The sequence below is a fragment of the Agrobacterium sp. 33MFTa1.1 genome (assembly GCF_004328495.1).
Taxonomy (GTDB): Bacteria; Pseudomonadota; Alphaproteobacteria; order Rhizobiales; family Rhizobiaceae; genus Agrobacterium; species Agrobacterium pusense.
The window spans coordinates 1975377-2030833 of record NZ_CP036358.1 but is presented as its reverse complement, the minus strand read 5'-3'; the positions used below and the strand labels follow the sequence as shown (position 1 = coordinate 2030833).

At 60.7% G+C, this 55457-nt stretch carries 58 protein-coding genes (2 of these 58 cut by a window edge); 40 read left to right on the top strand and 18 right to left on the bottom strand.

The window, feature by feature from the left end:
• From EYD00_RS10300 to EYD00_RS10290, 3 genes are all read left to right on the top strand, one after another.
• On the top strand, positions 1-520 hold the final stretch of the coding sequence (locus EYD00_RS10300) for a siderophore-interacting protein (protein ID WP_034498697.1). The gene continues 557 nt to the left of window position 1, outside the view; 520 of the gene's 1077 nt are visible here — the last part of the coding sequence; its start codon lies off the left edge, out of view; its stop codon occupies positions 518-520.
• A gap of 160 nt (positions 521-680) precedes the next feature.
• Positions 681-1625 (top strand): VOC family protein, encoded by a 945-nt coding sequence (locus tag EYD00_RS10295; protein WP_034498700.1) that lies wholly within the window; start codon positions 681-683, stop codon positions 1623-1625.
• 249 nt (positions 1626-1874) lie between these two features.
• Positions 1875-2489, top strand: coding sequence for an alpha/beta hydrolase (locus EYD00_RS10290; RefSeq protein WP_004443409.1), 615 nt, complete (start codon positions 1875-1877; stop codon positions 2487-2489).
• A gap of 244 nt (positions 2490-2733) precedes the next feature.
• Here the strand turns inward: EYD00_RS10290 and EYD00_RS10285 are convergent, their stop codons facing one another.
• Positions 2734-3318 (bottom strand): transglycosylase SLT domain-containing protein, encoded by a 585-nt coding sequence (locus EYD00_RS10285; protein WP_004443407.1) that lies wholly within the window; start codon positions 3316-3318, stop codon positions 2734-2736.
• Positions 3319-3977: 659 nt separating this feature from the next.
• Between EYD00_RS10285 and EYD00_RS10275 the strand changes: the two genes are divergently transcribed.
• Complete coding sequence (locus EYD00_RS10275; protein WP_034498831.1) at positions 3978-4511, top strand: transglutaminase-like cysteine peptidase; 534 nt, start codon at positions 3978-3980, stop codon at positions 4509-4511.
• 51 nt (positions 4512-4562) lie between these two features.
• Here the strand turns inward: EYD00_RS10275 and EYD00_RS10270 are convergent, their stop codons facing one another.
• Complete coding sequence (locus EYD00_RS10270) at positions 4563-5450, bottom strand: DMT family transporter (protein ID WP_006700330.1); 888 nt, start codon at positions 5448-5450, stop codon at positions 4563-4565.
• Between the two features lie 242 nt (positions 5451-5692).
• On the opposite strand from EYD00_RS10270, the gene EYD00_RS10265 reads away from it, so the two are divergent.
• Positions 5693-6991, top strand: coding sequence for an adenylosuccinate synthase (locus EYD00_RS10265; protein ID WP_004443399.1), 1299 nt, complete (start codon positions 5693-5695; stop codon positions 6989-6991).
• A gap of 70 nt (positions 6992-7061) precedes the next feature.
• The gene (locus EYD00_RS10260; protein ID WP_004443396.1) at positions 7062-9362 is read left to right on the top strand and encodes a hypothetical protein; all 2301 of its coding nucleotides are present in this window, start codon (positions 7062-7064) and stop codon (positions 9360-9362) included.
• A gap of 430 nt (positions 9363-9792) precedes the next feature.
• On the opposite strand, the gene rpoH is transcribed toward EYD00_RS10260, so the two are convergent.
• From rpoH to EYD00_RS10245, 3 genes are all read right to left on the bottom strand, one after another.
• Complete coding sequence (rpoH, locus tag EYD00_RS10255) at positions 9793-10695, bottom strand: RNA polymerase sigma factor RpoH (RefSeq protein ID WP_004443393.1); 903 nt, start codon at positions 10693-10695, stop codon at positions 9793-9795.
• A gap of 166 nt (positions 10696-10861) precedes the next feature.
• Complete coding sequence (locus EYD00_RS10250) at positions 10862-11686, bottom strand: class I SAM-dependent methyltransferase (protein WP_004443391.1); 825 nt, start codon at positions 11684-11686, stop codon at positions 10862-10864.
• Positions 11687-11908: 222 nt separating this feature from the next.
• Positions 11909-12931: an RluA family pseudouridine synthase gene (locus EYD00_RS10245; protein WP_004443388.1), complete on the bottom strand. Its 1023-nt coding sequence runs from the start codon at positions 12929-12931 to the stop codon at positions 11909-11911.
• Positions 12932-12969: 38 nt separating this feature from the next.
• Here EYD00_RS10245 and EYD00_RS10240 point away from each other — a divergent pair, with 38 nt between their 5' ends.
• On the top strand, positions 12970-13362 hold the full coding sequence (locus EYD00_RS10240; RefSeq protein WP_004443384.1) for a hypothetical protein: 393 nt from the start codon (positions 12970-12972) through the stop codon (positions 13360-13362).
• The gene (locus EYD00_RS10235) at positions 13352-14206 is read left to right on the top strand and encodes a TrmH family RNA methyltransferase (RefSeq protein ID WP_004443382.1); all 855 of its coding nucleotides are present in this window, start codon (positions 13352-13354) and stop codon (positions 14204-14206) included. Before EYD00_RS10240 ends, EYD00_RS10235 begins: the two co-directional genes overlap by 11 nt.
• A gap of 236 nt (positions 14207-14442) precedes the next feature.
• Here the strand turns inward: EYD00_RS10235 and EYD00_RS10225 are convergent, their stop codons facing one another.
• Entirely contained in the window at positions 14443-15693 is a 1251-nt protein-coding gene (locus EYD00_RS10225; protein WP_004443381.1) for a coiled-coil domain-containing protein, read from the bottom strand.
• 310 nt (positions 15694-16003) lie between these two features.
• Positions 16004-16600, bottom strand: a complete 597-nt coding sequence (locus tag EYD00_RS10220) for a DUF1134 domain-containing protein (RefSeq protein WP_004443378.1) — start codon at positions 16598-16600, stop codon at positions 16004-16006.
• Between the two features lie 250 nt (positions 16601-16850).
• Here EYD00_RS10220 and chpT point away from each other — a divergent pair, with 250 nt between their 5' ends.
• From chpT to EYD00_RS10205, 4 genes are all read left to right on the top strand, one after another.
• On the top strand, positions 16851-17498 hold the full coding sequence (chpT, locus tag EYD00_RS10215) for a histidine phosphotransferase ChpT (protein ID WP_004443377.1): 648 nt from the start codon (positions 16851-16853) through the stop codon (positions 17496-17498).
• Positions 17499-17582: 84 nt separating this feature from the next.
• Positions 17583-18110, top strand: coding sequence for a GNAT family N-acetyltransferase (locus EYD00_RS10210; protein ID WP_034498705.1), 528 nt, complete (start codon positions 17583-17585; stop codon positions 18108-18110).
• A 45-nt stretch (positions 18111-18155) separates the two neighbouring features.
• The gene (locus EYD00_RS26350; RefSeq protein WP_353619055.1) at positions 18156-18263 is read left to right on the top strand and encodes a DUF6616 family protein; all 108 of its coding nucleotides are present in this window, start codon (positions 18156-18158) and stop codon (positions 18261-18263) included.
• Positions 18264-18395: 132 nt separating this feature from the next.
• The gene (locus EYD00_RS10205) at positions 18396-19442 is read left to right on the top strand and encodes an alpha/beta hydrolase family protein (protein ID WP_004443371.1); all 1047 of its coding nucleotides are present in this window, start codon (positions 18396-18398) and stop codon (positions 19440-19442) included.
• A 30-nt stretch (positions 19443-19472) separates the two neighbouring features.
• On the opposite strand, the gene EYD00_RS10200 is transcribed toward EYD00_RS10205, so the two are convergent.
• Together EYD00_RS10200 and ctrA are read right to left on the bottom strand one after the other, a co-directional pair.
• A complete protein-coding gene (locus EYD00_RS10200; RefSeq protein ID WP_004443368.1) occupies positions 19473-20000 on the bottom strand; it encodes a GNAT family N-acetyltransferase in 528 nt (175 codons plus the stop codon).
• A gap of 121 nt (positions 20001-20121) precedes the next feature.
• Entirely contained in the window at positions 20122-20826 is a 705-nt protein-coding gene (ctrA, locus tag EYD00_RS10195; RefSeq protein WP_004443365.1) for a response regulator transcription factor CtrA, read from the bottom strand.
• A gap of 482 nt (positions 20827-21308) precedes the next feature.
• Between ctrA and EYD00_RS10190 the strand changes: the two genes are divergently transcribed.
• Together EYD00_RS10190 and EYD00_RS10185 are read left to right on the top strand one after the other, a co-directional pair.
• Positions 21309-21659, top strand: coding sequence for a flagellar export protein FliJ (locus tag EYD00_RS10190; RefSeq protein WP_003491821.1), 351 nt, complete (start codon positions 21309-21311; stop codon positions 21657-21659).
• Between the two features lie 283 nt (positions 21660-21942).
• Entirely contained in the window at positions 21943-22146 is a 204-nt protein-coding gene (locus EYD00_RS10185; RefSeq protein WP_004443364.1) for a DUF1059 domain-containing protein, read from the top strand.
• Positions 22147-22383: 237 nt separating this feature from the next.
• Here the strand turns inward: EYD00_RS10185 and EYD00_RS10180 are convergent, their stop codons facing one another.
• From EYD00_RS10180 to cysQ, 4 genes are all read right to left on the bottom strand, one after another.
• Positions 22384-22665, bottom strand: a complete 282-nt coding sequence (locus EYD00_RS10180; protein WP_004443362.1) for a GNAT family N-acetyltransferase — start codon at positions 22663-22665, stop codon at positions 22384-22386.
• A gap of 228 nt (positions 22666-22893) precedes the next feature.
• On the bottom strand, positions 22894-23169 hold the full coding sequence (gene sciP / locus EYD00_RS10175; RefSeq protein ID WP_003491799.1) for a CtrA inhibitor SciP: 276 nt from the start codon (positions 23167-23169) through the stop codon (positions 22894-22896).
• Between the two features lie 191 nt (positions 23170-23360).
• Positions 23361-24401 carry a DUF2793 domain-containing protein gene (locus EYD00_RS10170; protein ID WP_004443360.1) on the bottom strand — a complete coding sequence of 347 codons (1041 nt, stop codon included), beginning with the start codon at positions 24399-24401 and terminating at the stop codon, positions 23361-23363.
• A gap of 337 nt (positions 24402-24738) precedes the next feature.
• Positions 24739-25527, bottom strand: coding sequence for a 3'(2'),5'-bisphosphate nucleotidase CysQ (gene cysQ, locus EYD00_RS10165; RefSeq protein ID WP_004443358.1), 789 nt, complete (start codon positions 25525-25527; stop codon positions 24739-24741).
• A gap of 335 nt (positions 25528-25862) precedes the next feature.
• Between cysQ and EYD00_RS10160 the strand changes: the two genes are divergently transcribed.
• The 7 genes from EYD00_RS10160 to EYD00_RS10130 all read left to right on the top strand — a co-directional run bounded on the left by EYD00_RS10160 (position 25863) and on the right by EYD00_RS10130 (position 32390).
• A complete protein-coding gene (locus EYD00_RS10160) occupies positions 25863-26765 on the top strand; it encodes a branched-chain amino acid ABC transporter permease (protein ID WP_004443357.1) in 903 nt (300 codons plus the stop codon).
• 4 nt (positions 26766-26769) lie between these two features.
• Complete coding sequence (gene livM / locus EYD00_RS10155) at positions 26770-28167, top strand: high-affinity branched-chain amino acid ABC transporter permease LivM (protein ID WP_004443355.1); 1398 nt, start codon at positions 26770-26772, stop codon at positions 28165-28167.
• The gene (locus tag EYD00_RS10150) at positions 28167-29045 is read left to right on the top strand and encodes an ABC transporter ATP-binding protein (protein WP_034498713.1); all 879 of its coding nucleotides are present in this window, start codon (positions 28167-28169) and stop codon (positions 29043-29045) included. Before livM ends, EYD00_RS10150 begins: the two co-directional genes overlap by 1 nt.
• The gene (locus tag EYD00_RS10145; protein WP_004443349.1) at positions 29045-29773 is read left to right on the top strand and encodes an ABC transporter ATP-binding protein; all 729 of its coding nucleotides are present in this window, start codon (positions 29045-29047) and stop codon (positions 29771-29773) included. Before EYD00_RS10150 ends, EYD00_RS10145 begins: the two co-directional genes overlap by 1 nt.
• A 180-nt stretch (positions 29774-29953) precedes the next feature.
• A complete protein-coding gene (locus EYD00_RS10140) occupies positions 29954-30307 on the top strand; it encodes a DUF6867 family protein (RefSeq protein WP_004443347.1) in 354 nt (117 codons plus the stop codon).
• Between the two features lie 119 nt (positions 30308-30426).
• The gene (locus tag EYD00_RS10135) at positions 30427-31545 is read left to right on the top strand and encodes a branched-chain amino acid ABC transporter substrate-binding protein (RefSeq protein ID WP_004443345.1); all 1119 of its coding nucleotides are present in this window, start codon (positions 30427-30429) and stop codon (positions 31543-31545) included.
• A gap of 128 nt (positions 31546-31673) precedes the next feature.
• Entirely contained in the window at positions 31674-32390 is a 717-nt protein-coding gene (locus EYD00_RS10130) for a polysaccharide deacetylase family protein (protein ID WP_004443343.1), read from the top strand.
• Here the strand turns inward: EYD00_RS10130 and EYD00_RS10125 are convergent.
• The 5 genes from EYD00_RS10125 to EYD00_RS10105 form a co-directional block, all read right to left on the bottom strand.
• Positions 32339-32926 (bottom strand): AAA family ATPase, encoded by a 588-nt coding sequence (locus EYD00_RS10125; RefSeq protein WP_004443341.1) that lies wholly within the window; start codon positions 32924-32926, stop codon positions 32339-32341. The genes EYD00_RS10130 and EYD00_RS10125 overlap by 52 nt on opposite strands.
• A gap of 279 nt (positions 32927-33205) precedes the next feature.
• Positions 33206-34132, bottom strand: a complete 927-nt coding sequence (locus EYD00_RS10120; RefSeq protein ID WP_004443339.1) for a response regulator transcription factor — start codon at positions 34130-34132, stop codon at positions 33206-33208.
• A complete protein-coding gene (locus tag EYD00_RS10115) occupies positions 34129-37524 on the bottom strand; it encodes a hybrid sensor histidine kinase/response regulator (RefSeq protein ID WP_004443336.1) in 3396 nt (1131 codons plus the stop codon). The genes EYD00_RS10120 and EYD00_RS10115 overlap by 4 nt, the downstream gene beginning before the upstream one ends.
• Positions 37525-37555: 31 nt before the next feature.
• Positions 37556-38326: an SDR family oxidoreductase gene (locus tag EYD00_RS10110; protein WP_004443332.1), complete on the bottom strand. Its 771-nt coding sequence runs from the start codon at positions 38324-38326 to the stop codon at positions 37556-37558.
• 223 nt (positions 38327-38549) lie between these two features.
• Positions 38550-39584 carry a glutamine synthetase beta-grasp domain-containing protein gene (locus EYD00_RS10105; protein WP_004443330.1) on the bottom strand — a complete coding sequence of 345 codons (1035 nt, stop codon included), beginning with the start codon at positions 39582-39584 and terminating at the stop codon, positions 38550-38552.
• 481 nt (positions 39585-40065) lie between these two features.
• Between EYD00_RS10105 and EYD00_RS10100 the strand changes: the two genes are divergently transcribed.
• From EYD00_RS10100 to EYD00_RS10000, 19 genes are all read left to right on the top strand, one after another.
• Entirely contained in the window at positions 40066-40272 is a 207-nt protein-coding gene (locus EYD00_RS10100; protein WP_006700348.1) for a DUF2735 domain-containing protein, read from the top strand.
• Between the two features lie 328 nt (positions 40273-40600).
• Positions 40601-41890 carry an urea ABC transporter substrate-binding protein gene (gene urtA / locus EYD00_RS10095; protein WP_004443324.1) on the top strand — a complete coding sequence of 430 codons (1290 nt, stop codon included), beginning with the start codon at positions 40601-40603 and terminating at the stop codon, positions 41888-41890.
• A gap of 275 nt (positions 41891-42165) precedes the next feature.
• Complete coding sequence (gene urtB / locus EYD00_RS10085; protein WP_004443321.1) at positions 42166-43779, top strand: urea ABC transporter permease subunit UrtB; 1614 nt, start codon at positions 42166-42168, stop codon at positions 43777-43779.
• The gene (urtC, locus tag EYD00_RS10080) at positions 43776-44939 is read left to right on the top strand and encodes an urea ABC transporter permease subunit UrtC (RefSeq protein ID WP_004443318.1); all 1164 of its coding nucleotides are present in this window, start codon (positions 43776-43778) and stop codon (positions 44937-44939) included. The genes urtB and urtC overlap by 4 nt, the downstream gene beginning before the upstream one ends.
• Before the next feature lie 4 nt (positions 44940-44943).
• On the top strand, positions 44944-45705 hold the full coding sequence (gene urtD, locus EYD00_RS10075) for an urea ABC transporter ATP-binding protein UrtD (RefSeq protein WP_004443315.1): 762 nt from the start codon (positions 44944-44946) through the stop codon (positions 45703-45705).
• Between the two features lie 217 nt (positions 45706-45922).
• Entirely contained in the window at positions 45923-46618 is a 696-nt protein-coding gene (urtE, locus tag EYD00_RS10065; RefSeq protein WP_004443309.1) for an urea ABC transporter ATP-binding subunit UrtE, read from the top strand.
• A 253-nt stretch (positions 46619-46871) separates the two neighbouring features.
• Entirely contained in the window at positions 46872-48125 is a 1254-nt protein-coding gene (locus tag EYD00_RS10060) for a CE1 family esterase (protein WP_004443307.1), read from the top strand.
• Entirely contained in the window at positions 48032-48883 is an 852-nt protein-coding gene (locus EYD00_RS10055; protein WP_034498717.1) for an urease accessory protein UreD, read from the top strand. The genes EYD00_RS10060 and EYD00_RS10055 overlap by 94 nt, the downstream gene beginning before the upstream one ends.
• Positions 48884-48990: 107 nt before the next feature.
• Positions 48991-49293 carry an urease subunit gamma gene (locus EYD00_RS10050; protein WP_004443305.1) on the top strand — a complete coding sequence of 101 codons (303 nt, stop codon included), beginning with the start codon at positions 48991-48993 and terminating at the stop codon, positions 49291-49293.
• 8 nt (positions 49294-49301) lie between these two features.
• The gene (locus EYD00_RS10045; RefSeq protein WP_004443303.1) at positions 49302-49559 is read left to right on the top strand and encodes a DUF1272 domain-containing protein; all 258 of its coding nucleotides are present in this window, start codon (positions 49302-49304) and stop codon (positions 49557-49559) included.
• Positions 49560-49579: 20 nt separating this feature from the next.
• Positions 49580-49885, top strand: coding sequence for an urease subunit beta (locus EYD00_RS10040; RefSeq protein ID WP_004443301.1), 306 nt, complete (start codon positions 49580-49582; stop codon positions 49883-49885).
• A gap of 1 nt (position 49886) precedes the next feature.
• Entirely contained in the window at positions 49887-50243 is a 357-nt protein-coding gene (locus EYD00_RS10035) for a GFA family protein (protein WP_004443300.1), read from the top strand.
• Between the two features lie 3 nt (positions 50244-50246).
• Positions 50247-50666, top strand: coding sequence for a lysozyme inhibitor LprI family protein (locus EYD00_RS10030; protein ID WP_004443299.1), 420 nt, complete (start codon positions 50247-50249; stop codon positions 50664-50666).
• A 4-nt stretch (positions 50667-50670) separates the two neighbouring features.
• On the top strand, positions 50671-51315 hold the full coding sequence (locus tag EYD00_RS10025; RefSeq protein WP_004443297.1) for a hypothetical protein: 645 nt from the start codon (positions 50671-50673) through the stop codon (positions 51313-51315).
• Positions 51316-51319: 4 nt separating this feature from the next.
• On the top strand, positions 51320-53029 hold the full coding sequence (ureC, locus tag EYD00_RS10020) for an urease subunit alpha (protein ID WP_004443293.1): 1710 nt from the start codon (positions 51320-51322) through the stop codon (positions 53027-53029).
• Positions 53030-53041: 12 nt separating this feature from the next.
• Positions 53042-53710 carry a TIGR02117 family protein gene (locus EYD00_RS10015; RefSeq protein ID WP_004443291.1) on the top strand — a complete coding sequence of 223 codons (669 nt, stop codon included), beginning with the start codon at positions 53042-53044 and terminating at the stop codon, positions 53708-53710.
• A 155-nt stretch (positions 53711-53865) separates the two neighbouring features.
• A complete protein-coding gene (locus tag EYD00_RS10010; RefSeq protein WP_004443288.1) occupies positions 53866-54402 on the top strand; it encodes a peroxiredoxin in 537 nt (178 codons plus the stop codon).
• 150 nt (positions 54403-54552) lie between these two features.
• The gene (gene ureE, locus EYD00_RS10005) at positions 54553-55050 is read left to right on the top strand and encodes an urease accessory protein UreE (RefSeq protein ID WP_004443285.1); all 498 of its coding nucleotides are present in this window, start codon (positions 54553-54555) and stop codon (positions 55048-55050) included.
• A gap of 3 nt (positions 55051-55053) precedes the next feature.
• Positions 55054-55457: the 5' portion of an urease accessory protein UreF gene (locus EYD00_RS10000; protein WP_004443283.1), read on the top strand. It continues 268 nt past the right edge of the window; 404 of the gene's 672 nt are visible here — the first part of the coding sequence; the start codon lies at positions 55054-55056; its stop codon lies beyond the right edge, outside the window.

The window sequence follows — 55457 nt, the reverse complement described above, 5'->3', positions numbered from 1 at the left end:
CGATATCGCGCGCGGTGAAGTCCATATCGACTTCGTCATGCATGAGGGTGACCACATGCCGGGCGCGACATTCGGCGCAACGGCCAAGCCCGGTGATGTTCTCGGCATCATCGGCCCGAGCGGTGTCTGCCCGGAGGCCGAACGTTATGTCTTTGCCGGCGATGAGACGGCGCTGCCGGTGATGCTGCGCATGGCGGCCGAAATGCCGGCCGGGAAGAAGCTCAGCGTCTATTCCGAGATCGATGACGAAGCCGAGCGGCAGGAAATCGTTTGCGCGGCAAATGTCGAGTGGACATGGCTCTATCGTCGCGGCAAGGCCGCCGGCACCGCCGGCCTTATTGAAAAAGCGCTGCGCGACCATGCCTGGAGCGGGGATCATGAAGGATTGCACGTCTTTGTCGCCTGCGAAAAATCCGAGGCGAGGGCGGCAAAATCCTTCCTTACCGACGAGATTTCCGTGCCGAAAGCTGCTCTGCGCGCGGTCGGTTACTGGAGCCTGGGTGTCGCGGACGATCATTGACTGGCTCATCGGTCGTTGAACAGTCGGTTTTATCGTTCACCATTCGGGAACAATCCGTTCCCGTTGTCCACTCTATGCCCGAGAGTACTGTTACCCCATCTTTACGCCATGAAGAGGACGGGCCCAACCATGCGGCCCGCCAGGCAAGAAGGGGTTTATCATGCTCAACCAGATCAAGGGCCTGCACCACGTCACATCCATGGCGGCGAGCGCGCGCCAGAACAACAGTTTTTTCACCGATACGCTCGGCCTGCGCCGGGTAAAGAAGACGGTCAATTTCGACGCGCCTGATGTCTATCATCTCTATTATGGCGATGAAGTCGGCACGCCCGGCTCTGTCATGACCTATTTCCCGTTTCCACATATCGCCCGCGGCCGTCCCGGCACCGGCGAAGTGGGCACGACGCTGTTTTCCGTACCGGACGGGTCGCTCGGCTACTGGCAGGAGCGTCTTTCGAAGGCCGGCGTGGATGGCCTGAAGGCCGACGACGCCTTTGGAAACAAGCGCCTGCATTTCGCAGGCCCCGATGGTGACGGTTTTGCGCTGGTCGAGGTCAGGGATGACAACCGTGCGCAGTGGATCGGCAATGGCGTCGGTCAGGATCAGGCGATCCATGGTTTTCAGGGTGCGTCGCTGCGACTTCGCGATGAAGGTGCGACGGCCGAGCTTTTGAAATTCATGGGTTATCAGGAAGTCGACCGTCAGGACGGCGTGTTGCGCCTTGGTATGCCCGGCGGCAACGGTGCCGATGTCATCGACATCGAAACCATGCCGAATATATCAGGCGCGCGGCTGGGTGCTGGCTCCGTGCACCACATCGCTTTTGCGGTCGAAAACCGCGAAAAGCAGCTGGAGGTGCGCAAGGCGCTGATGGACACCGGCTATCAGGTGACACCCGTCATCGACCGCGATTATTTCTGGGCGATCTATTTCCGCACGCCGGGCGGCGTGCTGTTTGAAGTTGCCACCAACGAGCCGGGTTTCGACCGCGACGAGGACACCGCCCATCTCGGCGAGGCGCTGAAGCTGCCGACCCAGCATGCGCATCTGCGCTCCGTGCTGGAAGAGCATCTGGAGCCGCTGGGGGATGAGAAGGCTGCTTAATCGCTCGATGGCTTTTGGCAGGATGTTGCCGCGCTTTCTTCTCCCCTGCGGGAGAAGGTGGCCCGAAGGGACGGATGAGGGGGGCAACGCCAGCGATAGACCGCACCCTCGCCCCCTCATCCCGCTGCCGCGGACTTCTCCCCTCGGGGAGAAGAAGCAAGCGGCACTTGCTCCACATGGGAATGCTCCGTTCGGCTGAAAAAGCCGCGTGGATGCCACTGAACCTCTCCTTCCAGAAAGGATTTTTCGATGACCAAGGACAGCTATTTCCACAAGTCCCGCGCCGGTGCTGTCGGTGCACCGCTTTTCGTCCTGCTGCACGGCACTGGCGGTGATGAAAACCAGTTCTTCGATTTCGGCTCGCGTCTCCTGCCGCAGGCAACCATCCTCTCGCCTGTCGGTGATGTCTCCGAACACGGCGCGGCGCGGTTTTTCCGCCGCACCGGCGAGGGCGTGTACGACATGGCCGATCTTGCCCGGGCCACCGGGAAGCTTGCGGATTTCGTCAAGGCCAACCGGGAACATTATCAGGCCGGTCCGGTCATCGGCCTCGGCTTTTCCAATGGCGCAAATATTCTCGCCAATGTGCTGATCGAACAGCCCGGGCTTTTCGATGCCGCAGTGCTGATGCATCCGCTCATCCCGTTCGAGCCGAAGATTTCCCCTGCCAAAGCCACGCGCCGGGTGTTGATCACGGCGGGTGAGCGCGATCCGATCTGCCCGGTGCCGCTGACCAAGGCGCTGGAACAGAGCCTGAAGGCGCAGGGTGGAGCCGCGGAGACGGTATGGCATCCGGGCGGGCATGAAATTCGCTCCAGCGAGATTGATGCCGTGCGGGAATTTCTCTCGGTTTACGGGGAGTGATGCTGTCTTCCGTCATGCCGGGCTTGACCCGGCATCAGCCACGGCGCGTCTGTGCCGTGAAAAGAGTCTTTCGCGATCAAGGACTTGATGGCACTGGACCCCGGATCTAGTCCGGGGTGACGGGGCGCGGATGATGTGCATTCGCCCAAACTCAAGGTCATCCTCGGGTCAAGTCCGAGGATGACGGAGGAGGGATTTACTGCTCCGTCAAGTAATCCCTAGACCAGCCTCGTCCCGCCCAGCCTCAACGATACCCGCACTGCTGCAACTGCGCCTCGTAACGCAACGCCATGTTGGCGGAGCGGCGGGCAGCCTTCTGGACGGCTGAATTGTTGCGCCAGCTGCCCTTCGCATAACCGGCATGGCCGGAATAATAGGCAAGGTAGAGGTTATAGGGATCGTTCAGTGCAATGCCGTTTTCGCGGCGGCTCTTGGCGTGATACCAGCCGACGAAGTGGATGGCATCGGTGAAATCGGTGCGGCTTGCCGACCAGCGGCCGGTTTCTCGCTGGTAAACACTCCATGTGCCGTCGAGTGCCTGGGCGTAGCCATAGGCCGTCGATTGCCGTTTCCAGGGAATGAAGCCCAGCAGCTTGGTGCGCGGAGGCCGCGCATAAGGGCGGAAGGCGGATTCGGTATAGATCGTCGCCATCATGACAGGCACGGGCACGCCGAACTCTCGTTCTGCCGCTTTCGCATCACGCCGCCAATTGTTGAAGATGCCGTTGCGCTGCTCGAAAATCGCACAGGCATTGGTCACCTGCGACGGTGCGGTGGCGCAGCCGGCGAGAACGAGCATCAGGAAAACAACGGCAAATACGCCACGCATAACGGAACCCTTTCGTTCCGTTATTCTTAAATTGCTAACCATTAACGTCGGGTTTTAAGACAAGGTTAATTCAAATGCCGCCGATCGGGCGGTCGTTAACCCGCTGAAAATTCCTGTGGCCGGGATGGGGCGAAGCCGCCTCCCGGCGCCTTTTTTCAGAATGCGTCATCCCCGCGCGTCCCCGGTGCTGCCAGCCAGATTATACTTTGCCCATACCGGTCATCAGGCGTGCGCGCGGCGCAGGATGGGCGGGGCAGGCGGCCTAAACCGGGGAGTTTCCCGATGTCACGGTCAGGGCGGCCGGCATATGCCCATCCTCCAAACAGGAACCGGTTTGGCGGGCGGGTCATGTGTTTGAAGCCGGGGCTGCATCGTTTGCAAAACCCTCTACCACCCTTTGATACCCCGCAGCGATGCGGCCCCTTTTGCTCTTCCCGACGTTGCCGCGGAATCCGCGGCGACGATACCGGCGCATGTTCATAAATCGCGCCCGCTGTACAAAAATGAAAACCGGTAAAATTGTAGCAATCGGCTTAAAGCGGCTGAAAACAGTGTTGTGCCATTGTGGGATCACAGACGGAGAGCGTCCCTTGAAAGAGACGCTCCACAACTAAATCGAGACCGGCACAAGCCGGCGGATCGCAAAACGGGGTATGAAAATGCTGAAGAAGATTATTGCTGCCGCCATCTGCGGAATTGCCGTTGCTTCCATGTCCAACCATGCCGACGCGGCTGGCGCTGCCGGTTTTGCCCGCGGTTTTGCCGCCGTCGAGAAGTCCGCCGTTACGCAGATTGGTGTTTCCGCACCTGATGGTTTCGATGGCTGCGTCCTTTCCGCCGGTCAATGCGTTTCGACCATCGCGGCGCCGCTGACGGCCGAGCGCCGTGAGGAACTGTTGCGCGTCAACCGCGATGTGAACACCACCATGGGCGCGCTCGACGATTATTTTTCCGGTCTCGCAACCGATCTTCCGGCAACGCCTTCTGCAAACCTTGGAGATTGCGGTGACTGCGCCGCGATCAAGCGCGCCGCCCTTGCCGGCGCTGGCTGGTCTTCCAGTGCGTTGCGCCTTGCCTTTTCGCTGAACAATGACGGATCGCTCGAAAAAGTGCTCATCGTCACCACCGATAAGGGCGATATCGTCCTTGGCAATGCCGCCCTTTCTCCGGTCGAGCGCGAAACCGCGCTTTAAACCCATCCTTTCATGCCTGCCAGACTGCGCCGGTTTTCTGACCCTGTGGGTTCAGGAAGCCGGCGATTTTTTTCGTTCCGCCACGGCAATGCCGGCCAGCGCCATGATGAGTGCTGCGATCTGGTAGGTGTGCAGGGTCTCACTGAGCACGACGACCGACAGCAACGTGCCGAAAACCGGCACCAGATTGATGAACAGGCCGGCGCGATTGGCGCCGATCTGTTCGACGCCCTTGATGTAAAGGATCTGTGCGATGAGTGACGCAAAAATGGCGGCATAGACCACCAGCACCCAGCCCTTCTGATCCGGCCAGACGACGCTGTCGCGCGACATTTCCCAGAAGACCAGCGGTACAGACGTAAGCAGTGCGAAAAAGGCGGGGATGGCCATCAGCGTCCGCCAGTCGACCGTGGGTTTCCAGCGCAGGATGACGGTGTAGATGGCATAAACCAGCACGGCGAGCAGCATGACGGCGTCGCCGACATTCATTTCCAGTTGCAGCAGCGAGACCGGATCGCCATGCGAGGCGAGCAGCGCCACGCCTGCAATGGTCAGACAGAAACCGGCGATCTGGCCGAACAGCACCCGGGTACGGAACAGGATGAAGTTCAGAACAAAAATGACCATGGGAATGCCGGCCTGTATGACGGCGGCATTGATGGCCGAGGTGTGCTGCAGGGCGGTGTAGAGAAATACGTTGAAGGCCGTGTAACCGACGCTGCCGAGCACGAAGAAATAGGGCAGGCGTTTTTTCACCACCGGCCAGTCCTTGATCAACTGCGGCACTGAAATGGCAAAGATGATGGCGACGGCGAAGACCCAGCGCAGGAAGGTGAAGGCCATGGGGCTGATGTGGCCGACGGCGAGCTTGCCGGCAACGGTGTTGCCGCCCCAGCAGAGCGTGGCGATGATGAGGGCGATATAGGCTTTCGAAGGCACGCTGATGTTTCGCTTCTTCATAAGGGCGGGAAAACGGTGAGGGGTGAGCGGCGGCCTTGCACCCGCGCTTGGCCGCCCACGGGGCGAGATAATGCGGGAAATCCGCGGCTTGTCACGGAAAAAGCAAAATTCTCCATAAGAAACAGGGTCGCTTTCCGTAAAACAACACAGTATACATTCGCGGGTTTGGGTTTCCCATCGGGTTATCGGGCGTGCAAGCGCCATGAGCAGGAAAGCAAGAAATGACGAATGTTGTGGTGGTCGGCTCGCAATGGGGCGACGAAGGCAAAGGCAAGATTGTTGACTGGCTGTCCGAGCGGGCAGATGTCGTCGTGCGGTACCAGGGCGGTCACAATGCCGGCCACACGCTTGTCATTGATGGTGTCAGCTACAAGCTTTCGCTTCTGCCGTCCGGCGTCGTGCGTCCCGGCAAGCTCGCCGTCATCGGCAATGGTGTCGTCGTTGACCCGCATGCGCTGATCGCCGAAATCGGCCGTCTGGAAGCGCAGGGCGTCAAGGTTACCCCGGAAAACCTGCGTATCGCCGACAATGCCACGCTCATTCTGTCGCTGCACCGTGAACTGGATGGCATGCGCGAAGACGCCGCCTCCAACAGCGGCACCAAGATCGGCACCACACGCCGTGGCATCGGCCCGGCTTACGAAGACAAGGTTGGCCGCCGCGCTATCCGCGTTATGGATCTCGCCGACATGGAGGCGCTTTCCGCCAAGGTCGATCGCATCCTGACGCATCACAACGCACTTCGTCGCGGTTTCGGTGCGGCCGAAGTCTCGCATGAAACGATCATGGAAGAGCTGGGCTCGATTGCCGAGCGCATCCTGCCGTTCAGCGAAACCGTGTGGCTGCTGCTCGACAAGAAGCGCCGCGCCGGTGCCCGCATCCTGTTTGAAGGCGCGCAGGGTTCGCTGCTCGATATCGACCACGGCACCTATCCCTATGTGACCTCTTCCAACACGGTTGCCGGCCAGGCCGCTGCCGGCTCGGGCATGGGTCCTGGTTCGCTGGGTTATATCCTCGGCATCACCAAGGCTTACACCACGCGCGTTGGCGAAGGCCCGTTCCCGACCGAACTCAATGACGAAATCGGTCAGTTCCTGGGTGAAAAGGGTCATGAATTCGGCACCGTCACGGGCCGCAAGCGCCGTTGCGGCTGGTTCGATGCCGCGCTGGTGCGCCAGTCGGTCGCCACCAACGGCATTACCGGCATTGCGCTCACCAAGCTTGACGTTCTCGACGGTCTGGATGAGCTGAAAATCTGCGTCGGCTACAAGCTTGACGGGCAGGAAATCGATCATCTTCCGGCCAGCCAGGGCGCGCAGGCGCGTGTGGAGCCGATCTACATCACGCTGGAAGGCTGGAAAGAATCTACCGTCGGTGCCCGAAAATGGGCGGATTTGCCTGCTCAGGCAATCAAATACGTCCGGCAGGTGGAGGAACTGATCGGGGCGCCGGTTGCGCTTCTGTCGACAAGTCCCGAGCGTGACGACACCATACTTGTGACTGATCCGTTTGAGGATTAATGTCCTCGGCGATCTAGATTCATAAACCATATCGGGCCGGTACGTCGCCGGTCACGACGAGAAAGTGCTTATGGCGGATTTTGTAGCAGTCATTCGCAAGGCCGTGGATGGCTTGGCGAACAATACTCCCGAAAACCGGGCGAAGGTTTACGACAAGGCGCGCAGTGCGGTTGTGCGCCAGCTCGAGAATATGAAGCCACGTCCGCCGGAAGAATTGTTGCGCCGGCAGATCGCCAAGCTGGACGCCGCCATTGCCGAGGTGGACAGCGAATATGCCGAGGCGCTTCCGGCGCTGGAGGAGGATGACGCGTTCTCCCCCGTCGCCGAAGACGCGGCTGCGCCTTACCACCAGCACGAAATCGAAGAAGACGACCGCGCGGCGCATGCGGCCGAGCCTGTTACGCACGAAGAGCAGGAGCAGGTTTATGAGGAGCCCGCCCCCGTCGAGGCCGACGAGCGCGAGCCGGTCTACGAAGAGCAGGCCACCGAAGAAGAACCCGGCCGTGAAACGCCCGTAGCCGAGCGGGATGAGCAGGTTTACGCTGAGCCACAGCCGCGCGTAGAACAGCATGGCGAAGCCGAGCCGGAAGAGCTTTATGAGGCGCCCGCGCCCGTGGCGCCGATATCGCCCGTCGCTTCCGACGAGGTGCATCAAACCTATTTCACCCGTGCGGAGGAAGAGCCGGCCTATCGTTCGGCCGACGAGCATGATCGTGAATTCGAAACCGCACCGCTCGCAGAGGATGCGTCCGTTCCGGCCCACTGGGCGCAGCCGGTGGATGAAGATGACTGGCGCAAGCTGGATGAGGCGCGGGACGAGGACCTGCGCGCGGCGGACGATTATGCCGACAGGCGCGCCGAGGCGGATGAGCATCCGCTCGTTGCCGATTATCCCGCGCATCATTATCAGGAACCGGAAGTGACGCTGGATCCCGAAAGGCGGGACGATGCGGATCAGCGGTTCGGCCAGACTCCGGCTTTCGGCGCCCGGGACGAGTTGTCCGAGCAGCGACAGAGCGAGGAGGCCACTCCGAAAAAGGCCGTCGTGGAAGATTTCTCGTCCTATTTTCAGGATGCGGATATCGCCATTCCCGCCAAAGACGCCCCCGTCCTGCCGCGTGCCGATAACGATCCCTTCGGCGATCAGGCGCAGGCGAAGGACAACAGGGAGCGTACGCCCTGGGATGATCTGGACGAGCTGATCGGTTACGACGGCGCGTCGTCCACCACCCGCCAGTCTTCGGATGAAACGCCCGGCCTCGGCGCGGCTGCGGCAACGCCTGCCTACATGGTCAAGAAGAAGCCGCGCCGCAACTATGCCTCCGTGGTGCTGGCACTTGTGGGCGTGGCGCTGCTTGCCGGCGGTGGTTATGCCTTCTGGCTGAACCGCGATGCGCTGAACGACATGGTCGGCGGGCTGGTCAATTCTGCCCAGAACGGTGGTACCCAGACATCTTCGCCGGAGACGGCGCAGACGCAGCCCACCACGCCGCCCGCGACCCAGCAGCCGCCTGCGGCCGGCCAGCAGCAACCGACGGCCACACCAAACAACCACCCGAACCAGTCGCATGGCGATGACGGTTCGGTTACCGGCACAAAGTTCACCCAGCGGCTTCTGGCCGATGGCACCGAGCGTGACGAGGGCCAGGCACCGGGCGCGAACGGCCAGCCCGTCACGGCGGAAGGTCAGTCGGTCTACGAGCAGAATGTTGCGCCTCCACCGGCAGGCGAAAGCCCGGCCGGCAATACAGGTGCACCTGCCGGCACACCGGCTGGCGCACCCGCCGGACAGCAACCTGCTGCCGCGGCTTCCGGCGACCGCATGTTCCTTTATGAGGAAGTGCTGGGCCAGACGGTTCCGACCGCGATTCAGGGCAGCGTGTCCTGGTCGCTGCAGCAGGAAAATGATGCCGAAGGCAAGCCTTCGCCTACCGTGCAGGGGCAGATTACCGTTCCCGGCCGTGGCCTCAGCGCGCTGATCACCTTCAAACGCAACACCGATCCGTCGCTGCCGGCGAGCCATCTGATCGAAATCGTCTTCTCGGTTTCGCCCGGCTTTGAAGGCGGCGCGATCGACAGCGTCCAGCGTATTGCGATGAAGAGCACCGAGCAGGATCGCGGCAACGCGCTGATCGCCGTTCCGGCCAAGATCACCGACGATTTCCACATGATCGCGCTCAACGACTTCCCGGATGCGATGAAGACCAATCTGGAGCTTCTGAAGAGCCGCAACTGGATCGATATTCCGGTGTCCTACCGCAATGGCCGCCGTGCGCTGCTGACCCTGCAAAAGGGCAATGACGGCATCGCCGCTTTCGACAAGGCGCTCAGCGAATGGGCGGCATCAGCGCCGGCGACGGGCGGTCAATAAGGATTGAAAGGGCGGCTCAGGCCGCCCTTTTCGTTACATGGCTACGGCGGTGTCTTTGCTGTGTCAGGTGATGGGTTTCGGGGATGTTGGTGGGTGCGGCTCACCCCCCCCTCTGCCTGCCGGGCATCTCCCCCACAGGGAGGGAGATCGATATGCCGCGAGGTCTCGACCAACTCAACGGCCGAGGATAAAGCGGCGGTAGCGCGTCTTGCCGATCTCCCCACCTGTGGGGGAGATATCCGGCAGGGCAGAGGGGGGTAAGCGGCATCCTCTGAAGCATCGATATTTTTCCTACCGGTTTTCCTCCAGCACTATCGTCGGTCTCAGAGGCAGACCATTTCCTATCGCCCGCCTTTTACCAACAAAAAATCCCCGGCCGAAGGCCGAGGATGATTCATGGTCAGCGCATTGGCGTCATGAGCGGGCTGTCTTACGCATCCACCACGCGCAGGGCGCGCGCCGCTTCCAGCGCTTCCTTCTGCACCGCTTCCTGCACCTTCTCAAAGGCACGGACTTCGATCTGGCGAACGCGCTCGCGGCTGATGTCGAACTCTGAGGAGAGTTCTTCCAGCGTCACCGGCTCCTCGGCAAGTCTGCGGGCCTCGAAGATGCGGCGTTCGCGGTCGTTCAGCACGCCCATGGCTTTCGCCAGCATGCGGCGGCGGGTTTCCAGTTCGTCCTGCTCGATCAGCACGTCTTCCTGGCTGTCATGGTCATCCACCAGCCAGTCCTGCCATTGGCCGGACTCGCCTTCGGACGCCTTGATCGGCGCATTCAGCGATGCGTCGCCATGCAGGCGGCGGTTCATCGAGATGACTTCTTCTTCCGACACCTGCAGCTTCGTCGCGATTTCCTTGACATGCTCCGGCTTCAGGTCGCCATCGTCGATGGCCTGGATGCGGCCCTTCAGACGGCGCAGGTTGAAGAACAGACGCTTCTGGTTGGCGGTTGTGCCCATCTTCACCAGCGACCACGAGCGCAGGATATATTCCTGGATCGAGGCCTTGATCCACCACATTGCATAGGTGGCCAGACGGAATCCGCGTTCCGGATCGAATTTCTTCACCGCCTGCATCAGGCCGACATTCCCTTCGGAAACGACTTCGCCGATCGGCAGGCCGTAACCACGGTAACCCATGGCGATCTTGGCAACGAGACGCAGGTGGCTGGTGACGAGCTTGTGGGCGGCGTCGCGGTCGCCATGCTCGGCGTAACGCTTGCCAAGCATGTACTCTTCCTGCGGCTCCAGCATCGGAAATTTGCGGATTTCGTCGAGATATCTATTGAGACCGGCTTCGCCGGCTGTAATCGTAGGCAAACTATTGCGGGCCATAAAGCACCCCCTTATCTATGGTCTGGAACGGCACCCTCTTTGATCGGCGAATAACCCGCCGGAGGCGCGCCGTAAGTTGCGGGTCGTTACCGACCCCGCACGAACCCATGTGACAGATATGTACGCTCACGCCGCGTTTCAAGCGAACGCTGCGTTCACACATGCGTTATGTCGAGGCGACCCCTTCTTTGATCTGTTTAACTTTCGAGCGGTAAATTCGTTCCGAAAAACCGCCAAGGCCGGAGCGCACCATCAGCTCATACATCACCCGTCTGCGCATCGGATTGTGCAGACGCACCACCTTCGCGCCGAGGAACTGCGTCTCGACATGGGCAAGCGCCTGCAGGTCCGGATCGATGGCAATGGCCTGCGCATAGGTTGCGTGAAATTCGCGGTGGCACACATAGGTCTTGTATTTCGTCATGCCGAAGCAAACGAGGCTGTGGCCGTGGGTGCGCAGGAAATCGGCGACACCCACCGTCACTTCCGGCCAGGCGGGGTTGAAGGTGTCATCAAAAACGATGATGCCGTGCGGCGCGATCACCTCCATGGCCAGTTTCGCATCGGCCAGCACGTGATGCAGGTGATGGCCACCATCAATACTGAAAAAGCGTGCCGGACCGATGCGGGACGTGATGTCGTCTGGTGTCAGCCGCGTGCTGTCACCCTTGATGATAAGGTCCCGATCCATTGTGAAACCCAGCCGGCGGCCGTTTTCCATCAGGCGTTCATACTGGTCGAGGCTGCCGTCTTGCGGCGGGTCCAGATCGAAAAGATCGACGCCCAGCACCTTTTCCTGGCTCTGCGCGAATTTGCGCAGCAGGAAATAGGAGCGACCGTAATAGACGCCGATTTCCGCGATGCCGCCACTAAGGGCGCTTTTCGTCTGCGCCTGCAGAAGTGCCTTGAAGACGAGCGCATCCGGCGGGTCGATGTAACCTTCGACGCTGCGCAGCTCCTGGAATATAAACCGGCGGTCTTTAATCGTCATGCGCACGCGATCCCGTCATCGTGCCGGCTCCGTTCAAGGCAGTTCGAACGTGCGGCGGTTCAAGGCTTTGCGAGGCAAAGGAGGTGCGAGGATTAAAGCGAAATTGGGGCGGTCTATGAAGAGGACCGTCGGCAGAATATCGCGTTCCGCTAATCTTTTTTTGTTATCCGAAGCTTCCGGCGAAATGTGCGGCGCAGTTTTTTGGAACTGCGCCAGGCGTTTTCAGGCACGCAATGCGGCGACCAAGGCTTCCATGTCTTCTGGAAGCTCGGTTTCGAACTCCATCACCTCGCCGGTGCGGGGGTGTTCGAAAGCGAGCAGATAGGCATGCAGTGCCTGGCGCGGAAAGCGCCCGACGATGCTCTTTGCCGGTTCTTCCAGAAGGTTCGCCTTGGTACGGAAGGCCGCGCCATATTCGGGATCGCCGATCAGCGGATGGCCGATATGGGCCATGTGCACGCGGATCTGGTGGGTGCGGCCCGTTTCGAGACGGCATTCCACCATCGAGGCGAGACAGGTGGCGTCCGGCCGCTCGTGATAACGCTCGACTACCTCGTAATGGGTGATTGCCTCGCGGGCATCATCCGAATCCTCGTGCTTGACGGCGCGTTTGGTGCGGTCGACGCTGCGGCCGAGCGCTGCGTCGATTGTGCCACGCAGCGTGCGCGGGCGGCCCCAGACGATGGCCTTGTAGGCGCGTTCCAGCGGCCCGGTGCGGCCATGGTCGGCAAATTGCGCGGCCAGATGCCGGTGGGCGTTGTCGTTCTTCGCAACGACCATGACACCTGACGTTTCCTTGTCCAGCCGGTGTACGATGCCCGGGCGCTTGACGCCGCCAATGCCGGAGAGGCTGTCGCCGCAATGATGAATGAGGGCGTTGACCAGCGTTCCCGTCCAGTTGCCGGCGCCGGGATGCACGACGAGGCCGGCGGGCTTGACGAGCACGATCAGGTCTTCATCCTCATATTCCACGTTGAGGGGAATGTCCTCGCCCTTGGGTTCCGGGTCTTCCGGCTCGGGCATGACGATCTCGATACGGTCGCCGGGATGCACCTTCTTTTTCGGCTCGGTCACCGGCTTGCCGTTGAGGGAAACCGCGCCCTGTTCGATCAGCGCCTTCAGGCGGCTGCGGGAGAAGTCGCTGCCCACTTCGCCCGCCAGCCAGGAATCGAGGCGGCCTTCGGCGTCTTCCCCGGCAATCAGGACTTTCCTTGCGTCTCCGCCTTGTTTAAAGGGGTCGTTCATTCTTATTTTTCCGATCCATCAGCATTTCAGGGAACCCGATGACGCAGATCGAGCAAGACGAACAGGAAGACAAGCCGCTTGATCCGGCCATGGAAAAAGTTCGCCGCAAGATGATCCGTTTGCAGATCGTGTCGGGCTCCGTGATGTTTATCAGCCTTATGGCTGTCTTCGGTGCGGTTGTCTACAAGGCGATGGGGCCGTCGAAGGCCGTTCAGACGCAGACGGAAGCGCCGAACCTCGCCGTTCCCACTGGTAGTGGCCCGATGGCCGTCACCGCCAGCCTGCCGCAGGGCTTCACGATCGACAATGTCAGCTATTCCGGCGGTGACATGCTGTTTTACGGCCGGCTGGCCAACGGCACGCGCAAGGCGCTGGTCTTCAACGTCGCCAGCGGCCGGTTCCTGGCCGACGTGACTGTTGATGGCCAGTGAGGTCAATAACCTGCTGGATGGGCGGGCGCTGATTCCGGTCGATGACCCGGCCGATCCGCGCATTGCCGCCTTTCGCGATATTCGCGAGCGTGATCTCACCGGCCGGCAGGGGCGTTTCATCGCCGAAGGCACGGTGGTGCTGCGCATGCTGGCCGCCGCCCACAAGGCGGGTGGGGCCTTTGCGGCGGAGAGCATCCTGATCCTGCGCAACCGGCTTTCCGGCGTTGCGGATATTCTTTCCGATTTCCCCGAAGATGTGCCCGTTTATGTGGCCGAAGCGCCGGTGCTGGATGGTATCGTCGGTTTCCACCTGCATCGCGGCATTCTGGCGCTCGGGCGGCGGGTGCGCGATGACGGCCTGGAAGAGATGACGGCAGCACTTCCTGCGTCCTCCCTGGTGCTCGTTGGCTGCGGCATTTCCAACCACGATAATCTCGGCGCGATGTTTCGCAACGCCGCAGCCTTTTATGCCGATGCGGTGCTGCTGGACGAGACGTGCTGCGACCCGCTCTATCGCAAGGCGCTGCGGGTTTCCGTGGGGTCGGTGCTGTCGGTTCCCTATCATCGCGGCGGCGGGGCAGTGGAGATGCTGGAGCGGCTCGCGGCAGCCGGTTTTGCGATCTGGAGCCTTTCGCCCGGTGGCGAGACCGAAATCCGCGATATTCCCCGCGCTGAACGCATGGCGCTCGTCATCGGCACGGAAGGCGACGGGTTGCCGCAATCGGTGCTGTCGCGGTTTCATACGGCGCGGATTGCGCAGTCGCCGCAGCTGGATAGCTTGAATGCGGGGACGGCTTCGGGGCTGGCGCTTTATCAGATGGCGGGGGTGATCGGGCGGGTGTGAGGAGTGCTTAACGCCATCTTTGCGGATGAAGTTTACGCTTGCCTTGGTGGGTGGGGTTTACCCCCCTCTGTCCTGCCGGACATCTCCCCCACAAGGAGGGAGATCGGCAAGACGCGATATCGCCACTTCATTCTCTAACGTTGAGATGGGCAAAACCTTGCCGCATATCGATCTCCCCACCTGTGGGGGAGATGCCCGGCAGGGCAGAGGGGGGTGAAGCGGCATACACCGAGTACCTAACGCTTCCGCTTCTCCATCACCACCTTCGCCCGCTTCGCAAGGCTCTCCCGCCCCGATGAACCAGACGCCTTGGCCAGCAGCCCCGGAATAGGCGATGCCTCACCCTCCTGCGCGGCTGTCAGCGCGATCATCTCGGCGGCGATCCTCGCGATTTCGCGGCGGATGGGCTCGTCATTACCGGTACCACGCACATTCAACAGGCGCTCGGTGAGCGCGGTGCCCTGATTGCGGATATCCTCGATTTCCTGTTCCAGACCTTCCGGTGCCGATGCGCCCGGCTGTGCGCCCGGCTCCTCTGGCGGGGAGGCCGGGGCGGCATCCTCTGGGGCTACCGTCTGTTGTGCGTCCGTCTCGATGGTGGGCGCGGTTTCGAGCGTGGCGGCAGGGGCCGGCGCTGCGGCTTGCTGCCGCTCAACCGGCTTTTCGGCGGGAACAGCGGGGTTCGGCAGGCGGATGATCATGTCGTTGCTGCGGCCGCCGGTTGCGGCCAACTGTTCCTTGAGGCGCGCGACCTCCTGGTTGCGCAGGGTCAGCATCGTGTCGAGGTCGGCGTTTTTGGCGATGGTGCTGGCCAGTTGCTCCTCAAGCCTCGTTACCTTGCGGCTTTCGCGCGCCACGGCTTCCATCGCTTCCCGGTTGCGGCTGGCGATATCCTGAAGCTCGCGGGTGACGGTCTCGCCTTCCTTTCGGAAGCGTGTGGCGCTTTGTTTGGCCTGTTCGGCTTCGAGATCGCGGGTGGCGGCGAGGATTTTCGAATCATCAAGTTCGCGCGTCAGGTTGGTGAGGCGGGCGGTGAGATCGGACATCTGGCTGGCGCGCTCATTGGCAGCCTGCTCCTGCTGCAGGAGGTTGGCCTGGATGATGCCGGCGCGCTCTTCGCTGGCGTCAAGTGCGGCGCGCAATTCGCCGATCTCCAGCGTCAGCTCTTCGATCTTCAGGGAAAAGCTGCGGTTCTGCTCGCCGAGGCGATAGGCATCGCTGGAAGCGGCCTCGTTGGCGAGGCGGAGCGAGGTGTTCTTTTCCCGCTCCGTTTCCAGTTCCTGGCGGACCTTGGCGTTTTCGGCGGCGTAGAGCGCACGCGCCATGTCCTTCTGGGCGCGGACTTCCTGCGGGCTGATGGGCATTGTCGCGCGTATGCGGTTTTCCGTATAAGCGACGATGCGGCGGTGGATCGCAGGTGCGATCAACAGGGCCAGCAGTGTTGCGGTGAGAAAACCCAATCCGAAGAGAATGGCATATTCGATCACGCTTTACAGTCTCCGAAACTCAGATACGCGCGCATTCGGAAAGAGGGGCGCGAAAACACGTTACGCTATTATTGCAACCGTGGGGAGGGGTTTCCCTTTGGCAATTCGTGGGCGGGACCTTGCCGCTTGTTTCTTCTCCCCGAGGGGGAGAAGTCCGCGGCAGCGGTATGAGGGGGCGAGAGTTATGAGATACGGCAAGGTTGCCCGCTCATCCGACCCTTCGGGCCACCTTCTCCCCGGCGGGGAGAAGAAAGCTGCCGCAATGCCTCATCCTATAGACCACCGTTAGCTCCGGTTAGACCTCAGCGAATCAGAAGGGGTTCCAGGTCGGCTGCTGGGTGAGCTTCAGGTAACCGACATTGATGCCGAGGCGTGCGCCGATGCCGGTGCGGATGGGGGCGAGCGTGACTTCGCTGCTTTTCAGATAGGTCATGCCGACGCCGGCGACGATGAAAGCGGAGCCGCTGACGCCGCCGTAACGGCGATAGAGCGAATCAACCGAGGGCAGATTGTAGACCAGCATCATGGCGCGGGTGCCCTGGCCGCCGTAATCGAGGCCGAGCGACGGTCCCTGCCAGAAGACGGGGTGCTGGCCGGCATTCTTGGTGTAAAGCGTGCCCTCGCCATAGGTGAGGCCGGCAACGAAGGCGCCGGAGCCCTCCTGGCCGAGAATGTAACCGTTCGGAAGACCGTATTGCTGGAAGGCGCGCTCCACCACCTTGGCAAGGCCGCCGGTGGTTTCGCCGAAGAATCCGTGGCCTGCATCCACGACTTCCTGGAAAGAATATTGATCGCTGTTCTGGGCCGCGGCCGGTGCGACCCATATCAGCAGGCTCGCGAGGAGCGCGACGATCTTTCCCAGTCCGAGGCGTGCAATGGTGCGGGTTTTCTTAAGGCGCATCGTCATGTCCGTCCGTCTGTTTCGTTAGCGCGTCGGTTCGAAAATCCGAATCGGTTTCGAAAGGGCCGACGCGCAGAGTCAAAGTTCTACAGCATGTTTCGCGCATCCTGGCGGATACACGGGGCTCCAGTGTGGCCTGTTAAGGCATTTGGCATTTTGAAACCATCCTATTAACAATCGGTTTACCAAATATGGTGTCATTATGGCTTAACAATTTCCACACCGTCCGCGCCTCCCTTGCGCAGGAGAGAATTTTATGACCAGCAAACTCAATATCACGCTGTCCGGTCCCGATCTGGCGGCCCTTCTGTGCAGCCGTGTGTGCCATGATGTGATTTCTCCTGTCGGCGCCATCAATAACGGCCTCGAACTGCTGGACGAGGGCGGCACGGATGACGATGCGCTCGATCTCATCCGCACGTCAGCCCTTAACGCATCCGTGCGGCTGAAGTTCGCCCGCCTTGCTTTCGGTGCTTCCGGTTCCGCCGGCGCGTCGATCGATACCGGCGAGGCCGAGAAGGCCGCCAAGGATTTTGCAGAGGCCGAAAAGAAGGCGGAAGTCAGCTGGAACGGCCCGCGCGCCATCGTTGCCAAGAACCGCGTCAAGCTTCTGCTCAACCTCTTCCTCGTGGCCTATGGCGCGATACCGCGCGGTGGCAATGTGGATGTGCTGCTTGAAAACCCCGATGGCGACGCCAAGTTCGAAATCACCGTCAAGGGCCGGATGATGCGCGTGCCGGGCAAGTTCGTGGAAATCTACGAGGGCAGGCTGGAAGAGGCGGTCGACGCCCATTCCGTTCAGCCCTATTACACACTGCTTCTGGCCGAGGAGGCCAATATGACGGTGGAATACAAGGTGCATGACGATCGTATCGTCTTCACGGCAAAGACGATCGCGGCGTGATCGTTTCAATGCGACAGTGATGCCATCAGGGGTCGGGCCGGTTTTGCCAGCGCCCGGCCCTTTTTCGTTTCCAGGGGAGGTCTCATGATTCGTGTCGAAACCGCGCGTCTTTGTCTTCGGCCGCACGCCATCGAGGACGAAGCGCGTTATTGCGCTTTCTGGAGCGCGGCCGTTCAACCCATTCCGGGGGTGAACTCAATATCGCCGCTCGATCCCGAACTCGCTTTCGCGCGGCTTTTGCGTTTCATCGGCCACTGGTCCGTCTTCGGTTTCGGGCCCTTCGTGGTCGAGGAACTGTCCACGGGACGAATCGTCGGCGAGGTGGGTCTCGCCCATATGCGCCGCGGACATGGCGCGGATTTCGACACCGCAGCGGAGGCCATGTGGAAGATCGACAGGGATCTGACGGGCAAGGGCGTGGCGAGCGAAGCCGTGCAGGCCGCGCTTGGCTGGTTCGACACGCAGGGCATGTCGAACCGGATCGTGTGCATGATCGATCCGCTCAACGTACCCTCCCTCGCAATCGCCACCCGCTTCGGCTTCCGCCCTTTCCGGGAGACGACCTTCCGGGAAAGCCCCGTGCGGCTTTTCGAGCGGATCAGGACACCCTAACTCCACGATGTCCAAAGCACGGACAAAGGGCTTTGACTCATAGTAGTGGAGGCAACCGCCGAGAGCGGCTGGCACGACTACTTCGATACGGTGAGTTCGGGCGGGGAGGGTGTCGGCATGACAGGCCATCTCCAGCAGCTTGCAGCGATCTGATCCGCCACGTGAACCTGGCCGTTGCCGCGACGGCCTCGATCACGATCGAGCACGACGACGAGCGCGTTCAAGGTCTCTCCAGCAATCGGATAAGCCAATCTTTTCTCCGTCCAGACCAACGGAGAGACAAACATGCGCATACTGACACTAGCTGCAATGCTCCTTTTCGCGCTGACCGCAAGCGTGACCGCCAAAGAGGCCGTAGGTTTCAAACAGATTGAGTTGCCGGCTGATCAGGGCGGAAAAACTCTCGCAGTTTCAAAGTGGTATCCAACCACGTCTTCCGGGAAAGCGGAGACTGTCGGCGAGAACGCCATATTTTTCGGGCTTGATGTTCTCCTGGACGCCTCCCGTGCCCCGGGTTCTCACCCGCTTGTGCTGCTGTCTCATGGTTACGGCGGCAGCTGGCGCAACCTCAACTGGCTTGCGGGTGAACTGGTGCATGATGGTTATGTCGTCGCCGCACCCGATCATGCTGGCGAAGATTTCGAGGCGCAGAAGGGAAACGAGGTGGTGGCACTTTGGGAAAGGCCACGCGCCATCAGTACGGTCCTGACAGCGCTCCTCAAAGATGAGGCGCTTGCCGGGCGCATCGACAGTCGGCGCATCGCAGTCATCGGCCATTCGCTCGGCGGCTGGACCGCGATGGAACTTGCAGGCGCAAGATATAGTGCCGATCTGGCTCTTGAAGGTTGCGATGTGACGCCGCTGCCGCCGCAATGCAAAGCCAACCGGCTCTTAAGCAAGGTGGGAATTATCGGTGGTGGAAAGGCCGATCCGCGCCTCTCAATGAGTAGGTATGATAACCGTATTCGCGCTGTCGTTTCGCTTGATCTGGGCCCGGCGGCGGGCTTTTTGCCTGAGACGTTGCGACAGGTGGACGTTCCGGTTCTGGTGATGGCCGCTGGCGTGGAAACGCCGGAGATTGCGGCGATCAAAGCCGATTCAGACCGTGTCGCCGCTCTTCTGCCAAAGGCGACGACCACCTATCATGTGATACCGGACGCCACCCATTTGAGTTTCATGCAGATATGCAAGGAAGATGGCGAAAAACGCCTGCTGGAAGAATCGCCCAATGAAGCATTCATATGCCGCAGCGGTGGCGGAAGAGACAGGGCGGCACTGCATCAGGAGATCCGTGGTGCAGTCACGACCTTTCTGCGTGACGCTTTAAAATAAAGACGGGCCGCATAAATGCGGCTCTATCGATCACGTCCTTGCATGCCGATCCCTTCGCACATCATGGCGATAGACCAGATCGGATGGCAGCGGGCGCGGCGCGGCAATGTCCAGCACCCCGCCGATTCGCTCCGCAACGGCCGCGGATTGGCGGTTGCCTGCGCTGACATAGCTGACGAGGGTTGGAAGCTTCAGCGTATCGAAGGCCCAGTCCCGCAGCGCCGTTGCGGCTTCCGCCGCATAACCCCTGCCTTCATGACCGTCGTAAAGCAGCCAGCCCAGTTCCTTCTCGGGATAGAGGGGGCCGTGATTGATGCCGACCTGACCGATGCATTCGCCGCTCTCGGCGAGATCGATCATCAGCGCGCCGTGACCGAAGAACGACCACAATGCCCTGTCCTGACAGAACATGGCCCATGCGGCGGCGAGATCATGCGGTCCGGCGACGCCGGTGGAGCGCGGTGACGCCATGAAATCACGATAGGCCGGGAAATCGTCCATTCGCGGTGGGCGAAGGTTAAGGCGATTTGTCACGAGGGTGGGGATTGTGTCCGTCATTTATTGTCCTCTCGCGCCTCCGCCTGAGCGGGACGCCGTTGCCGACCTGCCGCGACCCGCAGTCAACAAAAAACCCGCCGTTTCCAGCGGGTCTTTTAAAACAGCCCTGTTCCAGCAGGAATCAGGCGGTTTCGAGATATTCCGTCGAGCCATCCGGCTCGCGCAGAACATAACCGCGGCCCCAGACGGTTTCGATGTAGTTCGCGCCGCCGGCGGCGTTTGCCAGCTTCTTGCGCAGCTTGCAGATGAAGACGTCGATGATCTTCAGTTCCGGCTCGTCCATGCCGCCATAAAGGTGGTTCAGGAACATTTCCTTGGTCAGCGTCGTGCCCTTGCGCAGCGAAAGCAGCTCAAGCATCTGATATTCCTTGCCGGTCAGGTGAACGCGCTGGCCGCCCACTTCAACCGTCTTGGCATCGAGATTGACGATCAGCTCGCCGGTGGAGATGACCGACTGCGCATGGCCCTTGGAACGGCGGACGATTGCGTGAATGCGGGCAACAAGCTCGTCCTTGTGGAACGGCTTCGTCATGTAATCGTCTGCGCCAAAGCCGAGGCCGCGAACCTTGTCCTCAATGCCGGCCATGCCGGACAGGATGAGGATCGGCGTCTTGACCTTGGAAAGCCGAAGCGTTCTCAGCACCTCGTAACCCGACATGTCGGGGAGGTTAAGGTCGAGAAGAATAATGTCGTAGTCGTAAAGCTTGCCAAGGTCCACGCCTTCCTCACCGAGGTCGGTCGTGTAAACGTTAAAGCTTTCCGACTTCAGCATCAGTTCAATGCTCTGCGCTGTCGCGCTGTCGTCTTCAATCAGTAGAACCCGCATAATTATCCCCTTTGCCGCCCGCGAACCGGTAAAACATTGCCTCGCGCGATGCGGATCCAGACGTTGCCTGATTTGCAGGCTGCCACCAAATGGTTAACAAATTCTAATTGCCTTTGGCAAGGTGTATCGAATTTATTAAGCAAACTAGGCATTTCGCTGTTTTTGCACGTGAATCCACCATCGCCAAAATTGAAGCTTAACGTGAGGATTTCCCGCTAAGTGATTCAATCGACTCTTACATCGTCTGGCCCATTTTTTTGGACCTGGCATTTACCGACCCTTAAATGATCGTGTTTATCATTAACGATGCCCGTAAACGAAAGGTTAACGGCGGCGGTTTTTTATTAACGCCGGGTAACTTTCGGGAATCATTCCGGCACAACGGGTTAACCCGGCCGGTTGAAAGGGCGGGTTAAACGGGCCGGTCGAGGGGGCATAGTGCCCTTTTTGATCCGGGTCTCGCTATCCATGGAGTATTGCGTATGAAGTCGCGTGACAGCCTGGTTCGCCTGAAGGAATTTCAGGTTAATGAAAAACGCAGGCAGCTTAACCAGCTGCAGCAGATGATGTCCGAATTCGAGCGGATGGCAAAGGAACTGGTGCATCAGATCTCTCTGGAAGAGAGCAAGTCGGGCATTACCGATCCGACGCATTTCGCCTATCCGACCTTCGCCAAGGCCGCGCGCCAGCGGGCGGATAATCTTCAGGTTTCCATCCGGGAACTGAAGGCCCAGCAGGAGGCCGCCGAGGCATCGCTGGAAGAGGTGCAGGCCGAATATGAAAAGGCCGCCGCACTGGAAAACCGCGACGGAGCCATCCGCGCCCGCGCCTGACAGGTGGCGCAGAACTGACGAACCTCGTCCTCATTGACGGCTGCCGGTGGATCAGGAGGCGGCTTTCAATGACGGGACGACATGCTTTTTTTCGAAAGGCCGCTCCATCAGGGCGGCCTTTTGCCTTGCTGCTTCACCAGCGCGCCACGACGGGGCGGCCGCCCCGATTTCGATTGTCCGGACATGCGGAAAGGCGTATTTTACAGGGGTTCCGACCGTGAGCCGGAGGCTTTTACGCGCACGCACCCGTGCGGGTGCGGGCGGCCATTGCAGGGAGGAAAAAATGGCCCGCCAATATATCGATTGCCGTGAATTTCCCAGTGACAGCAGATGCACCGTTGCCATTTCGGCCGATTCCCAGGAGGAGCTGATGGAGGCGGCCGTGCAGCATGCCGTGGCCGTGCACGGCGCAAAGGATACGCTCGAATTCCGGGAAGAGGTCCGCCGGAGCATGCATGCCGGGACCCCACCGTTGAAGGTGGCGTGACACGCATTTATGAAATGACGCGATATTTGCAACGGCTGTGAGGGATTAAGCGTAAGCCGCTTTTTTCTTCTCCCCGCCGGGGAGAAGTTCGCGGCAGCGGGACGAGGGGGCAAGTTCTCCGCATATTACTGGCGTTTCCCCCTCATCCGACCCTTCGGGCTACCTTCTCCCCGGCGGGGAGAAGAAATATGCCGCGACGCTTGCGACTTCTGCCCTCAGACAGAGGATAAAGCGCGCTTAGCCCTGGATAACATCGGCCCAGTCTGGATGGCGCAGGGTCTGGGCCTTGAAGAAGGGGCAGAGCGGAATGATCTTCCAGCCGCCCTTGCGGGCTTCATCGATGGCGTGGGCGGCAAGTGCCTGGCCGACGCCTTTGCCGCGAAGCGCATCGGGCACGCCGGTATGATCGATGATGATGAGGGAAGGGGAGGTGCGGGAATAGGTCATTTCCGCCGTATGGCCGTCGACGGTTGCGAGATATTCGCCGCGCGATCCGGTTTCGGTTGTCTTGATATCCATTATCTCTGCCTTCCCATTGCTGTTCGTATCTCCACTGTAGCGGCTTGCGCCCGAATTGAAACAGCGGGATAGCGAACGCAGCGGACACAAACCGGTGACAATCTCTCACCGTCAGCAGGCATGGTTCTGAATGAAAAATCCGAAATCAAACCGAAAGCCCCGTCGATAAACTGACGGGGCGTTTTGAAAATCCGGCGTTGGGCGCCTTTGGCGCGCCGGCGCACTTTCTCAGTGGCGGTATTGCTGAATGCGCGTGGTGCGCAGGCCGGCAAGGCCATGATCGGCAATCGAGGACTGCCAGGACAGGAATTCTTCAACGGTGAGCGTATAACGCTCGCAGGCCTCTTCGAGGCTCAACAGTCCACCGCGCACGGCGGCAACAACCTCTGCCTTTCTGCGAATGACCCAGCGCCGGGTATTGGCAGGCGGAAGATCCGCAATCGTCAGAGGGCTGCCATCGGGGCCGATGACATATTTAACTCGTGGGCGTATCATTTCGGTCATTGGACACTCTATACAAACTCAAGACCATATGACGGGAACTTTAGCCCCGTACCTTTAAAAATTGCCTAAGCAGCTCGTGACAATTTATTAAGAATTTGAACGGTTTCGCCTGATTTGTTCGAGTCGCCTTATTTTGTCGGGGAAAAATTTTTCCAAAAATCGCAATTTTTCTCTCTCATCGGTTGTCCAGATCAGATCCACGCAAGCGAAAGGCACGTTTTGCCGTTGCCCTGGGTCAATTCCACCGTTCCCTCATGGTGCAGCCGCAGGCGGTCGCCGGCATCGAGGCGAAGGAAGGCGGTTGCCGACTGCGACGCGCCTGAGTCTGACACATTGCCCGCGATGCCGAAATCGGCCGCCGCGCCGTTGATCAACAGCGTCACCCGGTGGCCGGAAGACGAGACCACGGCAAGCGTCAATATGGCCAGATAGAGGCCCTTCGCTGGCACCACCAGGTCGCGCCCACCACCACTTGCCGCATCACCGAGGGCAAAGCCGCCCTCAGCGAGGGAGAGCACGGAAAAACCGGCGGCAGAGCCATTGGCCGGCTTCGTTGTGCCCGCCGGCAGGCCAGCGACGGCGAGCGGGCGGTTGGGCATCGAGACGCGACCATCGCCGCTGCAGACTATGGCGGTGTGCCATGAGGTCCCGTCCGTGCTGGCCTTGATCGAAAACCCGTCATTTCCGGCCAGGCCCATTTCCGCGCGGCCGCTCCAGCCGGACTGGAACAGCAATGAGGCTGTATCGGCCCGGCCCGCCTTGTTGATCGTCATGCGGTGGCTGCCGTCATCCTGCGGGTGGGTGAAAAGGCTGGCGGGGGAGGCGAGCGCCAGCCGGTTGACGGCATCGGCCTCCGTGCCGATTCCCATGCTTTCCAGCCGGCCGGTGGCCGGCAGTGGCAGGTCACGCCAGCCGCCGTCGCGCAGGACGCGATATCTGCTTTCGGCCGCAAACCATGCCGTCCAGCCGGGCTGCGGTGTGATCGAGAGCCACGCGCCATCCTGCCGGAAGGCGAGCCTGCCGCCCTTGCCGGCCCAATCGCCGGTAGCGTCGGCGGAGAGGAGGAAACAATCTCCCTCGGCGGCGTTTTCGGGCGGTGCGGCAACCACAGCCTTGACGACCAGCTGCACGATCGCGTCGAGCCGTTGCAGCGCCTCGTTGTGGGTGACGTGTTTCTGCGCCTGCGAGGGGAGGATATAGGGAAGCTGAAGTCTCGCCGTCTGTTCGGTCATGATGTGCCTTCCGCGCTGCGGTGTTTCGTTGCGGGGGCATTGTGAGGTGGTGGCGTGGGGTGGGGATGAGCGGGGGTTAATTATTTTTTGGGGGGCCTTGGTGTGTGTGGCTTTACCCCCCTCTGCCCTGCCGGGCATCTCCCCCTCAAGGGGGAGATCGGCAGGAAGCGCTACCGCCACTTCATTCGCAAACATTGAGATGGGGGGAGACCTATCCGCGAGTCGATCTCCCCCCTTGAGGGGGAGATGCCCGGCAGGGCAGAGGGGGTAAAGCCACACACACCGAAGCTCACCAATGCCGCCCGTCGCAAGAGCCGCAGCAAACGCCGAGCGCCCGTTACCCCGCGTGTTCCACCGCCATCGCCCCTTCGGCAATGAAATCCGGATTGGCCAGCGCATCCTCGCCATCGCCCTTCACCGCATAGGTTAGCGGAAGGCCCGAGCAGTCCAGCGTCCGGCCGCCGGCGGCGCGCAGCACGGCGTCGCCCGCCGCCGTGTCCCACATCATGGTGCGGCTGAAGCGCGGGTAGATATCGGCGGCACCCTCCGCCAGCATGCAGAATTTCAGCGACGAGCCGACAGAAATACAGTCCTTCAGTCCATGTTCGGCCACGAAGGCTTCCGTTCGTGCGGTGCAGTGCGAGCGGCTGATCAGCGCCACGGGGGAAGCGCCGCGCTGGCGGGCCCGGATGGGGTGGCGCGACAGGATGACGCCTTCGGCCGATATGGCGAGTTTTTCGGCGGCGTTGCCCTCGCCGGTCCACGCCTGTCCGCGACAGGGGGCGTAAACCACACCGGCCACCGGAGCGCCGTTGCGGATGAGCGCGATGTTGACGGTGAAATCATCCTTGCCGGAAATGAACTCCTTGGTTCCATCCAGCGGATCGACGAGAAAGAATTCCGCTCCGGTTTCCGGCAGGATGCCACTCGACACGGCCTCTTCGGCAACCACCGGTATATCGGAAAAATGGGCGGCCAGGGCCGCAAGAATGATCGCTTCGGCACGCTGATCGGCTTCCGTCACCGGCGAGCAGTCATCCTTGTACGACACGTGCGGGCCGGCACGGTGGACCGCCATGATGGCCTGCCCGGCGTCCAGCGCCGCTTTCGTCAATATGTCGATCATCTCTTTGCCAATTGAATCCCGTCTGCGGGATATCGCCGTTCCGATCTTCGCTACTCCTTTGCCCGCTGCCCGTCAAATAATGGCGTTGGACAATGCTAAAATAAGCATTCGACCGTCATTTTTTCAGCACTTCCTGCCAAAATCATGGCTCTTCTGATCGTGAAAGCGGCAGCTGGTGTGGAAATTCCAAATTTTGTGCAGGATCGCCCGTTTTTGACTTCACATTTTTAACGAACACGATATGCATTTTGAGGGTGGGGGTCTGCCTGCAAGGGCGCCCCTATAATTAACATAACGAGGCGTGGCCCATTTGAGGTCGTGCCCGGGGGAAAGACATGGAGTATTTTATCCAGCAGCTCATAAACGGGCTGACTCTTGGATCGATCTACGGCCTCATCGCTATCGGCTATACGATGGTTTACGGCATCATCGGCATGATCAACTTCGCCCATGGCGATATTTTCATGCTCGGCGGCTTCGCCGCGCTGATCGTTTTCCTGATCGTGACATCCTTTGTCGCCGGCATTCCGGTGGCGCTTCTTCTGCTTCTGATGATGGTCGTCGCCATGCTGATGACCGGCCTGTGGAACTGGGTGATCGAACGCGTCGCCTACCGCCCGCTCAGAGGCTCCTTCCGTCTTGCGCCGCTGATCACTGCCATCGGCATGTCGATCGCGCTGTCCAACTTCATTCAGGTCACGCAGGGTCCACGCAACAAGCCGATCCCGTCGCTGGTGACCGAAAGCTATCATTTCGGCGCCATCACCGTGTCGCTGAAGCAGCTGATCATCATGGTCGTCACTTCGGTGCTGCTCTTCGCCTTCTGGTACATCGTCAACAAGACCCCGCTCGGCCGGGCGCAGCGCGCCACCGAACAGGATCGCAAGATGGCGGCGCTGCTCGGCGTTGATGTCGACAAGACCATCTCCATCACCTTCATCATGGGTGCAGCACTCGCCGCGGTCGCCGGCACCATGTATCTGATGTATTATGGTGTTGCCTCTTTCAGCGACGGCTTCATTCCCGGCGTCAAGGCATTTACCGCAGCCGTTCTGGGCGGCATCGGCTCGCTGCCGGGCGCTGTTCTCGGCGGCCTCCTGATCGGCCTGATCGAATCGCTGTGGTCGGCCTATTTCTCCATCGCCTACAAGGATGTCGCGGCTTTCGGCATCCTGGCTTTCGTGCTGATCTTCAAGCCGACCGGCATCCTCGGTCGCCCGGAAGTCGAGAAGGTGTGATCCCATGGCCAATATCGCTTCCGAAAACACCTCTTCCGGCCCCGGCCTGATGGCGACAGCCGTGAAGGAGGGCCTGATTGCGGGCGTCATCTCGTTCGGCATGTTCATTCTTTATGTCGGCATCGTCACCTATCAGGACATCAACAACCAGCTGATCTGGGGCACGCGCTGGGGCCTTCTGGCGATCTTCGTCGCCGTTGCCGCCATCGGCCGCTTCCTTATGGTCGGTTTTATCAAGCCGTCGCTGGATCGTCGCAAGCTGGCCAAGGCCAAGAGCGGCGTTCTGGAGATTTCCGAGGAAAAGGGCTTTTTCCACAAGCACTTTCTGAAGCTGGCGCTGGTTCTGCTGCTGCTTTATCCCGTTATCGCGGTGCAGCTCTTCGGTTTCCAGGGCTCGCTGAAATTCGTCGACAATTTCGGCATCCAGATCCTGATCTATGTGATGCTGGCCTGGGGTCTGAACATCGTCGTCGGCCTCGCCGGCCTGCTCGATCTCGGTTACGTCGCCTTTTATGCGGTGGGCGCCTATTCTTATGCGCTGCTCTCCAGCCAGTTCGGCCTGTCGTTTTGGGTGCTGCTGCCGGTTGCCGGCATTCTGGCAGGCTTCTGGGGCATCATCCTCGGCTTTCCGGTGCTGCGCCTGCGCGGCGACTATCTGGCAATCGTCACGCTCGCCTTCGGTGAAATCATCCGTCTCGTGCTGCTCAACTGGACGGATGTGACCAAGGGCACGTTCGGTATTTCCGGCATCGCCAAGGCGTCGATCTTCGGCATCTGGTCGTTCGATGTCGGCGCGCCGAACAATTTCGCCAAGGCGTTCGGCCTGTCGATGTCCTCAGCCTATTACAAGATCTTCCTGTTCTACGTGATTCTGCTGCTGTGCATGCTGACGGCCTATGTCACCATCCGCCTGCGCCGCATGCCCATCGGCCGGGCGTGGGAAGCGCTGCGTGAGGACGAGATCGCCTGCCGTTCGCTCGGCATTGATACGGTCATCACCAAGCTCACCGCTTTTGCCACGGGCGCAATGTTCGGCGGTTTTGCCGGCTCCTTCTTCGCCGCCCGTCAGGGGTTCGTTTCGCCGGAAAGCTTCGTGTTCCTCGAATCCGCCGTCATTCTCGCCATCGTCGTTCTCGGCGGCATGGGCTCGCTGACCGGCATTGCCATTGCGGCGCTCGTCATGGTCGGCGGCACCGAGCTTCTGCGCGAAATGGAGTTCCTGAAGCATGTCTTCGGGCCCGATTTCACGCCGGAACTGTATCGTATGCTGCTGTTCGGGCTTGCCATGGTCATCGTCATGCTGTTCAAGCCGCGCGGTTTCGTCGGCTCGCGTGAACCCACGGCTTTCCTTAAAGAACGCAAGGCCGTCTCCGGCAGCTTTACCAAGGAAGGTCACGGTTGATGGCTTCCGGAACAACAACAATGACACCCAATACCACTGGCGACACGATCCTCAAGGTCGAACATCTCTCGATGCGCTTTGGCGGCCTTATGGCCATCAACGACTTCTCCTTCGAGGCGAAGCGCGGCGAGATCACGGCGTTGATCGGCCCGAACGGTGCGGGCAAGACCACGGTCTTCAACTGCATCACCGGCTTCTACAAGCCCACCATGGGCATGATCACCATGCGCCAGCAGGATGGCGAGACGCATCTACTCGAGCGCCTGCCGGATTTCGAAATCACCAAGAAGGCAAAGGTGGCGCGCACCTTCCAGAACATCCGCCTGTTTTCGGGCCTGACCGTTCTGGAAAACCTGCTGGTGGCGCAGCACAATGCGCTGATGAAGGCCTCGGGTTACACGATCCTCGGCCTTCTCGGCCTGCCCGCATACCGGCGGGCGGTGGATGCTTCTATCGAAAAAGCCAAATACTGGCTGGAAAAGGCCGATCTGATCGATCGCGCCGACGATCCGGCGGGCGATCTGCCCTATGGCGCGCAGCGCCGCCTGGAAATCGCCCGCGCCATGTGCACGGGGCCGGAACTGCTGTGCCTCGATGAGCCGGCCGCCGGTCTCAATCCGAAGGAATCCCTGGCGCTCAACACGCTGCTGCGCGGCATCCGCGACGAGGGTACGTCGCTGCTCCTCATCGAGCACGACATGTCCGTGGTGATGCAGATTTCCGACCACGTGGTGGTTCTGGAATACGGTCAGAAGATTTCCGACGGCACGCCGGACCATGTGAAGAACGACCCTAAGGTCATCGCCGCCTATCTGGGTGTCGAGGATGATGAAGTGGAAGACGTGATTGCGGAAGAACTCGACGGAGGAGCGGCCTGATGTCCGGTGAACCGCTTCTGAAAGTCCAGGGTGTCGAAACCTATTATGGCAATATCCGGGCTCTGGCCGGTGTCGATGTCGAAGTGAAGAGGGGCGAAATCGTCAGCCTGATCGGCGCCAATGGCGCTGGCAAGTCGACGCTGATGATGACCATCTGCGGCAGCCCGCAGGCGCGCGCCGGCCAGGTGATCTTCGATGGCGAGGACATTACCCAGCTGCCGACCCATCTGATCGCCCGCAAGCGCATCGCCCAATCGCCCGAAGGCCGCCGGATTTTCCCGCGCATGACAGTGCTGGAAAACCTGCAGATGGGCGCCAATCTCGATAACCTGAAATATTTCAAGGAAGACGTCGAGAAGATCTTCGTGATGTTTCCGCGCCTGAAGGAGCGTCAGAGCCAGCGCGGCGGCACGCTTTCCGGCGGCGAGCAGCAGATGCTCTCCATCGGCCGCGCGCTGATGGCGCGTCCGAAGCTCCTGCTGCTGGACGAGCCTTCGCTGGGTCTCGCTCCGCTGATCGTCAAGGGCATTTTCGAGGCGATCAAGAAACTCAATCAGGAAGAGGGTCTGACCGTCTTCCTCGTGGAGCAGAACGCCTTCGCCGCGCTCAAGCTTTCCGACCGCGCTTATGTGATGGTCAACGGCAAGGTGACGATGAGCGGTTCGGGCAAGGAACTGCTCGCCGATCCACAGGTACGCGCCGCCTATCTCGAAGGCGGACGGCACTGAAAGATTTTACTTGCGCCGGAAATTTTGCGGCGCAAGACTGCAAACGGCGGTCCGTCGTCCTTTGGTCAAAACCTGAAGGATCCATGTCGGGGCGTAAACAATAAAATGCCCGGCGGCAAACGACGGGACGACAGACAAGGCAGGGCCTGGGTATTCAGCCCGGCACTGATGGGGAAAGAGATGCAGGGCCTTTTTTTCGAGACGGATAACGGCGTGCGGTATGTTCTGCGCGCGTTGGTTGTTCTTCTGGGTTTCTGGACGGCTTGGCGCACCGGCAAATCCGTTGCCGACGGCTGGGGTGGTTATACGCGGGTGGTGATCTACACGCTCGCGCTCGGCGTGGTGATGCGGTTTTTGCATCACGCGCTGTTCGATGGGCCGTTCATCAACGGCTTCTACTACGTGTTTGACGTCGTTCTTCTTCTGGTTTTTTCCAGCATCGGTTTCCGCATGCGCCGGACGAGCCAGATGGTCAATAATTACTATTGGCTCTACGACCGCACGTCGGCATTTTCCTATAAAAAGAAAAATTGACAGCCGGTATTTTCCGGGGTCACTAATACTCGGCAGAGTGGAACGTTTCCTGTTCGGTTAAGGTGGGTACTGAACAGGTCCTCGCAAACAACCCATCCAAAGGAACTGGGAGTAAAGTAATGAAGAAGTCTCTTCTTTCCGCTGTCGCGCTGACCGCCATGGTCGCGTTTGGCGGTTCGGCCTGGGCCGATGTCGTGATCGCCGTCGGCGCACCGCTGACCGGCCCGAACGCTGCTTTCGGCGCTCAGATCCAGAAGGGTGCCGAACAGGCTGCGAAAGACATCAATGCCGCCGGCGGCATTAATGGCGAGCAGATCAAGATCGTGCTGGGCGACGACGTATCCGATCCCAAGCAGGGTATTTCGGTTGCCAATAAATTCGTCGCTGACGGCGTGAAATTCGTTGTCGGTCACTTCAACTCCGGCGTTTCCATTCCGGCGTCCGAAGTTTACGCCGAAAACGGCATTCTCGAAATCACGCCTGCCGCGACCAACCCCGTGTTCACCGAGCGCGGTCTGTGGAACACGTTCCGCACCTGCGGCCGTGACGACCAGCAGGGCGGCATCGCCGGCAAGTATCTTGCCGATCATTTCAAGGACGCCAAGATCGCCATCATTCACGACAAGACGCCTTACGGTCAGGGCCTTGCCGATGAAACCAAGAAGGCAGCCAATGCCGCCGGCGTGAAGGAAGCCATGTACGAAGGCGTGAATGTCGGCGACAAGGACTTCTCGGCGCTGATCTCCAAGATGAAGGAAGCCGGCGTTTCCATCATCTACTGGGGCGGCCTGCACACCGAAGCCGGCCTCATCATCCGCCAGGCGGCTGACCAGGGCCTGAAGGCCAAGCTCGTCTCGGGCGACGGTATCGTATCGAACGAACTGGCTTCCATCGCCGGCGACGCCGTCGAAGGCACGCTCAACACCTTCGGTCCTGATCCGACACTGCGCCCTGAAAACAAGGAACTGGTAGAGAAGTTCAAGGCCGCCGGTTTCAACCCGGAAGCCTATACGCTCTACTCCTATGCAGCCCTGCAGGCGATTGCCGGCGCTGCCAAGGCAGCCGGTTCCGTGGAGCCTGAAAAGGTTGCCGAAGCGCTGAAGAAGGGTAGCTTCCCGACGGCGCTCGGCGAGATCTCCTTCGACGAGAAGGGTGACCCGAAGCTTCCTGGCTATGTCATGTACGAGTGGAAGAAGGGTCCGGACGGCAAGTTCACCTACATCCAGCAGGGCAGCTAAGCCTTTTTTTGCGACCCCCTATCGAAGCCCGGCAGTAATGCCGGGCTTTTCTTTTGCGCGACAGGCGCCACACTGGCGACAATAAGGCGAGAGACAAAACCTCCAGAAAACTGCAATGAGGGGTGGCAATGGCGATGAAACGGGTGGTGTCTCTAATCCTTGGTCTTGCCATGCTGGCGGTGGTGCTCGGTGGCGTTCATCTCTTCAGCAAATCCCGGACGACGCAATTGTTCGGAGTGATCATTCCGAGGGTCGAGACGCCGAAGCCGGTGGTGGCCCTGACGTTTGACGACGGGCCCTCGGTGCGTTTCACGCCTGAGGTCCTGGCGATCCTGAGGGAACGGGGGATCAAAGCGACCTTTTTCCTGACGGGCAAGGAAACTGAAGAAAACCTGCCGCAGGCCCGCATGATCGTCAGCGATGGCCATCAGGTTGGAAACCACAGCTATACGCATTCCAACATGGCCTTGATGGGGTCCGCGCGGATCAGGGACGAGATCGAGCGCACCGATGCGGCCATTAGGACTGCGGGTCATAAAGGTGAGATCATGTTCCGCCCGCCCTATGGCAAGAAGCTGCTCGGCTTGCCATGGTATCTATACCGGCATGACCGGAAAACAATCATGTGGGATGTTGAGCCGGAATCCTATCCAGATATCGCCGAGGATGCAGCGGTTCTTGCGAAGCACGTTATCGAGCATACGAAAAACGGCTCGATCATCATCATGCATGTCATGTATCGCAGCCGCGAGGCTTCACGGCAGGCCTTGCCGCTGATCATCGATGGACTGCGTCAGCGCGGGTTCGAGTTTGTGACCGTGTCGCAGCTGCTGGAAAATCGCTGAGACAGCTGCGCTCCGTCCAGCCGCTCCAAAATGAAGTCGGCACGCTCTTCGACGCCTGATTTCGGAAGGACGACGGTTTCATAGTCGAGAGCTTGATAATCCCTGACGAGACGGTCGTATTCGGCCACGGCCGCGGCAAAATCATGCCGACGCTCCGTGTCTGCCCGATAGATTTCCGGCCAGGGCGGGGTAAGGAAGACCAGCCTGTTATAGCGATGTTCGCGTTGCAGCGTTTCGATGAGGGGGTCACCGCTGACCTCGCGTAGAGCCGAGGCGGCGTCGATCAGGCCGCGATCGAAGAAGACGGTGCCGTGCTCTGGCGCATGCTGACGGTCTTCGAGCGCCACAGCGATGGCGCGGCGCGCAAAGGCTTCGAGGTCTATCCACGGCAGAGCGTTGCCGCCATCGCGGATTTCTTCGATGACGATGCGGCGGCCGGGTTCCTCCACGGTGGCGAAACCGCGCCGGGCGAGCTCGGCGAGAAGCGTGGATTTTCCGCCGCCGGAGCAACCGGAGAGGATGATGAAACGGTTCATGGGTGTGCGTTCCTGTATTGGGGTTCAGGGCAGGGGGTGGTGATTTTTGGGGAGGTGGGTGCCGCGTGTCTCTTCTCCCCGCCGGGGAGAAGGTGGCCCGAAGGGCCGGATGAGGGGGCAAGCTCTCGGTCTTATCGCTACCCTTGCCCCCTCATCCCGCTGCCGCGGACTTCTCCCCGGCGGGGAGAAGAAACAAGGGGTTACCGCTCGTTCAACAAGCAGAATTTGCGTATTTGAGCGAGAATGTGTCGGAAGAGCCTACCATAATTTGGCGAGCCGTCACCCCTGATGCAGAATATGCGCCGCCTTGACCGCGGCAGAGGCGCGGTTCTCCACGCCGAGCTTCACGTAGATCTGTTCGAGATGCTTGTTCACCGTCCGGGCGGACAGGCCGAGAATATCGCCGATATCGCGGTTGGACTTGCCCTTGGCGATCCACAAAAGCACTTCTGACTCCCGCGTCGTCAGCGCGAAATGCTCTTTCAGAAGGTGGTCATCCGACTTTTCGTTGGCGGCGGTCAGGCGAAACAGATGCTCATCCGGGCCCATCGCGCCGAGGAAGGAGAGCTGCAAGGCCGGGCGTCCGGCCTGGGTGATCGTCAGCGGTGCATCGCGACCGGTTTCCGACGCTGCCCTTTCGCCAAGCCAGCGGCCGATATGGCTGACGACGATTTCCATGCCGTCATCCCGGCCGGTCGCAGCGTTGACAAGACGCGTTGCCTGGGGTGTTGACCAGTGGATGGCTCCATTGGCGCGCACGGCAAGCAGGTGTCGGCCGGCGGCGTCAAGCGCCACGCGGGCGCTTTGCGCGGAACGGGCATTGGAAAGATGCACGCGGATGCGGGCGCGCAGCTCATCGATATTGATCGGCTTGGTCAGATAATCGACGCCGCCGGAGTCCAGCGCCCGCACCACATGTTCGGTCTCGGTCAGTCCCGTCATGAAAATGACGGGCACCTGCGCTACCGCCGCATTGGCCTTCAGGCGGCGGCAGGTCTCGAAACCGTCCATGGTGGGCATGACGGCGTCGAGCAGGATGATATCGGGCGTAATGCGTTCTGCAATGTTGAGCGCGGCCTGTCCCGATGTGGCGATGAGGGCGGAAAAGCCCGACTGTTCCAGCGCATCGGTGAGGAAACCGAGCGCTTCCGGGCTGTCATCCACCAGCAATACGATGTCTCTCGGGGCCGCCGCCTGAGCGCTCATGCCTTGAGGTCTCCCCTGTCACTGTCTTCGAACCGCTTGAGAAAATGCGCGTAACCGGCCAGATCGAAAGCCTGCACATAGGCGCCGAGCTCCTGCGTGAAGGGCAGGTTTTCCGTGTTGCGGGCAAGATCGGCGAGTTTCGCTTCGATGCCGCGTATGTAGCCTATTTCGCCCAGCCGCTGCAAATCCTGGATGTGAATGGCTCCCGGATGGACGATCTCGGCAGGCGGCTGCGGCTCCGGCGCGGGTGGCAGGTCGGTATCGTAAATCCATTTCAGCCCGAGATGCACGGCGAGCCTGTCGCAGAGGTGGCGGATATCGACCGGCTTGGCGATGGCGTCGTTGTGATTGTCATCGCCGGCGCCCGCGACAGTGCCGTCCCCTATATTGGCTGAGAGCATGATGAGCGGGGCCGTCTGACCCGCCTCGCGCAGCTTCGTCACCAGCTGCCAGCCGGTCATGCCGGGCATGGAAATATCGATGAGGAAAAGATCGGGCTTCACGCCTTCGATGAGTGTGAGACATTCGGGACCGGATTGCGCCGTCAGCACGACGAAATCGAGCGGCGAAAGCACCTGCCGCATCAGCTCGCGATGATCCTCGTTGTCATCGACCACGACGATGGTGCGGCGTGGACCGGAATAGGAGCGGATGGTCTTTTCCGGCGCCGGCGCCGTGCTTGGCCGGTGCACGGCGGATAGCATGAGGCGCACGCGGAAGGTGGAGCCTTTGTCCTTTTCGCTGGAAACGGAAATCTCGCCGCCGAGCGTATTTGTCAGAAGCCTTGTGATGGTGAGGCCGAGGCCAAGCCCTGGCATCGGGCGCACGCTTTCGGCCTCGCCACGCTGGAAGGGTTCGTAGATGCGGGCGAGGTCTTTTTCGGCAATGCCGCGGCCGGTATCGGACACGGTGAAGCTCGCCACCTGGCTGCGATAACCGACATCGAAGGTGACGGCGCCATGATCGGTGAACTTGATGGCGTTTGAAAGCAGGTTGACGAGGATCTGGCGCAGCCGCTTTTCATCGGTTCGCACATATTGAGGCAGAGCGGGCGAGCGGTCGTGGCGGAATTCCAGCCCCTTGGCCTGCGCCTGCGGGCGGAACATATCGACAATCTGATCGAGGAAATCCTGAATGTTGATCTCGTTGGAATAGACCTGCAGGCGGCCCGCCTCGATCTTGGAAATATCGAGAAGTCCGTCGATCAGACCAGAGAGGTGGTCGGCGGAGCGGCGGATGACCTTGATCGCCGATTGGCGGGGAGGGGGAATGGTCTCGTCACGTTCGAGGATCTGGGCATAGCCGAGAACGGCATTCAGCGGCGTGCGTAGCTCGTGACTGAGGCCCACGACATAACGGCTCTTGGCGCGGTTGGCGGCCTCAGCCGTTTCCTTGGCATCCTGGAGGGCGGCGTCGGTCTTCTTATGGGCGGCGATTTCCTTCAAGAGCAGCGTGTTCTGGCGGGAGGATTCCTCTTCCGCCACCACCCGGCTGTCATGGGCAAGGACGAGGAACCAGCAGACGATGCCGGCAATGACGGCGAAGACGAAAAACACGATGAGGATGGTGCGGTTCACCACATCTGCCGTTTCCGGCGAGGCCGTGCCGACCTGATGCGCGATCATGGCGAGAATGCCGCCGATTGTGGTGACGGCAATCGCCGCCGCCATGCCGTAACGCCCGAGGCGTGTGGCGAGTTTTGCCACAAGCTGTCTCGGCAGGAAGGTCTTGGCGACGGTGGCGACCTGATAGTTCAGCTTCGCCTTCGGCTTGCACATGTCGTGGCAGCGGCTGTCCAGCGAGCAGCAGAGCGAACAGATCGGCGCGGCATAGGCCGGGCACCAGGCCATGTCCTCAGGCTCGAAAGGGTGCTCGCAGATGGAGCAGGTGATACTGCTTTCCGTGCGCCATTGCTGGCGCGGCTTGCGGGCAAGGTAGAATTTGCCTTTGGTGCCCCAGGCAATCAGCGGCGAGGCGATGAAAGCGACGATGAGTGTGAGATAGGGCGCGAGCGAGGCGGCGAGCGGGCCGAAGGTGCCGAAATGCGCCATCAGCGCAATGGTGGCGGAAAGCGCCATGGAGCCGACGCCAACGGGATTAATGTCGTAGAGATGGGCGCGCTTGAACTCTATGCCCGGCGGGGCAAGGCCAAGCGGCTTGTTGATGAAGAGATCGGCCGAGATGGTGCAGAGCCACGCCATGGCGATGATGGAGAAGATGCCGAGCGTTTCCTCAAGCAGCCGGTAGATGCCGAGTTCCATCAAGAGCAGCGCAATGGCCACATTGAACACCAGCCAGACGACGCGGCCGGGGTGGCTGTGGGTGAGGCGGGAGAAAAAATTCGACCAAGCGAGCGACCCCGCATAGGCGTTCATGACGTTGATCTTCAGCTGCGAGACGACCACGAAGGCGACCATCAGCAGCATTGCCGCCGTCTGGTTTGGGATCATGTAACCGAAGGCGGTGAGATACATTTGCGCCGGATCGGCGGCGCGATCGACCGAAACGCCGGAGCTGAAGGTCAGCACGACAAGGAACGAGCCGGCCAAGAGCTTCGGTACGCCGACAACAACCCAGCCCGCACCGGCCAGAAAGACGGCGAGGCGGTGGCGCAGGCGGCTTTGGCCTTCGGCGGGGAGGAAGCGGAGGAAGTCCACCTGTTCGCCGATCTGCGACATCAAAGCCAGAATGACGGCGGAGGCTGCGCCGAATTCCACGAGATTGAAATCCGCGATGGTGCCCGGCGGGCCGGAGGCGTGGTGAATGCCGGCAAAGGCGCGCCAGAGATCGTATTTCTCCCAGTCCATCAAGGCGATGAAGATGAAGGGCAGGATGTTGAGGACGATCCAGAAGGGCTGGGTGACGATCTGGAAACGGCTGATAAGCCGCACGCCATGGGTGACGAGCGGAATGACCATGACGGCGGAGATGATGTAGCCGATCCAGAGCGGAATGCCGAGCGCCAGTTCCAGCGCGCCGGACATGATCGACGCCTCGATGGCAAAGAGCATGAAGGTGAAGGCGGCGTAAATCAGCGAGGTAATGGTGGAGCCGATGTAACCGAAGCTTGCGCCGCGTGTCAGCAGATCGATATCGACGCCGTGGCGGATGGCATAACGGCTGATCGGAAGGCCGACGGCGAGCATGGCGACGGCAGCGACAAGGATGGCGTAAAAAGCGTTGGTGGTGCCGTAGGAAAGCGTGATTGCCCCGCCGATGGCTTCCAGCGCCAGAAAGGAAATCGCGCCGATGGCGGTGTGGGAAATGCGGTTGGAGGAAAATTGCCGGGCGCTCTTGGCGGTAAAACGCAACGCATAATCTTCCAGCGTCTGGTTGGCGACCCAGCGGTTATATTCGCGCCTGACGGGGATGATGCGTTGCCGTGCCGCCATGCCTACTGAGCGCCTTTCCGCCCGCGGCCTTTCACAGGCGCACCGACATTCCGCCATCCACCGTCAGCACATGGCCGTTGACGAAGGAGGCCGCGTCGCTGGCCAGAAACAGGGCCGCACCGGCAATCTCGTCCGGTCTGCCCCAGCGCTCCAGCGGTACACGAAGCTTGGCAAAGGCCACCATCTCAGGATTTTCGGCAAGGGCGGCGTTGGTTTCGGTGGCGAACATGCCCGGCGCAATGGCGTTGCTGGTGATGCCGCGCGCGCCATATTCCACGGCGATGGCCCGCATCAGGCCCGTCAGCCCCTGTTTGGCGACGGGATAGATCGCATCGCCCGGCCGCACGATGTGGCCAAGAATGGAGGTAATGGTGATGATGCGGCCATGGGCCTTTGCCGCCATGGCTTCCGCCGCATCGCGCGACAGGGAAATGGAGGAGGTGAGGTCTGTGCGGATCAATTCCAGCACGTCCTCGTCGCTGAACTCGGACAGCGGGCGGCGGTCGCGCGCGCCGACATTGTTGACGAGAATATCGAGGTGGCCGAGTTCGCTCATGATGCGGTGGACCAGCGCCGCCCCGGCTCTGGTATCGGCAATATCGAAGGCGGCATAATCGGCCTTTCCGCCCGCTTCGCGCAGCGTGTCAACCGCCTGTTGCAACGTCTCGGCATTGCGGCCGGTCAGCCAGACGTGGGCGCCAGCTTCGGCAAAGGCTTTGGCGATTTCAAAACCGAGGCCGCGGCCGCTGCCGGTGATGATGGCGGAGCGGTTCTTGAGGGAAAATTTGTCGAGGATGCCCATCGTTCACCTTTCTGCTCGAAAGCACATGGCCTGCTTTGAGGCACCGGGGCGAACCCTGTCCGGGTCAAGGAAGCGGCGATGCCATCGCTCAAAACCACGCAGATGCCTGCGCCGGGATGACTATGCCGCATGTGGCGACGGGCGAAAGGTCACCTGTCCGCCTGGCCGTTCGGTGGACAGAAAAATGGCGTCGCCCGGTTCGGGCGACGCCATCAGTTCGATATCAGGCAGCAGCCGACTTTGCGAGCGGCACTTCCGCGATCGTCTTCAGAACGACGGAAGCGATCTGGTAAGGGCAGCCCTGCGAGTTCGGACGACGGTCTTCGAGGTAACCCTTGTAACCGTTGTTGACGAAGGAGTGCGGAACGCGGATCGACGCGCCACGGTCTGCCACGCCGTAGGAGAACTTGTTCCACGGAGCGGTTTCGTGCTTGCCGGTCAGGCGCAGGTGGTTGTCCGGACCGTATACGTCGATGTGCTCTTTCCAGTTCTTGGCAAAAGCGGCCATGAGGGCTTCGAAATAGTCCTTGCCGCCAACTTCACGCATGTACTTGGTGGAGAAGTTGCAGTGCATGCCCGAACCGTTCCAGTCGGTGTCGCCGAGCGGCTTGCAATGGAATTCGACGTCGATGCCATACTGTTCGCAAAGACGCAGCAGCAGGTAGCGAGCGATCCAGATCTGGTCGGCGGCGCGCTTGGAGCCCTTGCCGAAAATCTGGAATTCCCACTGGCCCTTGGCCACTTCGGCGTTGATGCCTTCGTGGTTGATGCCGGCTTCGAGGCAGAGATCAAGGTGCTCTTCAACGATTTCGCGGGCAACCGAACCGACGTTCTTGAAGCCGACGCCCGTGTAGTAAGGACCCTGCGGAGCGGGGTAGCCCTGTTCCGGGAAGCCGAGCGGGCGGCCGTCCTGGTAGAAGAAGTATTCCTGCTCGAAGCCGAACCATGCATCTTCGTCGTCGAGGATGGTTGCGCGGCTGTTCGACGGATGCGGGGTGACGCCATCGGGCATCATGACTTCGCACATGACGAGCGCACCGTTGGAGCGGGCCGGATCCGGGTAGATCGCGACGGGCTTCAGCACGCAATCGGAGGAGTGGCCTTCGGCCTGCTGCGTGGAGGAGCCATCAAAGCCCCAAAGCGGCAGCTGCTCGAGTGTCGGAAATTCATCGAATTCCTTGATCTGGGTCTTGCCGCGCAGGTTGGGGACCGGCTTGTATCCGTCCAGCCAGATGTACTCGAGTTTGAACTTAGTCATTACGAACCTCTCATAGGTAACAATGCGAAGCCTTGAGGCCTCCCGCGGCTTTCACCACCGGAAGCGCATTCGCGTTCAAGGGCTGACCCCTTAGATGCATGCCGCGTGCCAGATTCGCGATATCCCGCGATTTTTTCGAAAAATCTTTCAGGGGCCTTTGGCGCAGGGCCTCTGGATTTCCTGCAAAGGGGCTTCTGTTGCGACGCAGCAGGGTAAATCACCCCTCAAGTTTCATCATTGAATCCTGATAGATAGCTGGCGCCCGGCAGTCCCATGCGATGCTGCGATGCAGGAAATTCAATTGCGCGCGAGGGATTGGCATTTGCCCTAAAAACCAGCGCTTTCGGAATGGTTTTTCTTGTCGAAACCACTGTCTATGCCTATATTTTCCGCAACGTGATTTTTTTTTAATCAAAGGGAGCGAATCCGGCTTTCACGGGTTTGATTCCACGACCAAGTGCTTCGATGCAAACAGAGTGAGATGACCGAAATGGCGACTGGCTTTCATCGTGAGACGGCAACGATCTACCAATTCCCTGTTGGCGGGCGCGCTGGCGTCTCCAAGTTCCGCACCAATGGCTTGAGCGACCTCGAACGCGAGGCGAGAGAGCCGCATGTGGATTTCGGCTCCTGGTATCATGACGAGGCGATCCGGGACGAAGAGAGCGACCGCAAGCCGCATTCTTGATGTGAAACGTTGCCGCGCCTTTCTTCTCCCCGGTGGTGAGAAGGTGGCCGAAGGGTCGGACGAGGGGGCTAGCTCTCCGTATATCTCTGGCCTCACCCGCTCATCCGCTGCGCGGACTTCTCCCCGGCGGGGAGAAGAAACAAGCCGAGACCTCTCGGTCTACATAGGCCGCTCTGTCCGGTAGTCCCGTCCCCTGCACCTTTCGCCACCCCGACTACGTCAATTGACGTATACGGTTTCGCGCTTACGAGATCGATAGTCCCTCCAGCAGCGGCCGAAGATGCCGCTGAGCCTCCACGAGAGGCCAACAAGGAGAGGGGTCCTTCCGATGATGTTCCGCAAGACGCTCAGTGCCGCGCTGCTTGGCGCAATCCTGTCCACCACCGCCTTCCACGGCGCCTTCGCTGCCGATGACACGATTAAGGTCGGCGTGCTGCATTCTCTTTCCGGTACGATGGCCATTTCAGAAACCACGCTGAAAGACGCCATGCTGATGCTCATCGATGAGCAGAACAAGAAGGGCGGCGTGCTCGGCAAGAAGCTTGAAGCCGTCGTGGTCGATCCGGCCTCCGACTGGCCGCTTTTCGCCGAAAAAGCCCGCCAGCTGATTTCTCAGGACAAGGTCGCCGCCGTTTTCGGCTGCTGGACGTCCTCCTCGCGTAAATCCGTTCTGCCTGTTTTCGAAGAGCTGAACTCGATCCTGTTCTATCCGGTTCAGTATGAGGGTGAAGAATCCTCGCGCAACATCTTCTACACGGGTGCCGCCCCCAACCAGCAGGCCATTCCGGCCGTGGATTACCTTGCCAATACCGAGGGCGTCGAGCGCTGGGTTCTGGCCGGCACGGACTATGTCTATCCGCAGACCACCAACAAGATCCTGAAGGCCTACCTGATGTCGAAGGGCGTCAAGGAAGAGGACATCATGATCAACTACACGCCGTTCGGTCACTCCGACTGGCAGACGATCGTGTCCGACATCAAGAAATTCGGCTCGGCCGGCAAGAAGACCGCCGTTGTTTCCACCATCAATGGTGACGCCAACGTGCCCTTCTACAAGGAACTGGCCAACCAGGGCATCAAGGCCGAAGACATTCCGGTCGTCGCCTTCTCGGTGGGTGAAGAAGAGCTCGCCGGTCTCGATACCGCGCCGCTGGTCGGCCACCTTGCCGCCTGGAACTACTTCCAGTCCGTCGATGCGCCAGTCAATGCCGAGTTCATCAAGACCTGGCATGCCTTCACCAAGAACGACAAGCGCGTGACCAACGACCCGATGGAAGCCGCCTATATCGGTTTCAACGCCTGGGTTAAGGCCGTGGAATCCGCCGGCACGACCGATACGGACAAGGTTCTCGACTCGATCATCGGCGTTTCCGTGCCGAACCTCTCTGGCGGTTACTCCACCGTCATGCCGAACCACCACATCACCAAGCCGGTGCTGATCGGTGAAATCCAGGCCGACGGCCAGTTCGAAATCGTGCAGCAGACACCGCAGGTGGTGGGTGACGAATGGTCGGATTATCTGCCGGACTCGAAGGATCTGATCTCGGATTGGAGGAAGCCGATGTCCTGCGGCAACTTCAACGTGGCCACGGGCAAGTGCGGCGGCAAGGGTAGCTGATTAGCGGGGGCGCTGTGATGGGCCGCTCCCTTAGTGGGGGCGGTTTTATCATTGGAAACTGAACAAGCATGCCCCCCTCTGCCCTGCCGGGCATCTCCCCCACAGGTGGGGAGATCGGCAAGCGGCGAGGCCCCGCATTTCTCCTCCGTTGAGATGGGGCGATGCGAGCGCATCTTGCCGATCTCCCTCCTTGTGGGGGAGATGCCCGGCAGGGCAGAGGGGGGTAAGCCGCATACTCCTCGCCAAAAATACACCGCCGCTCCAAGGAACCCGACATGACGATCCGATCTTTTCTCGGAGCCATTCTCCTCTGGCTCACCATGGGGATCGCCGCCCAGTCCCTCGCGCAGAGCGACCCAAAGGCGCTGATCGACCAGCTCGGCACGGCTGATTTCAAGCAGGCCGAAGTGCTGATCGGGCAGATTGCCGCCACTGGCGATGCGCGCGTGGTGCCGGCGCTGGAGGCTTTTGCGGCGGGTGATCTCTACGTGCGCAAGTCAGACAATCTCGTCTTCATGACCAAGCCTGCAGGTTCCGATTTCACGCTGATCGACCCGCTGACGGGTGAAAGCGCCGGCTCGGCGCCGAAGGCGACCGTTACCAAGATCAGGGTGAACAATAATCTTCGCCGCGTCATCCGCGCCGCGATGGGCGGGCTGACGTTGCTCAGCCCGGAAAAATCCGTGCGGCTTGCAGCGGCTGACGCCGTCCTGAAAGCGCCAAGCGCCGAAAATCTCGAATTGCTGGAAGCGGCCATCGCCAAGGAAACCGATAATGAGGTGCGGACCCGGATGGAGGAGGCGCGGGCTGTCTCGCTGCTCTCCTCCGACCGCCCCCTTGAGGTGAAGAAAGAAGCGATCGCCACCATCAAGGCCCTTGGCGGGCGCGATGCGATCAGCATTCTGATGGCTGCGACGCCTTCGGTTGATCCGAGCCTGAAGCCGGATGTGGACGAGGCGATTTCCAGCATCGAGAGTTCCCTTGCCTTCTGGGATTACGCGCAGAATGTCTGGTACGGCCTGTCGCTCGGCTCTGTGCTGCTGCTCGCCGCCATCGGCCTTGCCATCACCTTTGGCGTCATGGGCATCATCAACATGGCGCACGGTGAAATGGTGATGATCGGCGCCTATTCCACCTTCATGGTGCAGGAGTTGATCCGCAGCCATTTCCCCGGCCTGTTCGACTGGTCACTGGCGATTGCCTTGCCGGCCGCCTTTCTGGTCACGGCCTGCGTCGGCCTCGTCATGGAACGCGGTGTCATCCGCTATCTCTATGGACGACCTCTGGAAACGCTGCTCGCCACCTGGGGCATCTCGCTGATCCTGCAACAGGGCGTGCGCTCCATCTTCGGCCCCACCAACCGGGAAGTCGGTAGCCCGAGCTGGATGTCCGGCTCCTTCAGTGTCGGTTACCTCAACTTCACCTGGAACCGGGTCTGGATCGTCTGTTTCTCGCTCTCCGTCTTCTTCGCGTTGCTGGTTCTCCTGAAGCGCTCCGCTTTCGGGTTGCAGATGCGCGCCGTCACCCAGAACCGCCGCATGGCTTCCTCCATGGGCATCCGCACGCCGTGGGTGGATGCCTTCACCTTCGCGCTCGGCTCGGGCGTTGCGGGCCTTGCCGGTGTGGCGCTGTCGCAGATCGATAACGTTTCGCCCAATCTCGGCCAGAGCTACATCATCGACAGTTTCATGGTCGTGGTGTTTGGCGGCGTCGGCAATCTCTGGGGAACGCTGGTCGGCGCCCTGTCGCTCGGTGTGCTCAACAAGTTCCTCGAGCCGACGGTGGGCGCCGTGCTCGGCAAGATCCTCGTGCTCGTCCTCATCATCCTGTTCATCCAGAAGCGGCCGCGCGGTCTCTTCGCACTCAAGGGAAGGGCGATCGAAGCATGATTACCGGCTTCCTCCTGCGCGCGCTCGATCGCCGCATTTCCATCGCCATCGGCATCATTCTCGCCATTGCCGTGCTGGTGCCCGCCTCCAACCTGCTGTTGCCTCAAGACAGCGCGTTCCGCATCCCGACCTATATCATGTCGATGCTCGGCAAATATCTGGCCTATGCGCTGCTGGCGCTCGCGCTTGATCTGGTCTGGGGTTATTGCGGCATTCTCTCGCTTGGCCACGCCGCCTTCTTTGCGCTCGGCGGTTATGCCATGGGCATGTATCTGATGCGGCAGATCGGCACGCGCGGGGTCTATGGCCATCCGGTGCTGCCTGATTTCATGGTGTTCCTCAACTGGAAGGAATTGCCGTGGTTCTGGCACGGCTTCGACATGTTCTGGTTTGCGGCGCTGATGGTGCTCGTCGTGCCGGGGCTGCTCGCCTTCGTCTTCGGCTGGTTCGCTTTCCGCTCGCGCGTCAATGGCGTTTATCTCTCGATCATTACCCAGGCGATGACCTATGCGCTGCTGCTTGCCTTCTTCCGCAACGACATGGGTTTCGGCGGCAATAATGGCCTCACCGATTTCAAGGATATTCTTGGGTATTCCGTGCAGGCGGATGGCACCCGCGCCGTGCTGTTTGCCATGACGGCCGTGATGCTGGCGCTCTCGCTTTTGATCGCGTCGGGCATCGTCAATTCCAAGTTCGGCAAGGTGCTGGTGGGTGTGCGGGATGCCGAAAGCCGGGTGCGCTTTCTCGGTTTTAGGGTGGAAAACATCAAGCTCTTTACCTTCGTCGTTTCGGCGATGATGGCGGGGATTGCCGGTGCCCTGTTCGTGCCGCAGGTGGGCATCATCAATCCCGGCGAATTTTCGCCTGCCAACTCCATCGAAGTGGTGGTGTGGACGGCTGTCGGCGGGCGCGGCACGCTGGTCGGGCCGATCATCGGCGCGGTGCTGGTCAATGGCGGCAAGAGCTATTTCACTGGCGCGTTCCCGGAATTCTGGCTGTTTGCGCTCGGCGGGCTTTTCATCGCGGTGACGCTGTTCTTCCCCAAGGGCATCGTCGGCACCGTGCAGCATTATCTGGCCGGGCGGCGGGAAAAGCGGGTTGCAAGCGCGGCGCGTGAGGCTGGCAACGACAGCGCGGTTGCGCAACAGGCGGCGGAGTAAGCCCATGAACACGGTTTCCGAAAACAGAGCGAAAAGCCTGCTTTATCTCGACGGCGTCTCCGTTTCCTTCGATGGTTTCCGGGCGCTGAATTCCCTCTCCTTCGTGGTGGAGCCGGGCGAACTTCGCGCCATCATCGGCCCGAATGGTGCTGGCAAAACGACGATGATGGATATCATCACCGGCAAGACGCGGCCGGATACCGGCACGGTACTCTTTGAAGACAGCATCGACCTTACCAAAAAGGACGAGGCCGACATCGCCCAGCTTGGTATCGGCCGAAAATTCCAGAAACCGACGGTGTTTGAAAGCCATACTGTGTGGGACAATCTGGAACTGGCGCTGAACCGCAAGCGCGGCGTGTTCGCAACCCTGTTCTACCGGCTGACGGAGGAAGACAAGGCGCGCATCGAGGAAATCCTCGCCACCGTGCGGCTTGGCCACCGCCGGGGTGACCTTGCCGCCAATCTCTCGCATGGGCAGAAACAGTGGCTGGAGATTGGCATGCTGCTGGCGCAGGAGCCGAAGCTTCTCTTGGTGGATGAGCCGGTGGCGGGCATGACGGATGCGGAGACCGCTGAAACCGCGGTGCTCCTGAAGGAAATCGCCAAGACGCGTTCGGTGGTGGTGGTTGAGCACGATATGGGCTTCATCCGCGAGCTGGGGGTGAAGGTGACGTGCCTTGCGGAAGGTTCGGTGCTGGCTGAGGGGTCGATCGACTTCGTGTCGAGCGATCCTAAGGTGATCGAGAATTATCTGGGGCGGTGATGGTGGTGTTTGCGTTTGCCGTGACCGTACCCCCCTCTGCCCTGCCGGGCATCTCCCCCTCAAGGGGGGAGATCAGATGCCGCCCTCGCTCGTTCCTGTGCCACGATGCTATGGGGAAGAGTGTTCGCGACTTGCCAATCTCCCCCCTTGAGGGGGAGATGCCCGGCAGGGCAGAGGGGGGTAGCGCCGCCCACCATACCGTCATTGGAGTTTCACCATGCTGACAGTCGACAACATCAACCTCCATTACGGCGCAGCGCAGGCGCTGCGCGGCGTGTCGCTGAAGGCCGAGATGGGGAAGATCACCTGCGTTCTCGGCCGCAACGGCGTCGGCAAAAGTTCGCTGCTGCGGGCCGTGACCGGCCAGCAGGCCACCAGCGCCGGCACGATCCGTTTCGGCGATGCGGCGCTGGACGGGCTGGCACCTTACCAGCGGGCAAAACGCGGCGTCGGTTACGTGCCGCAGGGGCGCGAGATTTTTCCGCTGCTCAGCGTGCAGGAAAATCTGGAGAGCGGTTATGCGCCGCTGTCGCGCAAGGAGCGGTTCATCCCGGATGATATTTTCAGCCTGTTTCCCGTGCTGCAGACCATGCTGTCACGCCGCGGCGGCGATCTCTCCGGCGGGCAGCAGCAGCAGCTTGCCATCGGCCGGGCGCTGGTCACGCGGCCGAAAATCCTCGTTCTCGACGAACCGACCGAGGGCATCCAGCCGTCGATCATCAAGGATATCGGCCGGGCCATCAAATATCTGCGCGATTCCACCGGCATGGCGATCCTGCTGGTCGAGCAATATCTGGATTTCTGCCGTGAGCTTGCCGATTACGTCTACATCATGGACCGAGGTGAAATCGTGCATCAAGGCCTCGCTGAAACGCTGGATATGCCGGAAGCGAGGCGGCATCTGACAGTATAAACCGAGACCAAAGCCTGTGCGCGCCGATCACGGCGTGCAAACGGGCGATTAATATTTTGAAAGCCTATGCGCCTCGACATGGCTTTCATGCGTAATTTTAGCATTTCATTGAATAACCGCCTGTGATATTGGCAGCGAAAATGCTGCATGCGAGACACAGGAAAAGTCTATTCGCACGCCGCGACAGTTGATCCCTTACATTCCACGCACGTCCGACGTATTGTCGGAAAACTGTGCCAATAAAGGCGTGTCAATGATTCAAGACTTTGCAGTGGGCCGGGCCTCCCGGTTGGTTCGTTCCGCACGCAGCCTGCTTCTTGGGCTGGCGATCAGCGCAGGCGCAGGAGCCGCAGCGTCGGCATCGACCTGCGGTCAGGGTATTGGCCCCGGCATGGAACCGGGTCGGCATGATTTTTCCATTCTCTCTAACGGGCAGAAACGCGACGGCGTCTATTTTGTTCCATCCGCCTATGATGGAAATAAGCCCCTGCCTGTCGTATTCGATTTCCACGGCTCCAATAGCAACCCGCACGGCCAGCTGAACCGCAGCGGCTGGGACAAGCTTGCCGAGCGTGATGGTCTTGTGGTCGTCGCGCTGGCGGGCAGTTTAAACGGCGAATTGCCGGGCACCCATGCCTGGAATGTTCCCGGTGTTACAACACGCCCCGGCGGGCTGGATGAGGTGAGCTTCATTCATGAAGCGATTGCCATGGTGAAGGGCAAGTTCTGCGTCGATGAGGAACGTTTTTACGGTTCCGGTTATTCCGGCGGCGGGCGCATGCTGTCGCAATTCATCTGCACCGGAGCCAAGGATTTTAATGCCGCCGGTTTTGTCGCGTCGTTGCGCGCGGGTTATCCGCTGGAGACCGAAGGCAAATGGGCACCGGATGCGGCAAGCTGCACACCAGCGCGGCCGATGTCGATCATCGCCTTCGCCGGGCTGAAGGATCCAGCCAACCCCTATCAGGGCGGCGGCAAATCCTACTGGCAATATAGCGGCGAGACGGCGCTGAAGCGCTGGGCCGAAATGGATGGTTGCAAGGGCGCCGCCAAAAGCAAGGTGGGCGAGAGCTTCACCGTCAATTCTTACGATGTCTGCAAGGCAGGCGCACGCATCCAGTCCTATGTCATCGAGAACTGGGACCATGCCTGGCCGCGCGCCACCATGAAGGCCGAGGTTCTGGCCGCAAACGCCGTTGTTACCCGCAAGCCGGGCGGTGAGCAGACACCGAAGGCGGAGCCCGCCGTGGAGCGCAAGATGCCCACAGGCGAAGTGACGCGGACTGTTGATGCAGCCGAGAGAATGTGGGATTTCTTCCGAAACACGGAAGGTCAGCTTGTCGTGGACGCCGTCGTCAAGAAGGATTGCGTCGCCAAGGCCAATCCCGCTTCCGCAACCGCTTCGGAGACCGCGTGCAGCAGCAACAGCAAGCCATCAGCCCTTCCGGTTGCGAAGACGCTCAACCTGTCCGGCAACAGCGCGCCCGTGGCAGAGGACGCATTGTAACCAAGGCAGTTGAAGGGCGCAGCCGGCTGGACGAATTGTTTCAGGAGGGCTGCGCCAAGATCCGTCTTCCGGAAACCTACTCGAACGAAGCAGAAGCCATTCTCATCAATTCCTCCGGTGGTTTGACCGGCGGAGACGAACTTGAATGGCAGGCAGTCGCCGGCGCCGGTACCTCGCTTGTGGTCACCACGCAGGCCTGCGAGAAGGTCTACAAGGCGTCGTCCGGCACCGCCACCGTGACCGCGCGTGTTTCCGCCGGGCCGGGTGCGAAGCTGCACTGGCTGCCGCAGGAAACGATCCTCTTCGACCGGGCGTCGCTGACGCGAAGGCTGGAAGCCGATCTTGACCAGTCCTCAGAATTCATCGCAGTCGAAGCCGTGCTGCTTGGCCGCCAGGCCATGGGCGAGGTGATGACGCACGGGCTTTTCCGCGACCGCTGGCGCATTCGCCACGGCGGCAAGCTGGTGCATGCCGAAGAACTTCTGCTTGCGGGCGAGGTGGCGGCGCTGACCGCGAAACCGGCGGTTCTGGCCGGGCAGGTTGCCTTTGCCACGCTGCTTTACATCGGGCCTCTGGCCGAGGCGCTTCTGCCTAAAATCCGGGCGATTGCCGGGGAAAGCGGCGGTGCCAGCGAGTGGCAGGGCAAGCTCGTCGTGCGCGTGTCCGCCGCTGATGGTTTCTCCTTGAGAAAATTGCTTTTTCCGATCATTTCGCTCTTGCGAAACGGCGCGCCAGTGCCGAAAGTCTGGAATCTGTAAACCCCTCGGATCGTCTCGTGACAGGCGTTCTTCGGGGTCTGTCAAATGTCGGATCTGGTTTCCAGCAAACCTCGTTTGTGGAGCAGATGCCAAGCCGTGGGACGACGATGAACCTTAGCCCAAGAGAAAAAGACAAGCTGCTGATTTCCATGGCCGCCATGGTGGCGCGCCGCCGGCTGGAACGCGGCGTCAAGCTGAACTATCCCGAAGCGATTGCGCTGATTACCGATTTCGTGGTGGAGGGCGCACGCGATGGCCGCGCCGTGGCCGACCTGATGGAGGCGGGCGCGCATGTCATTTCCCGTGATCAGGTAATGGACGGCATTGCCGAGATGATCCACGATGTGCAGGTGGAAGCGACCTTCCCTGATGGCACCAAGCTGGTGACCGTTCACGAACCGATCCGGTGAGGTGACGTATGGCGCTGGAACTTCGGCCCAATTGCGAATGCTGCGACCGTGATCTAGCGCCCGACAGCGGGGACGCGATGATCTGCTCGTTCGAATGCACTTTCTGCGCTGATTGCGTGACCGGCGTGCTCAAGGGCGCGTGCCCGAATTGCGGTGGCGAACTGGTGCGAAGGCCCGTCCGCCCGGCGGGAAAGCTCATCAATAACCCGGCATCCACACAACGGGTGCTGAAGGCGGAAGGCTGCGCGGCAGCCACGGCCGCATAAGAACGATAAGGGGAACACCGATGAAACCAGGCGAAATCATTGCCGCCGAAGGCACCATCGAACTCAATGCCGGTCAGCCGACCGTGACGATCGAAGTGGCCAATTCGGGCGACCGGCCGGTGCAGGTGGGCAGCCACTACCATTTCTTCGAGACCAATGCGGGTCTCCTTTTCGATCGCGAAAAGGCGCGCGGCATGCGTCTCGATATTCCGGCCGGCACGGCGGTGCGTTTCGAGCCTGGCCAGAAGCGGGAAGTGACGCTGGTGCCGCTTTCCGGCAAGCGGGAGGTTTATGGTTTCCGTCAACAGGTCATGGGGAGGTTATGAAATGGCGACGGCGCATTATCATGGAAGCTGCCAGTGCGGCAGCGTCAGCTTCGAGGTCGATGCCGATCTCGATCACACTGTTGTCTGCAATTGTTCGCGGTGCAAACGGCTGGGCTCCACGCTCGCCTTCGCGCCACGTGACAAGTTCACGTTGCTTTCCGGCGAGGGCACGCTGAGGGAATATCTCTTCAACAAACACAGGATCCATCATTTTTTCTGCTCCACCTGCGGCATTGAAAGCTTTGCCTATGCCGACGGGCCTGACGGTACGCCGATGGTGGCGGTCAATGCCAATTGTCTCGATGGCGTCGATCCGCGGGCGCTGAAGCCGCAGGCTTATGACGGCGCGGCGGCCTGAGCGATGGCGATCAGCAAAAACAACCTCGTCACGGCCGTCGTCTTCTGCGTGACGGCAGGTCTCTCGGCGTCGGCCGCAGCGCAGACTGAGCCAAACTGCAAGGAACCGCAGACGCAGGCGGACATGACGATTTGCGCCGGCAAGGATTACGAAAAGGCCGACAAAGAGCTCAATGTCGCTTATCAGAAGCTGCGCAAGCTGCTCATCGAACGTGACAAGGCGGCGGATGCGGATGGAAAGGGTGCAACCGATGCGCTGGTGACAGCTCAGCGCGCATGGGTGGCGTTCCGTGACGCCAATTGCGCACTTGCCGGTTTTCAGGCGCGTGGCGGCTCAATGGAGCCGATGCTGATCTCTTCCTGCCTGGCCGAGACGAGCGGCAAGCGGGCGGAAGAACTGCGCCAACTCTCGGAAGGTTTCTGAACCCATGGGGCGGCGGATCACGATCGTCGGAAACGGGGAGCTGCCGCCAGGCGCGGCCCTGCTTATCGACCGGTCGGATATCGTCGTCCGTTTTAATGATTGCCGGTCTCTTGGGCTGGGCGGTACGCGCACCGATGTGGTGGCCGTGTGCAACACCGGGCGGCCGGGCCGTGAGATGACGGAGGGAAGCGAATGGCGCGAGAGCCATGGTGTGCGCCAAGCCGCCGCTATCTGGTCGGTGCGCGATCCTGCGAAATTTGCCGAAATGGAACCCGGCATCCGCGCAGCCTGGCCAGAACTCACTGATTTCTGCGCCGATTATACCGGCGAATTCGCGGCCATCGCGCGAGCTGGCGGCAAGAGCCATGTCGTTATTTCCCGCGGTGTGCATGAGAGGCTCGATACGGCGCTCGAAGCCTATAAGCCCGCACCATACGTCTGCCCCAGCACCGGGCTCGTTGCCATTGCCCATGTTCTTGAAAATGTCAGCGGCGATGATGACGAGGTGACGATTGCCGGTTTCAGCCACCAGGGCTGGAGCGGCCATCCCTTTACCGCCGAACAACAGCTGGTCGATGCCCTTGCGGGAACGGGCCGGCTGACACGATTTTCCCCCACATCGATTTTCTCCGCGTCCGAAGGAGCCTGAACCCATGCCATACAAGATTTCCCGCGCCGCCTATGCCGGCATGTTCGGCCCGACCGTTGGCGACAAGGTGCGTCTTGCTGATACCGAACTCTTCATCGAGATCGAGAAGGACCACACGACCTATGGCGAGGAAGTGAAATTCGGGGGTGGCAAGGTCATTCGCGACGGCATGGGCCAGAGCCAGGCGACGCGGGCAGAGGGCGCTGTCGATACCGTCATCACCAATGCCGTCATCGTTGACCATAGCGGCATCTACAAGGCAGATGTGGGCCTGAAGAACGGCCGAATCCACGCCATCGGCAAGGCGGGCAACCCCGATACGCAGCCGGGTGTCACGATCATCGTCGGCCCCTCGACGGAAGCGATTGCCGGCGAAGGCAAGATCCTGACGGCCGGCGGCATGGATGCGCATATCCACTACATCTGCCCGCAGCAGATCGAGGAAGCGCTGATGAGTGGTGTGACCTGCATGCTTGGCGGTGGCTCCGGCCCGGCGCACGGCACGCTTGCCACCACCTGCACCGGCGCATGGCATATCGAGCGGATGATCGAAAGCTTCGATGCTTTCCCGATGAACCTCGCGCTTGCGGGCAAGGGCAATGCCTCTCTGCCGGCTCCGCTGGAGGAAATGATCCTCGCCGGTGCCTCCTCGCTGAAGCTGCATGAGGACTGGGGCACGACGCCCGCCGCCATCGACAATTGCCTGACGGTGGCCGACGAATATGACGTGCAGGTGATGATCCATACCGACACGCTGAACGAGAGCGGTTTCGTGGAAGACACGGTCGCCGCTATCCGGGGCCGCACCATCCACGCTTTCCACACCGAAGGGGCGGGCGGTGGCCACGCGCCTGACATCATCAAGGTCTGCGGCAATCCCAACGTCATTCCGTCCTCGACCAACCCGACGCGGCCTTACACCGTCAATACGCTGGCGGAACATCTCGACATGCTGATGGTATGCCACCACCTGTCGCCGTCCATCCCCGAAGATATCGCCTTTGCCGAAAGCCGCATCCGCAAGGAAACCATTGCGGCGGAGGATATTCTCCACGATATCGGCGCGTTTTCGATCATTTCCTCCGATAGTCAGGCCATGGGCCGTGTCGGCGAGGTGGCGATCCGCACCTGGCAGACCGCTGACAAGATGAAGCGCCAGCGTGGCCGCCTGAAGGAAGAGACCGGCGAAAACGACAATTTCCGTGTTCGTCGTTACATCGCCAAATATACCATCAACCCGGCCATCGCCCAGGGTGTCAGCCACGAGATCGGCTCCATCGAAGTCGGCAAGCGTGCCGATCTGGTTCTTTGGAACCCGGCGTTTTTCGGCGTGAAGCCGGAAATGGTGCTGCTGGGCGGCTCGATCGCTGCCGCGCCGATGGGCGATCCGAATGCCTCCATCCCCACGCCGCAGCCGATGCATTACCGGCCGATGTTTGCCGCCTATGGCAAGCTGCGCACCAATTCCTCGGTGACCTTTGTCTCGCAGGCGTCGCTGGATGCCGGCCTTGCCCAGCGCCTTGGCGTCGCGAAGAAGCTGCTGCCGGTGAAGAATGTGCGCGGCGGCATTTCCAAGGCCTCGATGATCCACAATTCGCTGACGCCGCATATCGAGGTTGACCCCGAGACCTATGAAGTACGTGCGGATGGCGAGCTCCTGACCTGTGAACCGGCGACCGTGCTGCCGATGGCGCAGCGTTATTTCCTGTTCTGACGGCAGGCGCTCTTGAGACGCCTCACACGATGGATCGGCGGCGGCCTGCTGCTGCTCCTCCTGCTTCTTGTGCTGGGCACGGTTGCGCCGCGCCCGTTTTTCGCCGAGCAGGTGGGTGAAGGCGAAAAGAGCAGGGAAATCCTGCTCTTATCCAACCCGATCCACACCGATATCGCCCTGCCGGTTGATGACGATCTGCGGCGGGTCTTTGCCGCGTTGCAGGAGGGTGGGATCGCGGTCAATCATCCAGCTGCGGCCTATCTGGTGTTCGGCTGGGGCGGCCGCTCGTTTTACATTCAGACGCCCACCTGGGCCGATTTGAAACCGATGCCGGTTCTGCGCTCTTTCACGCTGGACAGCTCCGTCATGCATGTGGATGTGACAGGTGATTTTCCCGCTGATCTCGCCGGAGTGAAACGGCTTCGAATTTCCGAAGCGGGTTATCAGCGTCTCGTCGCGGGCATCCGGGCGAGTTTTGCCGGAAACGATGACGGTGTCAGGCCGGTACCCGGTGCTGGCTACGGCCTGACGGACGCTTTTTTCGAGGCGAATGGCCAGTTCAATGCGTTCGCCGGCTGTAACACGTGGTCAGCCGCGATGTTGCGGGAAGCGGGCGTTCAAACCGGTTGGTGGACGCCCTTGCCGCCGCTGTTGCGCTGGTCGATAGACCTGCACAATTGATCCCCAATTCCGTGCGGCATTTCGCGCATTTGGTGGCTGGAATCCCATTTTTATGCTGCACCGCAGCGCGTCTTGCGCTATGGAAACGGCAAAAGAATTCCGCGCGGATCGATCCCAAGCGATGCCTCGCAAAACGCCAGAACAGGAGACAAGACATGCTCGGCAAAAAAGTGCCCGCCGTAACCTTCCGCACGCGCGTTCGCGATGAGGCCGTTGGCGGCCCGAACCCCTTCCGTTGGCAGGACATGACCTCCGACGATTATTTCAAGGGCAAGAAGGTCGTCCTCTTTTCGCTGCCCGGCGCTTTCACGCCGACATGCTCGACCTACCAGCTTCCTGATTTCGAAAAACTCGCAGCCGAGTTCCGTGCGCTCGGCGTTGATGAAATCTATTGCCTGTCGGTCAATGATGCTTTCGTCATGAACGCCTGGGCCAAGGGTCAGAACCTCGAAAACGTCAAGGTCATTCCTGACGGTTCGGGCGAGTTCACCCGCAAGATGGGCATGCTGGTCGCCAAGGACAATCTCGGCTTCGGCATGCGCTCCTGGCGTTACGCCGCCGTCATCAACGATGGCGTCGTCGAGCAGTGGTTCGAGGAAGAGGGCTATTCGGACAATTGCGATAGCGACCCCTACGGCGTTTCCTCGCCGCAGAACATTCTGGAAAACCTGAAAAGCCGCGCTGCGGCCTGATTTTGGTTTTGTTGTTTGAGAAAGGCCCGGCAGCGATGCCGGGCTTTTTGTTTTCCGAGGCATTGCCGCCCTGAAAACACACCTTGAAATCCCCCCGCCTATCCGTCAAAAATCAGACCCCCAAAGACTGTTTCTGAAACGGATCATCCCATGCTGCGCGTCACCTCCTATCACCCGGCCGGAACCCCTGCCGACGAGCCCTCCGGCTATGTCACGCTGGCGCATGACCAGCGGCATCTGCGCCGCAAGCTTCTGCATCTGCAGAATGACGAGATGGTGATGCTGGACCTGAAGGAAGCCGTGCTGTTTGCTCATGGCGACCTTTTGGTGGTCGAAAACGGCGATCTGATCGAGGTTCGTGCGGCGGATGAAAAGCTGTTCGAAATCAAGGCAAAGGACCGCCTTCACCTGATCGAGCTCGCCTGGCATCTGGGCAACCGGCATCTTTCGGCGCAGATCGAGGAGGAGCGTATTCTCATCCTGCGTGACCATGTCATTCGCGCCATGCTGGAAGGTCTGGGCGCCACAGTGCGCGAGGTGGAAGAGCCGTTTCAGCCGGCGCGCGGCGCTTATCACGCCCATGGCGGCCACTCGCATGGCCATGATCACGGGCACGGGCATGGCCACCACCATCATGATCACGGCTGAGGCGTGAGCGGGGAAAGCGGCGTCGCCGCGCTGCTGCGCCTGATGGCCTGGATGTCGCCGGCGTTTCCTGTCGGCGGCTTTTCCTATTCGGGCGGGCTGGAAAAGGCGGTGGAGGACGGGCGTGTGCGTGATGCCGCCGAGTTGAGCGGCTGGGTGGAAACGCTGCTGCACCACGGCAGCCTGTGGAACGACGCGGTTTTTCTGGCAGATGCCTGGCGATGCTCGCAGGATGCCGCAGCACTCGGCGAAACCGCTGATCTTGGCCGCGCGCTCGCCGGTTCGGCGGAGCGTTATCGGGAGACAGTGCTTCTGGGGGACGCCTTCGTTTCCGCCGCCAGCGCCTGGCCGCACGAGGTTCTGGAGCTGTTGCCGAAAGAGGCTCCCTATCCCGTCGCCATAGGCGCTGT

What these genes read in the sequence shown, in the direction of transcription:
- ureE (WP_004443285.1), top strand. Translation starts at nt 54,553, where the DNA reads ATGCTGCGCGTCACCTCCTATCACCCGGCCGGAACCCCTGCCGACGAG.
- EYD00_RS10135 (WP_004443345.1), top strand. Translation starts at nt 30,427, where the DNA reads ATGAAGAAGTCTCTTCTTTCCGCTGTCGCGCTGACCGCCATGGTCGCG.
- EYD00_RS10120 (WP_004443339.1), bottom strand. Translation starts at nt 34,132, where the DNA reads ATGAGCGCTCAGGCGGCGGCCCCGAGAGACATCGTATTGCTGGTGGAT.
- EYD00_RS10115 (WP_004443336.1), bottom strand. Translation starts at nt 37,524, where the DNA reads ATGGCGGCACGGCAACGCATCATCCCCGTCAGGCGCGAATATAACCGC.
- urtB (WP_004443321.1), top strand. Translation starts at nt 42,166, where the DNA reads ATGACGATCCGATCTTTTCTCGGAGCCATTCTCCTCTGGCTCACCATG.
- EYD00_RS10205 (WP_004443371.1), top strand. Translation starts at nt 18,396, where the DNA reads ATGCGCATACTGACACTAGCTGCAATGCTCCTTTTCGCGCTGACCGCA.
- EYD00_RS10185 (WP_004443364.1), top strand. Translation starts at nt 21,943, where the DNA reads ATGGCCCGCCAATATATCGATTGCCGTGAATTTCCCAGTGACAGCAGA.
- EYD00_RS10240 (WP_004443384.1), top strand. Translation starts at nt 12,970, where the DNA reads ATGACGCAGATCGAGCAAGACGAACAGGAAGACAAGCCGCTTGATCCG.
- EYD00_RS10040 (WP_004443301.1), top strand. Translation starts at nt 49,580, where the DNA reads ATGAAACCAGGCGAAATCATTGCCGCCGAAGGCACCATCGAACTCAAT.
- cysQ (WP_004443358.1), bottom strand. Translation starts at nt 25,527, where the DNA reads ATGATCGACATATTGACGAAAGCGGCGCTGGACGCCGGGCAGGCCATC.
- EYD00_RS10050 (WP_004443305.1), top strand. Translation starts at nt 48,991, where the DNA reads ATGAACCTTAGCCCAAGAGAAAAAGACAAGCTGCTGATTTCCATGGCC.
- EYD00_RS10180 (WP_004443362.1), bottom strand. Translation starts at nt 22,665, where the DNA reads ATGGATATCAAGACAACCGAAACCGGATCGCGCGGCGAATATCTCGCA.
- EYD00_RS10030 (WP_004443299.1), top strand. Translation starts at nt 50,247, where the DNA reads ATGGCGATCAGCAAAAACAACCTCGTCACGGCCGTCGTCTTCTGCGTG.
- EYD00_RS10130 (WP_004443343.1), top strand. Translation starts at nt 31,674, where the DNA reads ATGGCGATGAAACGGGTGGTGTCTCTAATCCTTGGTCTTGCCATGCTG.
- EYD00_RS10100 (WP_006700348.1), top strand. Translation starts at nt 40,066, where the DNA reads ATGACCGAAATGGCGACTGGCTTTCATCGTGAGACGGCAACGATCTAC.
- EYD00_RS10265 (WP_004443399.1), top strand. Translation starts at nt 5,693, where the DNA reads ATGACGAATGTTGTGGTGGTCGGCTCGCAATGGGGCGACGAAGGCAAA.
- EYD00_RS10285 (WP_004443407.1), bottom strand. Translation starts at nt 3,318, where the DNA reads ATGCGTGGCGTATTTGCCGTTGTTTTCCTGATGCTCGTTCTCGCCGGC.
- EYD00_RS10010 (WP_004443288.1), top strand. Translation starts at nt 53,866, where the DNA reads ATGCTCGGCAAAAAAGTGCCCGCCGTAACCTTCCGCACGCGCGTTCGC.
- EYD00_RS10245 (WP_004443388.1), bottom strand. Translation starts at nt 12,931, where the DNA reads ATGAACGACCCCTTTAAACAAGGCGGAGACGCAAGGAAAGTCCTGATT.
- EYD00_RS10260 (WP_004443396.1), top strand. Translation starts at nt 7,062, where the DNA reads ATGGCGGATTTTGTAGCAGTCATTCGCAAGGCCGTGGATGGCTTGGCG.
- EYD00_RS10140 (WP_004443347.1), top strand. Translation starts at nt 29,954, where the DNA reads ATGCAGGGCCTTTTTTTCGAGACGGATAACGGCGTGCGGTATGTTCTG.
- ctrA (WP_004443365.1), bottom strand. Translation starts at nt 20,826, where the DNA reads ATGCGGGTTCTACTGATTGAAGACGACAGCGCGACAGCGCAGAGCATT.
- EYD00_RS10235 (WP_004443382.1), top strand. Translation starts at nt 13,352, where the DNA reads ATGGCCAGTGAGGTCAATAACCTGCTGGATGGGCGGGCGCTGATTCCG.
- EYD00_RS10295 (WP_034498700.1), top strand. Translation starts at nt 681, where the DNA reads ATGCTCAACCAGATCAAGGGCCTGCACCACGTCACATCCATGGCGGCG.
- EYD00_RS10210 (WP_034498705.1), top strand. Translation starts at nt 17,583, where the DNA reads ATGATTCGTGTCGAAACCGCGCGTCTTTGTCTTCGGCCGCACGCCATC.
- EYD00_RS10060 (WP_004443307.1), top strand. Translation starts at nt 46,872, where the DNA reads ATGATTCAAGACTTTGCAGTGGGCCGGGCCTCCCGGTTGGTTCGTTCC.
- chpT (WP_004443377.1), top strand. Translation starts at nt 16,851, where the DNA reads ATGACCAGCAAACTCAATATCACGCTGTCCGGTCCCGATCTGGCGGCC.
- EYD00_RS10035 (WP_004443300.1), top strand. Translation starts at nt 49,887, where the DNA reads ATGGCGACGGCGCATTATCATGGAAGCTGCCAGTGCGGCAGCGTCAGC.
- EYD00_RS10275 (WP_034498831.1), top strand. Translation starts at nt 3,978, where the DNA reads ATGCTGAAGAAGATTATTGCTGCCGCCATCTGCGGAATTGCCGTTGCT.
- sciP (WP_003491799.1), bottom strand. Translation starts at nt 23,169, where the DNA reads ATGACCGAAATGATACGCCCACGAGTTAAATATGTCATCGGCCCCGAT.
- EYD00_RS10105 (WP_004443330.1), bottom strand. Translation starts at nt 39,584, where the DNA reads ATGACTAAGTTCAAACTCGAGTACATCTGGCTGGACGGATACAAGCCG.
- EYD00_RS10150 (WP_034498713.1), top strand. Translation starts at nt 28,167, where the DNA reads ATGGCTTCCGGAACAACAACAATGACACCCAATACCACTGGCGACACG.
- EYD00_RS10250 (WP_004443391.1), bottom strand. Translation starts at nt 11,686, where the DNA reads ATGACGATTAAAGACCGCCGGTTTATATTCCAGGAGCTGCGCAGCGTC.
- urtE (WP_004443309.1), top strand. Translation starts at nt 45,923, where the DNA reads ATGCTGACAGTCGACAACATCAACCTCCATTACGGCGCAGCGCAGGCG.
- EYD00_RS10110 (WP_004443332.1), bottom strand. Translation starts at nt 38,326, where the DNA reads ATGGGCATCCTCGACAAATTTTCCCTCAAGAACCGCTCCGCCATCATC.
- EYD00_RS10160 (WP_004443357.1), top strand. Translation starts at nt 25,863, where the DNA reads ATGGAGTATTTTATCCAGCAGCTCATAAACGGGCTGACTCTTGGATCG.
- EYD00_RS10220 (WP_004443378.1), bottom strand. Translation starts at nt 16,600, where the DNA reads ATGACGATGCGCCTTAAGAAAACCCGCACCATTGCACGCCTCGGACTG.
- EYD00_RS10190 (WP_003491821.1), top strand. Translation starts at nt 21,309, where the DNA reads ATGAAGTCGCGTGACAGCCTGGTTCGCCTGAAGGAATTTCAGGTTAAT.
- EYD00_RS10290 (WP_004443409.1), top strand. Translation starts at nt 1,875, where the DNA reads ATGACCAAGGACAGCTATTTCCACAAGTCCCGCGCCGGTGCTGTCGGT.
- urtA (WP_004443324.1), top strand. Translation starts at nt 40,601, where the DNA reads ATGATGTTCCGCAAGACGCTCAGTGCCGCGCTGCTTGGCGCAATCCTG.
- EYD00_RS10145 (WP_004443349.1), top strand. Translation starts at nt 29,045, where the DNA reads ATGTCCGGTGAACCGCTTCTGAAAGTCCAGGGTGTCGAAACCTATTAT.
- rpoH (WP_004443393.1), bottom strand. Translation starts at nt 10,695, where the DNA reads ATGGCCCGCAATAGTTTGCCTACGATTACAGCCGGCGAAGCCGGTCTC.
- livM (WP_004443355.1), top strand. Translation starts at nt 26,770, where the DNA reads ATGGCCAATATCGCTTCCGAAAACACCTCTTCCGGCCCCGGCCTGATG.
- urtD (WP_004443315.1), top strand. Translation starts at nt 44,944, where the DNA reads ATGAACACGGTTTCCGAAAACAGAGCGAAAAGCCTGCTTTATCTCGAC.
- ureC (WP_004443293.1), top strand. Translation starts at nt 51,320, where the DNA reads ATGCCATACAAGATTTCCCGCGCCGCCTATGCCGGCATGTTCGGCCCG.
- EYD00_RS10025 (WP_004443297.1), top strand. Translation starts at nt 50,671, where the DNA reads ATGGGGCGGCGGATCACGATCGTCGGAAACGGGGAGCTGCCGCCAGGC.
- EYD00_RS10125 (WP_004443341.1), bottom strand. Translation starts at nt 32,926, where the DNA reads ATGAACCGTTTCATCATCCTCTCCGGTTGCTCCGGCGGCGGAAAATCC.
- urtC (WP_004443318.1), top strand. Translation starts at nt 43,776, where the DNA reads ATGATTACCGGCTTCCTCCTGCGCGCGCTCGATCGCCGCATTTCCATC.
- EYD00_RS10045 (WP_004443303.1), top strand. Translation starts at nt 49,302, where the DNA reads ATGGCGCTGGAACTTCGGCCCAATTGCGAATGCTGCGACCGTGATCTA.
- EYD00_RS10170 (WP_004443360.1), bottom strand. Translation starts at nt 24,401, where the DNA reads ATGACCGAACAGACGGCGAGACTTCAGCTTCCCTATATCCTCCCCTCG.
- EYD00_RS10200 (WP_004443368.1), bottom strand. Translation starts at nt 20,000, where the DNA reads ATGACGGACACAATCCCCACCCTCGTGACAAATCGCCTTAACCTTCGC.